The following is a 57,671-nucleotide window of genomic DNA, read 5'->3' as shown; positions in this document are numbered from 1 at the left end:
AACGGTTGCGGGCTGGTGCAGCGCAAGGACGACCATGAGGTCGTCTTCTACGAGCAGAGCGCACCGCCGCTGTTGCGCCTGCAGATCATTGCCCACGAGCTGGGCCACATCCTGTTCGACCACAAGGGGACCGTGAACCGGTCCGACTTCAAGACGGACGCTCAACTCGCCGCTGAGATCGACTGGGAGGGCACGCTCGGCATCTCGGCACGAACCTCGTACGACACGCCCGAAGAGGAGGAGGCCGAGACTCTTGGTTCCCTTCTCATCTCGCGGATGGTCAGCGAGCGCAAGACACCCTCACCCAGACCCACCGCCGCCTCCGAGCGGTGGGCCGCCATGTACACCTGAGACGAGCCACCGTGATCACCATCGTCACCTTCGGCCTGCCTGCCCTCCTCCTCGCGGCTGCGGCCTTCTGGATGCGCCCGCGCCCGGAGGACGTGCCCAGACCCTCCAACGCCGCCTCGACCGCCGTACTCCTCGTCGCCTGGGCCGTTGCGATCACCGGGTTCAACCCTGCGGTAGAACACGCCTCGGACCTCCTCACCAGGGACCTGGCCAAGCTCGTCAGCAATGTGCTGATGCTCGGCGCGAGCCTCGCCGTCGTCGGCTTCCTTTTCGCCCTCAACTACAAGCCCGGGAAGGCCCGGGCGAAGCTGCTGCCCCGCTTGTGGCTGCTCGCCCTGGCCATCGCGGTGATGAGCGTCGCGTTCTTCGCGACCCCGGCGGATCGACGCTGGAGCAGCCCCTTCACCAATGCCCACTGGGGCCAGGCACCGGCCACGCTCACCGTCTACACGATCGCCTACGTCGCCTTCATGGGCCATGCCACCTATGACGCCCTTGCCCAGACCTGGCGGCGAAGCACCGAGACGGACTGGCGCGTCCACAAGTTCGGGCTTCAGGCTGTCACCGCCGGCTGCTTCTTCGTCCTGCTCTACCTGCTCTACAAGGTCGTCAACGCAGCAGCCAGCCTCGCCCACGTCGACCTGTTCCCCGGCGGCCCGCACTGCACGTCACTAGTAACCCCCTACCGCTGCGCCTTCTCATTCACCGCCCCGCTCAGCGGCGTCCTGCTGATCACGGCCGGACTCACGGTGCCTGCGATGGCCTGGCCGCTCGTCAAGCACAGGCTCACCGCCTGGCAGCGGCAGACCGCTCAGGTCATGGCTCCCTTGTGGCAGGACATCACGGCGGTAGACCCCGACGTCGTGCTGAACACCATCCGCAGCACCGAGCCCGACCTCTTCCTCCACCGCCGCACCGTCGAGATCGCCGACGGCATCCTCACCCTGGAGAAGCACCGCTCACTCGCGGTCCAGAAGGCTGCCCGGGAGGCGGTGGCCGCCGCTGGCCTCAGCGGCGCCGAGGCGGACGCCGTGGTAGAAGCGGCGATCGTCGCGGGCGCAATCCAGGCAGCCCGCTGGGGCGCCGCCGACCAGGATGAGCCCGCGCCACTGGCCGACCGCGGATCCGTCCGCGAGGCGGACCTGGACGAGGAAGCCATCTGGCTACGGTTGGTGGCCGAGCAGTACACCGGAAGCGACATCGTCCACCGCATCGCCGCAGCACACCAGCCCCCCGCGCTGGACCCGGCATAGGAGCGAGCAGCATGGCCAGCCCCTTCTCTGACCCCGCCTTCTACCGCAACCGCTACCCCGTCTACGCCGCTCTGCGGCAGCGGTGCCCCGTCGCCCAGGTGCCCATGGGCGGCAGCTCCGGGAACGCGACCGTGGTCACTGGCTACGACCAGGCCCGAGTCGCGCTCGCCGCCTCTGAACTGTCGAAGGACACCGGCGCCTTCTTCGCCGACCGGCCCTCCGGCCGCGCGCTGCACCCGGCGCTGGCCAGCACCATGCTCAACAGCGACCCGCCCGACCACACGCGGCTGCGCCGCTTGGTCACCCGGGCCTTCACCCCAGCCCGCGTCCTGCAGCTGCGGCCGGCGGTGCGTGCCCTCGCCGAGGAGCTAGTCGGCGGCTGGTCCCCGGGCGACCGGGTGGACCTGATGGAGGGTCTGGCTGTCCCGCTGCCGGTCGCCGTGATCTGCCAGCTCCTCGGTGTCCCCGCCGCCGACCGCGACAGCGTCCGCCGCTGGTCCTCGGACCTGCTCGCCACGGGCGACCACGAGCGGATCGACGCCGCCTCCCACGCGCTCGCCGACTACATGACCAACCTCGCAGCGGCCAAGCGTAAGGAGCCCGACGAGGCCCTGCTGTCCGCTCTGGTCGCGGTCCGGGACGAGGACGGCGACCGGCTCAGCGAGCTGGAACTGGTCTCCCTCGCGGTGCTGCTCCTGGTGGCGGGGCACGAGACGACCACTGCAGCGATCGGCAACGGCGTCCTGGCCCTGCTCCAGCACCCCGATCAGCTCGCGCTGCTGCACGCCGATCCCGGCCGGATCCCCGGTGCCGTCGACGAGCTGCTGCGCTACGACGCCCCGGTTAGCATCGCGACCTGGCGGTGGGCGCCGAAGGACACCGCGATCGGCGATGCGGAGGTGCCGGCGGGCAGCCCGGTCTTTGTGAGCCCCGGCGCCGCCAACCGCGACCCGGCCCGGTTCGCCGACCCGGACCGGCTCGACCTCGGCCGGCACGACGCACGGGCGCACCTGGCCTTCGGTCACGGCATTCACCGCTGCCTCGGCGCGCCCCTTGCCCAAGCCGAGATCGAGACCGTCCTGCTCCTTCTGCTGGAGCGCTTCCCCGGCGTGCAACTGGCCGTACCTGCTGATCAGTTGCCGTGGCGGCACTCCCGGCTGGTCCGCGGGCTGGAGGCACTGCCCGTCCGGCTGTAGCCCTCGGTGGTGCTGCCCGGTTCCGCCGGGCAGCACCATCCGCTGGCGGGCCCGTCCATGTGCCACAGCGGCCACACGAGGCCGACAGCCGCCCGATCGCGGCCCCCCGGTCCACCGGGGCCACTTTGCTGGTCACAGGCTCACAGCGGGCCTCACCGCCGTGAACTCGCCATCGCCGCACGCACCTTCGCGATGCCGCGAGCGGTGACCTGGACTCCGCGATCCGCCGCGCCGTCCGCCCGACCCGCCCATCGGCAGCCCCCGCACAGCCCCGGCTCGGGCAGTGGGTCGCGGCACTGCTCGCACTCCGCCAGCCGCCGCTGTGGCGCGATGGGCCGTTCGGCGGGCTTCTTCCTCTCCAGCCGCGACCGCAGCACTGCGACCGGGGAGTGCACCACTTCGGGCAGCCCGGTCAGCAACGCCTGCCGCAGCGCGTCCTGCGAGGCCCCGCGCTCCATCCACTCCCGCACCAGCGGGGCGAGCGCCGCCGCCTCCGCCACGCCCAGCTGCAGCCTTCGCTCCGGGCGCACTGCTCTCAGCAGTGCGTTCACCGCTGCGAGCGACTCCGCGTCCAGGTCCCCCGGCTGTGCCGGAGGTGCTGCGCAGTGCGGTTTAGGGGTCTGTTCGGGAGCAGTCTCCTCCCGCCCTCCCTCGTTGTCGGCTGGGACCGTCTCGGCGAGCGGCTCCGTCTCCTCGTCGGTGGGGAGGGAGGGTACTTTGACCAGGTCCTTTGGAAGGACGCCACGGTCATCGCAGTCCGGTGCACCGGAGCCCGGCGCAGTGGCACCCGGCAGCACCCCCGTCTGCGGGCGGTCGAAGACGTGCGCCTCCGAGCGCACCCGGCCATTCGACAGGCGGACCACCACCACCCGGTAGTACCCCCACACCCGCAGCTCGTCCAGCGCCGCCGCCAGGGCCTTGCGGCCCTGCGGACTGGAGTCCGCCATCTGCCGGCACGTCTCGCGCCAGTCGTCCGGACGGGACAGGAGATCCACCAGCAACCCACGGGCGGTGTAGCTCATAGCGCGGTTCTGCGCCAGGACGTTCGGGATGATCACGAAGTTCGTCGGGTGCGGGCTGCGGTGGATACGCAGGGAGAACCTCCTCGCCGCCTCGGCCGGGCCATTCCCAGTCGAGGGACGACGGACCATAGCCAGGAAGCTGCCGCAAGTGAAGCCCACACCGAGCGACCTTGATCACATTGATCATCACGCCCGGCGGTGTGCGATCACCAGGTCGAGCGTCGCGGCGTCGGGAGCAGACCGAGGGTGACTCCGACGAAATCACCCAGCGCCGCCACAGGAACCTCGCACGCTCCGGGCGGCGTTCACGTCGTCGCGGTCCCAGCCCAGGTTCACTCCGTAGTCGTCTTCCTCGCCGTCACCTCGCCGGCGTCGGTTTGCTCCTCCTGCGCGGTGATGTCGTGGGTGCGCGTCTCGCTCTCGCGCTTGGGAACGGTCGCACGGTCAGGTTCCCACGGCGTCGGCGCGCGAGGGCCGGACCCGCAGGTGGAGCGCATGGCGGATGATGCCGGTGCTGCGGGTGACGGCCATCTCCAGCCGGGTGCGGAGGTCCGGCGGCATGGCTGAAGAGTTGAGGCCGCACTGGTCCACCATGTCCTGCAGACTGGCCAGTTCGCGGGAGGTGGCGTGGGCGGTGGCGACGGGGTGGGCAAGGATCTCGCGCGCGGCGTGCCCGTCGGCGGCCTGCACCGCCCGGTTCAGGAGCGTGCCGCTGATGCGGGGGGCGGGTCCGGAGATCTCGCCGGTCAGGTCCAACATGGCAAGCCCCAGCCGGGCGTCGAAGACCGCCAGCCCCGAGGCGGGCTCGTGGGCGTCGTAGAGGTCAGCGAGTGTGCGCCAGTCGGTGCCGCACAGGGTGGGCTTCGTCGAAGCGCTCCGACACCAGGCGCGCAGGCAGGCCGCTACCGCGTGCTCCCAGGCTTCGCGGGGCTCGGCTTCGTCGAGTGCTGCACACGCTGCGGTTGGGTCGCTGGCGGTCAGGGCGGCGATGACGGCGATCTGGCGGCCGTCCAGGAGCCGTTGGCCGATGCCGTGGTGGGCCTGCATGTGTGCCAGCGCGGCCTCCCAGCGGCCGGTGCTGGTCAGGGCGCGGGCGCCGTCGGCAAGGACCGCGGTCCACAACCAGCTGCGGACCTTGTCCTGGTCGCCGGCGTCTTCGGTGACGAGGTCGGCGGGGACAGCAGCGCCCTCGATGACGGTGGCGGTGCGGGTGGAGATGGCGTGCAGCAGGCGGGTCAGGAGGTGGTGGGCCTGGAGGCCGCGGCTGGCTCGGATGTGCAGGCGGGCGAGGTTGACCAGAGGCTCCAGCGCGCGGATCGCCTCGGCGGCCGGCAGCGGCGCGGCGGGCGGGTAGGCGGCGGCATGCTGCAGGCACCAGGTGCGGGCGGTGGTGTGGGCGCCGACGTCGGAGGCCAGGAGCGCGGCCTGGTTGCACACGGTGGCCGCCACCGCGCCGTCGGCGGTGCGGTGCGCGGTCTCCTCCAGGGCGAGCAAGGTCTCCACGCGCTGGTGTAGCGGGGTGCAGGCGGGTCGGGGCCGCGGGACAAGAGGGTAGCGGCGGGCGAGGGTCTCAGGTGGCTGCCGCATGGTGAACGCTCCCCTCGGTGGTGGGGTCCGGGCCGAGGATGGCAGCGGCGGCGGCGTGGGTCAGTGCGCTCTGGTCGGGCATGGACAGCCCGGCGCGGTTGAACGCGAACAGGATGTGGTGGGCCAGCACGGCGCGCAGCCCCCGGTGCAGTTCGCCGGTGGCGGCCAGCCGGGCGAGGTCGTTCCCGGCCAGGGTGTAGGCGCGGGCCCGGTGGGTGTGTTGGTCCAGGCGGTCTCCGGGGAGCAGGGGTTGAGCACCATCGGCGGTGAGCAGGCGGTGCATGCTCTCGCGCAGCCGTTGTGCGTGCTCGGCGTTGGGTGCGGGGCGGTGGGCGGCGACGCGGGACCACACGTCGCCCTGCTCGTACCAGTCCAGTTCGGCGCTGCGCAGCAGCAGGCTGCACAGGAGCAACGTTGTCTCGCGGCGGTGGGCGGTGCCGTGGGTAGCGGCGTCGTCGAACAGGTTGCGAGTGTCGAGGTGGAAGAGTCGGTGGGCGACGTCCATGGCTCGCGGGCCGCCGAAGGCGAAGGTCTCCGGTTCGTAGTGCACCGGGGTCCACCCGGTGAGGAGGCCGGCGGTGGTCAGGCTGTCCAAGGCGGCTTCGATGCGGGTGTGGTGGCCGGGGCCCGGCTGGTAGCGCATGCGCCAGCAGGGGTGCTTGCGCATGACGAACCAGGCGTTGATGGCGCCGTCATCCTCGGCCTGCCGCAGCAAGGGGGCGAGGATGCGCGCAGCGGTGGGCTCGGCGTCTCGCCAGGTGGGGAAGGTGATGTTGGCCTGGTGCCAGGTGGCGGGGGTCATCGGCGCTCTCCGGTTCGACTGCTAGGCCAGGGCGAGAAAGGTGTCCCAGTGGGGCGCGGGGGTGCTGTAGCCGGTGCCCAGGGTGTGCAGGGCAAGGGCCGCTCCGGCGGTTCCGTCCAGCAGTTCGGGGTTGCTGCCCGCGGGTTGCAGGGTGCGGTTCAGGCGGAGGGCGAGGACCGGCAGACGGGCGGCGATGCGGGTGTTGCCGCTGGTGGCGGCGATCCGTCCGGCGCAGTGGAGCAGACCGGCGACGCCGTGGCACAGGCCGGGCTCGGAGAGCTGGTCGAGCTGGACGGGATTGGTCAGGGCGGCGAGGACCGCGGCCTCGGCGATGCGGGCGCGTTCGGGTTCCTGTAGGGCGAGGGCGGCGAGTTGCTGGGCGCGGGCGGTGCCGGCGACGCCGTAGCACCAGGACGGCCTCGGGTTCAGGTCCGGGTGGACCGTACCCTCGTGGGCCTGCTCGGCGGTGATCTGGCCTGGCCACCACGGGACAGTGTCGGTGCCCTGGCGCCAGGCGTCCGTCCAGGCGCAGATGCGGACCAGTGCTTCGGTGTGGCCGGGAACGCGCCGGTCGGCCAGGAGGGCCTGGGCGAGCACGGCAAGGGTGGAGCTGATGCCGTGGGACATGCCGAAGTTGCCGTGTCCGTCGGGGTAGTTGGGGTGGTCGATAGCGCCGCTGGGGGCCACGTCCATCCACCAGGGCGGGAGTTCGTCGCGCTCGGCGCGGGCGACGGGCTGGGTCAGGCGGACGAGGTAGGCCAGGGTGTCGTGGGTGATGTCGTGGTCGGGGTGGCGTGCGAGGTGGTAGGCGGCCAGTCCCGTCAGTCCCTGGATGAGGTCGAATTCCTCCATCGGTGGGCGCTGTTGGCGGTCGATGCGGTGGTGGGCTGCGGCGAGACGCCGGCGGGTGACGGTGACCGTCGCCGTGTCCAGTTTCCGCAGCAGCGGTGCGTAGCGCGGTTCCGCATCGACGGCGTGGTGCAGGAGGTAGGCCAGGGTGGGGGCGCCGAAGTAGAGGTTGGCGTTGGCGGCGGCGCTGACCTGGCCGTTGACGGCGGCGCTGATCCACGTGCGGGCGGTGGCCCAGTCGCCGTGGCCGGTGCGGGCGCGTACCAGGTGCAGCAGCGCGATGCCGCTGGCTCCGCCGGCCAGGGACTGTGGCCAGGCTCGGCCGCCGGGCGGCGGCCCGTCGGGCCATACGGCCGCCGGGTCCGCGAGGGCGGCGGCGAGGCGGTCGGCCGCGTCCAGCGCGTTGTCGGCGAGGGGGGCGGTGGTGGTCATGAGGATCTCCGTGCTCGGGCGCTCCAGCTCAGTGCGGCGGCCCTGGCCAGGTGCAGGTGGATGCGTTCGGCCCCCAGGTCGGGGCCGTGGACGCGGGCGTGGTGCAGGTGCAGCAGGTCCGCCAGCGTGTCTTCGGGGCCAAGCTCCGCGCCGGTGAGCGCCTGGCGGTAGGCGGCCAGGGCTTCGGCGCGTGCGGCCCATGCCGTGAGGACGTCCATGCCGGGATCGGGGGACGGGTCACCAGCCAGTGCGAGGGCCTGTTGGTGGACGGCGCGCGGCGGGGGTGTGTCGGTGGTGCGGGTGCGGGTGGTCAGCCAGCGCAGTGCGGCGGTGCGCTCGCCGAGCAGGCCGGTGGCCAGGTTGAGCATGCTGGCCGCTGTCAGCGCCCGCGGGTCGGGGCCGCCGCGCGTGCTGGTTGCGGCGAGTTGGGCTCGCGCGGCGGCGGAGTCGGCGGCGAAGACGTGTTCGACTGCGGCCAGCGCGGCCGGGCCGCCGAACCTGCCGGTCTCGGGCTGGTGCGTGTGCACGGTGGTGTGGGTGATCAGCCCGGCCTGCTGAAGGGCGCGGGTCCACGTGCCGACGGCTGTGAACGCCGCGCCCAGGGCGCCGTCGGCGACGCATATGCGCAGGCGGAGGTGGTCTGCGGGTTCGCGGTAGCGAAGGAACCAGCAGGCGGTGGGGGCCACTGCGGCGAGCAGGGCCGGCAGGTGCCGCAGCACGATGGCGTCCTGCTCGCCCCGGTGGCCATGCAGGTGCAGGTCGAGTAGGTCGCCGCACCCGGGCAGTCGGGCCTCGCTCCGCTTGGCGACGTGGCCCGAGACCGCGACCGGGGCGTGGTCCTGGTGGGCGGCCAGAGCGATCACGGCTTCGTGGGCGCGGCCCTGGATCCACCCGAGGTCTTCGGCGTCCGGGGCGCGGTGGAGCGTGGCGGTGCCGAAGCGCAGCAGGTGGCGGCGCAGCAGCGTGCGATGGCTGGGCTGGGCCAGGTCGAGGGCCAGGGCCTGGTCGGCGTCGGCGAGGTAGACCCGGGTCGGCAGTCTCATTCGGTTGGCCCAGAAGCCCAGTTGGTGGTCCCACAGGGCCTGGTCGCCGGCGGAGGGCAGGTCGTCCGCGTCCAGGCGCCAGCGGGCCGGGGATATGACGGTGCGGCGGTAGCGCAGGGCGGGCAGGAACGGCAGGTGGGTGGCCGCCGTGCCCCACGCGAAGCCGGTGCACGGCGCTGCGAGCGCCGCTGGCGCCTCGGCGAGGAACCGGGTCAGCGGATGGCTGTGGTGGACCAGGTCCACGGCGTTGAGGAGCAGGGTGTGCACGGGGCGCTGGTGCGTGCGGGAGTACAGGTGCAGTTGCTGCGCGTCGGCCGTGACCAGCAGGTCCCCCAGCGGTAGCACCGCGGTGCCCGGGGCGGGGTGGTCGCCGACCGGGATCTGGAGGTCGGTGACCTGGGGGGCACGGGCGACGTTCTCGGCGTGCCCGGTCAGCGGGGGTGCGCTGATCTGCGCCAGCAGGGCGTCGCGGTGCACGCCCGGGAGTTTGGCGTAGGCCGCGGCTATTCGCTCGCGGTCGGCCGGGTCGAAGGTATGCAGGAAGCGTCCCACCGTGGTGCCGGCGGAGCGGGCGACGCCGACCACGTTAAGGGTGAACCGGCCTTGTTGCAGCGCCTCCGGGCTGGGGGCGTGGATGCGCACGGTCAGCTCGGTGCTCGGCTGCACCGGTTGGTCCTGGCCGGTGGTGGCCAGGGCTGCCAGGTCCGCGTCGGTGAGTTCGACCTCGTCAACACCCTGGCGCAGCGCACGCTGCGCGAGCGTGACCAGGCGGCGGTCGCGCTGCGCGAGCGGCTCGGACGCGACCTCGTCGGGCGTGCCGCGGTACCCGGCGGGATAGCCGAGCACGTCGACCGCCTCGGTGGCCGGGACCAGCGCTCCGGGGCCGTAGCGCTCCAGGAACCGGGTGTGCCACCCCGGCCAGCCCCGAAGTGCCGGCTGCGGCGCCAGGCGGGTCAGCACCGCCGCGGCGGCGGCGGCTTCTTCGGCGACCTCCGCTGGCAGGTCGACGTCCCAGTCCAGGCGCAGGCACACCGAGGCCCGTTCGGCGCCCTGGGTGAGTACCTCGTGCCCGGGGACCGGCTGCGCTGCCGGGCGCGGCACTGCGGCGAGCGGGTCGGTCGTGGCCATCGGGGCACGGGCGCTCGTCAGCAGGACACTGTGCCGAACCAGGTTGGCCAGGAGCGCCTCGACCGCCGCTGCGGGCACTTCCCGGTGGCGTTCCGTCAACTGCGCGGCGAGGTCACTCCAGCGCACGGGTGTCCGGGCGCCGGTCATGGCTTCGCGTACGGGGCCGGTGATGCGGATGCGGACCTGGTCGGGTCCGTGGCCGGGAGTGGGGCTGCGGCGGTGGTCGAGCACGGCGTGGCCGTCGCGCTCGACCACCAGGCTTGAGGTGACCAACGTCAACTGCTGCCGCGCGTCCTCGTCTGCCTCGACGGCCTCGGCCGCGGCGGCGAGGGTGGAGAAGTCCAGCACGGTGGTGGCCCGGTGTGCGGTGCCGAGGCGCAGCCCAGCGGTGGTGCGGATGCGGACGGGGGTGACGCCGGCGAACAGGCCGAAGGGGGTGGCGCGCGAGTGCGCGCGCAGCAGGTACTTGAGGGTCGCGGCGGCGGCGCGGGCGACCCGCGTCGGATCCTGCTGGCGGCCGTCGAGGATGGCGTGGACGGTGGCGCTGAGGTCCGTGCTGGCCATGGTGACGGCGGCGGCGAACGTCGGCGTCCATGCCTGCGCCAGCCAGTCGCGCAGCGCCTGCACGTCCGGGACGGGGGTGTCCACTTCGGGCCAGAGCGGGTCGCGGGCGGGGAGCAAGGCGGTGCCGCGCAGGACTGCGGCGTCGATGGGCCGGTACACGGGGGCCTCCTTCGCGGCGGAGCACCGGGGCAGGGGATGGTGCCCGGCCGTGCCCCGGGAAGGGGCGCGGCCGGGCCGTGCGGCGGTACCGGATCGGGCTACGGGCAGCTGACGCAGGCGGTGGCGCAGGTGCTGTTGCAGCCGTCGCCCGTCAGGCGGATGAGCTGGTCGGCGGCGGGGCCGCCCTCGACGATGGTGATGTCCAGGTCGAACGCGGCCAGCTCCTCCTCGCTCGTGTGCGTGGCGTCGGTCAGCAGTATCTCGGCGGACATGGGTGCCTCCTTGGGGTGTCCGGTGGTGCACGGCCCAGGTTCCGGTCGGGACCTGGGAGTCCTAGTGCCAGTGCGCGATGACCGCGCCGTCGTTGCGGCTCACCGCGTGCGGGGGCAGCGGCTCCGGCACGGCGCCCGGCAGGTACGTGAAGTGCGCCGCGCCGCGCTGGCGGTGGTTGTCCGCCCAGGTCCGCAGCGCGTCGGCGTACTGCTCGGCCAGCGTGTCGGCGTCAGGGCCATGGGCGACCACGCCGCTCTCGAACCCTCCGAGTTCGGGGTTCTCCCGGCGGGTGCGGTAGGCGATGCTGTCGGTGCTGACCAGCGCGGCGACGCCCAGGCGGGCGGAGGGCTCGACCACGCCGGCGTCGATGACGGACTGGTCGGCGTGCAGGCGGGCCACGCGCGGCAGGTTTAGCGACAGGTACAGGTCCAGCTCGTCGGGCAGGTCGTAGGCGGCCCCTGACCACAGCACCGTGCGGGGGCTGTCCAGGGCCTTGTCCAAGGCCGGGGGGTCCAGCGTGACCCTGGGGTCGTCGCTCTGCACCGCGATGCCGTCGCGGATCATCGCCTTGCGGACCTGCGCGACGCCGGCACCCTGCATGGGCACGAACACGGCCAGCGCGTAGCTGCGGCTGGTCAGTTGCTGACCGTCGCGGTCGAACGCGATCGAGCGGGTGGTGCCGCGCATCGACAGGGGGACCACAATGCGCCCGTTCGGCTTGAGCCGGTCGAACCACGCCTCGGGGATGCTCCACGCCTCGACGGTGACGATGATCCGGTCGTACAGTCCTTCGTCCGGCAGGCCGGTCTGCGCGTCGGCGACGACGGTCGTCACCGTGGTGTATCCGGCCTCGTCGAGGCAGGCGCGGGCCTGGGCGATGACGACGGGGTCGATGTCGACGGTGGTCACCTGGCCCTGCTCGCCCACCAGGTGCTGCAGGTAGGCGGCGTTCACGCCGCCGGACCCGATCTCCAACACGCTCATGCCCGGCTCGACGGCCAACTGCTCCAGCATCACGCCCTGAAGGTGCGCGGCGGACATCACGCTCAGCTCCAAGCCGTTCTCGTCGGCCGTGACCCGCACGGTGCGGTGCAGGTCGTAGACGACGGCCAGGTCGGCACCGGGAGCGAACAGGTGCCGCGGCACCGAGGTGAACGCGTCTTCCACCGCCGGGGTGGTGATGGAGTTCTGCTCACGCATCGCGCGCACCATCGTGGCGCGCAGCTCCGTGGGGTCGGCTGCGGCCGGGGTCTGGTTGGTCATCGGGCTTCCTATCTCCTACTGCGGGGTCGGTGCGGTGCCAGGCGAGTTCAAGTCCAGCACCGCGGGGGTGGCCGGGGCGTAATCAGCGGCTGCCGGGAGTGTCTCGGCGCCGTTCACCGTCTTCGTCGCGCGCCGGCCGGGGCGGCCGTCTGCATCACGGGCAGGGTGTCCCCCGCGAACGTGCCGTCCAGGTCGAGCAAGAAGGCGCGGGCACCCTGGCTCCGATCGTTCAACGGGTATCAACTCCTCATCTATGTAACGAGACCGGACTCGAAGGTGGTGGGGTCGTCCTCCGGGTGTGCCCAGGACAACCGGGCGCCGAGGCGTTCCGCCTGGTCCAGGCTCAGCTTCAGGCTGACGTGGTCGGGTTCGTGAATTCCGCAGCCTTCGTCCATGGCCATGGCCACGGGGCCGACAGCACCGGTCAGGAGCAGGCGCAGCCGCCGTGCCAGCTTGCGGCGACCACTGCGGCGGTAGAGAGGGAGGTCGTCAACGGCCTCTTGGCCGCCCAGGCACGCCGCGAGGGAGACGGCTCCAGCCGTCTTGTCCTCCCAGTCGAAGTCGTTCATGGAGAACACGACGTGCTCGGCCCCCTGCTCGCGGACCGTGACCTCGATGCCGGCGGCGGCCAAGGCAGCGCCAAGGGACTGGGCGGCCTCCCGAGCTGCGGCGTGCGTGCCGAGCAGGGCAGCGGCGAGGGCACGGACCGCCTGCGGAGTCCGCGGGGAGAGAGCTGCGGCTCCGCTTGTTCCTCGGTCCGCCTCATCGACGTTCACGTCGGCGTCCACCTGCTCGCGTGCCAGCCAGTCGGCCAGGGCCGCCGGGTCGAAAGAGACACCCTCGGGAAGGTTGTCGGCGGCGAGGAGGACCAGCTCCGGTAGCTCCCGGCCTTCCGGGAGACGACTGGACCCGCGGACTCGTGCGATCTCGGCTGCCGCCATGAGCACTGTGTTGAGTTCCTCGCGGGGCAGGGTGGGCTTCGAGTCCTCCGAGTGCATGGGGGCCTTCCTTCCGGTCGGTTGTGCTGCCCGCCGGAGACTGGCTTCGCGGGACAGGTCAGTCACGGTGACACCGAGTAGGCAGCACACCAGTTGGCTCGCGAGCGTCCAGGGCAGGCGCGGGTCTCCGAACGGAACGGGGTCTCCGCCAGGCAGAGCAAGGGGCTCGCCCTGGTGACCGTGGAGATAAACGGTGCCGAGGACGCCGTACAGCAGCGGCCGACGCACCCGCATGGCAACGGGTCGTCCATCGAGGTGAGGGCACTCAACCGCCGCCCGCAGGGCATGTGGCAGGCATAGTGGCGGCTGTGCGGTGAGCACACCTTCCGCTGTCTGCCCGGAGCCCGTCCCGTCGGGCCCATGCAGGAAGAGCCAGCCGCTCTCGTTCCGGTCAGCCGGGCCGGTGCAGACCTGGCACAGCATCCGCTCCATGCAGAGGCGTTGACGCACCGGATTGACGTCGCGCCAGCGAGGGGCGTCGCTGAGCGCCTGTTCACAGCGGCCCCAGAGTGCACCTCGGCCGTCACGGTCGGCGGGGACCTCATCGCGGTAACGGAGACCGCCGGGGCCCAAGACGATGTCGGACAGCGGACCGGCGACCTCACCGTGCCTGCTGGTGATGAAGGGGACGGTCAGTCTTGGACTCATGCGACACGGCCGGACCGGGAAGGCTCGACGCAGGTTCCGTCGGGCAGGATCTGACTGCAGTCCTCAAGCGCGATGGTGCCGTTGCACAACAACGACCAGCCTTGCTCGGGGTGGCCATAAACGATCACAGCTGCCCCTCGGTCCGGGCGCTGCGCGTCGGGGCACAACGGCTGGTGATTGCATACGCGGTTCACTCTGGACGGTCCCTTCGCAGACGGGAGCGGTAGGGCCGCTCGGATCGAACACTTGGACTCAGCCGACCCCGCTAGGGCTGGGGGAGCCCGGGACATAAGGTCGGGGTCGGCCGAGGTTCAGCTCCCCGCGGCCGGGGGCAGAGTTCACCGACCGCGGGGAAGTTCAGGCGACGAGCCATCGCCGTGCGGTGCGCTCCAACGGTGCGGGCAGTGCTCTCCGGAGCGCTCGCCCCTGACTCGTGCGAGCGAGTCGCGTGGCGGCGTCGGAGAGGCGCGACGTGGCGTGCAGCTCTACAGCGGCCCAGAGCACGCAGCCGGGACCGCGTGGCTTCGGTACCACCCCCCACCGGCAGTCGCTGCTATCAAGGGCGACCAGTGGCTCTTTGGGCAGTTCAGCCCCGGCGCGCTCCACCATCTCGACGGTGACGGTGTTGCTCTTGCTGAGGGAGATGGTGACTTCGAGGTGCACGGAGCGGGTGCACAACACGATCGCGCTGCGCATCGCAGTAGCCACCACGGCCATCTGCGTCATTTGCTGCGTGGTCAGCTCGGTTCCCCAAGCTCGCAGTTGCTGCTCCGCGACTTCGGCGATCTGATCGCCCGTGCGACTGAGCGGGAGGAACCAGGTCTTGGTCCGCATCTCCATCACCATTCCCCTTCGGCGTAGTTGGCTGCATCAGGTGCTACTGATCTCGGGCGCGCTCGCAAGGCGACCAGGAGGTCTGATCACAGCTCCCTCACCGCCCCGAGGACCCGGGCCACCATCCGCACGTCCGCGCCGTCCTTGGGGTCTTCGGCGCTCAGAGGGATGTCGGCCCAAACCGCCTTGCCGGCGCTGGGGAGCGGGAAGGCGCCCCAGTCCCTGGCCAGGCCGCTGACCACGAGCAACCCACGACTGCTTTCGGCACCAGGTTTGGGCGTTCGGCGGATCGGCATGTCCCGGCTGGTGTCGAAGACCAGGACTCGGACCGCACCAGGGAGAAGGTCGAGCACGATGTCGAACACATCGAGGTGACCCGTGGTCCTGGTGGTGTGCTGGAGGACGTTCGTCACCAGCTCCGTGGCCACCAGGCGCACGTCGGGTCGCGCGCTGCGGGGTGCTGTCCAGAGGTGGAAAGCCTGGTCAGTCAGCGCTCTTACGAGGCGGGGAGCCGTCTCGGTGACCACCAGCCGCAGGTGCTGACGGTCGAGGATGGGCAGCGCAGGCGGCTGCCTGGCCACAATAGGCATGTCCTCGACAAGTAGTGCTGTGGGAGTCCCCACTACGTCCTCCTCTCCGGGGTGGCCGATCCCGCTGCCGGTAGGACCGGCGGCTCTGTCTCATTAAGCGCCTGGCGAGTCCGAAAGTGGCGGGTGCCCAAGCGGACGGATTAGGCAGTCCGCTTCAGCGCCTCGGCGGCGCACGGTCAGGTCCACACCACCAGCGGAAACTCTCAACAGGTCGACGTTGGAAGCGGACAGGAGTCGGCGTGAAGCGGACAGCGCCCGGACCGGCCCACTGGCGCGTCACCGCTCGCCGGATGCCGCCGGGCAGCATCCGCAGCACCACTTCGGAGCCGCATGCAAATCCCATGGGTCGACTCCCTCGGGTGTGTGGGCAACGGCCTTTTAGCTGCAGCCCTGCACGTTCTGGCTTGAATCGATCACACACCGGTATCTGCCGGGGAACAATGACCTGGGGCGATCCAGGACCGATCCCATGGCTGGAGGAGGGCGCCCGTGTCTGATCAACTGCGGAACGATATGCGCGACCACCGCCGGGCCTCGGGGCTACCCTGGTCAGCCTTCACTCGCGAAGCTGGCTTCACCGAGCCGTACCTGCGCAACGTGGAGAACGGCAACAGGGCAGTCACACCCGAAGTGGCAGCCGCCTACGACCGCGTGCTCCGAACAGGCGGCACCTTCACTGCCGAGTTAGCGGCGATGCCCGCCACCGGCGCGAAGGACACGGCGTGGAACAGGGACGGAGGCATCGCCGTATTGACCGACTTGGTGAACGGGAGCACTGTGGACCGCCGGAGCTTCCTGACGTCCGGGATCGCGCTATCGGTGTCAGCGACCAACTGGTCGACGGCCCTTGCCGCAGGCAAGACGCTCCCATACCCGTCGGACGTGCCCGCGCAACTCGCGCGGATCGAGGGCCGCCTCGACGATCTCCGCCGCCTGGACGACGAACTCGGCAGCGGAGAGGTCCATCGACTCGCGCGCGGAGAGCTGCTCTACACGGTCACGCTGATCAAGACGGGCCGCTACTCCGGCACCTCCCTTGACCGGCTGTTCAGCATGGCCGCAGAGGCAGCCCGCCAGGTGGCCTGGAGCGCCTTCGACCAGGGCCGACCCGGCACAGCCCAGCGGTACTTCGACGGCTCCCTGCGCGCCTCCGCCATCGCCGGTGATCCGCTCAGCGGCGCCTACGCGCTCTCCTTCGCGGCCATCCAGTGCTACTCCACCCCGCACCAGGCACAGCGCGCCGTCTCGCTGCTGGAGACCGCCCGGGAGAAGGTCAAGCACACGGCCACCCCGAGGATGGAGGCCATGCTCGCTGCCCGCACCGCCAGGGCCCTATCGAAGGCCGGCGAGCGCAAGGAATGCGCCCGTCAACTCGCCATCGCCCGAGCAGCCCTGGACCGGGGAGTCCACGACGACGATCCGAAGACCCTGTACTGGGTCGACTACGGCGAGATCGAGATGATCGCCGGCTCCTCCGCCCTGCAGCTCGGTGACCCGGACGAGGCACTGCGCTGCTTCGAGGCAGCCATGGGCGCCGCCTACCCGGGGGACGACGAGTATCCGCGCAGCCATGCGATCTACCTGGCGCGCGCGGCCGAGGCCCACCTCGCTCGGCATGACCTGGACGCCGCCGTCGCCAGTGCCCATCACGCAGCCCGATGCCTCGGGGTCGTGGACTCCGCCCGCTCTTCCTCCGAACTTGCCGGCCTTCGCACCCTGCTCGCCGCCCACACCGGACACCGAGGAGTGCGGGAGTTCCTAGAGATCGGGTAGCCCAAGGACGGCGCGGAGCTGGGCAGCGGCGACCCGCTCGTCCAGCGCGTGCAGGGTGCTGAAGCCCAGGCGCTGCGCTGCCACGAGGTTCTCCTCGCTGTCGTCGACGAACAGACACTCCCCGGCGTCGAGACCGAGCCTGTCGAGAACCAACTGGAAGATCGCCGGATCCGGCTTGCGCACTCCGTGCTCCGTCGAAAGCACCACCGCGTCGAAGTTGGCGCTGAGGTCGAATCCCGCGTACGGGTCGTATGGCTTCCGGCCGAGGCTGTTCGACACCACGGCCGTCCTCACACCTGCGGCGCGGGCCTCCTTCACGACCTTCAGGACCAGGTGGGCGGGGAAGGCGTCGTGCAGGTACCTGGCGAGGAGGTTCTCCGAGGGCACCCCCATCAGGGCCGCGAATCCGGTATCCCAGTCCGTCTGGCTGATCTCTCCCAACTCCAGGCGACGGAAAAGCTCCTGTCCCAGCGGATCCGCCCAGGCCCGCAGGAAAGTGCCCCGTCGGATCTTCTCCCGGTCCTCGAACCCCGAGATCACCTCGACCATGTTGAACGTCAGGACCCCAAAGAAGTCGAAGACCACACCGCGGAACCTTGATGCCGTCGCCATCCTCCAAGCGTATCCAGGTGCAGCAACTGCCAACCGTAGTCGGCCCCGAAGTAGAGGCTAGGCAAACCGGCCATCCCCAGGCAGCTGACGGGGTGTAATGATTCGAGCACATCCACACCCCGAGCACGGGTGCCCGGCCGATGAGGAGGAGGGCATGCCCCAACCGAGACGCCCCCTGCAACCGATGCGATCAGCCGTGGACTGGCTCGGGGCTGAGATCCGCTACTGGCGCGAGCTGCGTGGCTGCACCCCGAGCGAACTCGGGCGGGCTGTTCAGCTCAGTCCAGACGCTATCGAGAAGATCGAGAATGGCGACCGGCTCGTTTCCGCCGAAGCGGCTGACGCCATAGATAGGTTTCTCGACACCGGCGGCGTAGTGACGCGCTTCCGGCCGTACGCGAAGGCGGAAGCGGACAGGCGGCGCGGGCAAGCGGACAACATCAGGAAGGCGAACACCCCGACGGCGGCAACCGGCATCCTGGCCACGACCCGATCGCCCAAGGAGCCGTCTGTGGAACGTCGCACGCTGCTGGCCGCCCACCCGTTAGGCATGGCCGGCGCACTGGCCTCCATCGGCCAGCAGCATGGTCTCGGGCCGCGCATCAGCCCAGCCGACGTCCACACCGTGGAGGAGACCTCCCGGCAGCTCCGGGAGTGGGGCAACCTCCACGGAAGCTCAGGCGCGATCTTCCAGACCGCGGCCCTCGGAGTGCTCCAGCAGAGCGTGGACAGAGCGGGCGACTGCCCACCACGGCTCCGCCCTCAACTGCTCGCAGCAACCGGTCGCCTGGCGCTGACCCTCGGCTCCAACAGCTTCGACCAGTTTGATCACGACGCCGCGAAGACCCTCTTCGGCGTGGCCACCACCTGTGCAGAAGAGGCAGACGATTGGGTGCTCCGGGCCAGCGTCATGAACTGGCGTGCACGCCAGGCCATCTGGCTGAACCGCCCGGACGCCGCACTGACCCTCGCGGAAGTGGGCCTGGTACGAGCTGATCGCATCCCCCTCGCGCACAGGCAGCGTTGCAGAACTGCCGAGCCCGCGCCTACGCCCTGCTCGGCCAGAAGCGATCGGCACTCGCAGCAGTCGACGCCTCTGACACGCTGTTCACCAGCCCGTGGGACGACGAAGAGCCGGCCTGGCTCGCCTACTACGACGCCGCACAACACCACGGCGACACCGGCCACGCCATGCGCGACCTCGCCATCGCCGGACTTGTCCCGCCCGACCAGGCAGCAGATCGCCTGCGCACCGCAGCGGCCGGCCACTCAGACGCCTACCGCCGCAGCCGGGCGATGTCCGTCAGCAGACTCGCTACGCTCCTGCTGGTGACCGGAGACTCGGAGGAGGCGATGATCGTGGCCCACCAGGCACTGGACGATGTTGGCCAGGTCCACAGCCGACGCGCGGCCTTCGACCTCGGGGAGTTCGCCCGCATCGCGACCCAGCGCAGAGCACCCGGCACCGCCGCCATCCGGGATCGGATCGCGGCGGCGGTCGGCCGGTGACGGCTCCGGCGGTCATGGCCGTAGAGACAAGCCGGGAGCACCTTCGAGCAGCCTGCGAAGCAGCGGGGCTGTCTGGACAGGCTGAACAGGCCGAGCTGATCCGGCTTGGCGAGAACGCTATGTGGCGCGTGCCGGACCTCGGCCTCGTTGCTCGAATCGCTCGTGATGGGCAGCACCAAGCGGCCGCCCGCGAGGTCCGCGTCGCTTCATGGTTGGCAGAGAACGGCATACCGGCAGTGCAGCCCTTCAGGGAACTGCCGCAGGCGCTCGACGTCGGCGGTCGTGCGGTCACCTGGTGGCACGACCTCGGCCCGCACCGCCCTGGGACGGTCGTGGAGCTGGCCGGCCTCCTGCGTCGCCTCCACGCCCTCCCTGTCCCGGTGGACCGGGATCTAGGCTGTGTCGATCCCTTCGCCCGCCTGGACGACCGGATCGGTCAGACCGATCTTGATCCAGAACAGCGGGCCTGGCTCCTCGGCCACCTGGCGCACCTTCGTGCTGCCTGGGCCGCCCTCCCGATGAACACCCCCGAGGTGGTCGTCCACGGGGATGCCTGGGCCGGCAACGTTGCTGTCACCCCGGACGGCACCGCCCACCTCCTGGACTTCGAACGCACCTCCGTTGGCCCCCGCGAATGGGACCTCGCCAGCACGGCAGTCGCCTGCAAGACCTCTGGCACCGTCAGCGGTGCGGACTACCGGAGCTACTGCCGCGCCTACGGTTCTGACGTCACAGACTGGCCGGGGTACTCCACTCTGCGCGGCGCCCGCGAGCTACGTCTCGCAGCCTTCGCCGCCCAAGTCGCGGTGCAGCATCCTGGTGCTCACGGTGAGGCCGTGTACCGAGTGGACTGTCTACGAGGACTTCACGGTCCGCGGCCCTGGTCCTGGAGTCCGGTGCCATAGCCCCCGAGCCGACCAATGGGCGTTGCACGAAAGCGCTACTGGTTGCGCCCGCTCCGGGCTCGGCAGCGTCACCCGCCGAACTCGGAACGGGCCGCGGGGCTACCTCACGCTGGGACAGGAAAGCCGTGTGGGAGCTGCTGAACCAGCATGTCAACACCGTCCGCACATCCATTCCTCCCGGAAGGGCATGGAACTCCTCGGGGAAGCGGTGCCCGGCAGTCGCCTCACGCAGCGGCTTCGGCAGGCAAGTCGCGTAGCTGCAGGAGCCTTTGAAGCTCGTGCTTGCGGACTCGGTACTCGGATCCAACCCGCAGCACGCTGCACGGGTACTGGCTGGCTCGGGCGAGCTTGTAGCCGGTGGTGCGGCTCAGGCTGAGCAGTTCGTTCGCGTCTGTCAGGCGGATGGCCGGCGGAAGGCTGGCCATCCGCCTCCGGAGCGACAGGTCGGGCAGCTCCAGCACCCGGAGAAGGTCAGCGGTGACGACGCGGTGCTGATCACCGACCTTGAGGACGGCACAGGGATACGTGCCCTCGTGGATCATCCGGTACCCGGTGCTGCGAGTCAGGTCCAGCAGCCTGTTGGCGTCGGCCACGAGCAGCGCGGGGGGAAGCTGTGCCAGGGCCTCGCGGGAGAAACGCCTGGCGCGTGCCCTCGCTGTCATTTCGTTCAAAGCAGCCCTCCCCCGTGCGGGATGTTCTCTGTCGGAGAAACTTCTACCACACTTGCTCGCGGAGCAGCGAAAGGCCAAGCTATGCTGCTTCCCATGACCAACAAGCCAGTGCCCACCGCACTCACACTCCGCGTGGGCGAAGCGATCCGCGAGGCCCGCACCCGCCAGGGACTGTCCGCTCCCGAAGTCGCCAGGCGCTGCGCCCACCTCGGCGTCCCGATCCCACCCACCGCTATCAACAAGATCGAGAAGGCCGGACGCGGCAGCCTGAAGGTCGAGGAGGTCCTCGCGCTCGCCGCCTCGCTGAACCTGCCTGTCGCCTCCCTCCTGGTGCCGCTCGGGACGGAGGCCAGCATCGACCTGTTGCCGAACCTGCGCCTCTCCAGCTGGGCGGCCGTTCAGCTGATCACCGGCGAGGGCGCCACGGACAACGAGCCGGAGGGCAGCCCGCGCTCCACGCTGGCGATGTTCCGGGAGCACGAGGTGGACGTGCAGACGGCGACGATCTCCACGCGCGCGGCCCGTGACTGGCGGGCGCAGGCAGGCAAGTCCTCCGTCGGCTCGGACAGATACGACCAGCTGACCCGACAGGCAGCCGAGATGGAGCGGATCGCCCGCGAGGACTGTCGACGCCTGCTGGATACCCGCCAACGAATGCGTGATCTCGGCCTGCACCCGGCACCGCTGCCGGAGCACCTCGCATTTGTCGCCCAGGAAGAGGAGGTGCCCAACTGAAGGGCTCCATAACCCGCACGTGCTACTGCCGGGACGCGAAGACCGGCGCCCTCTACACCGCCGCCAACCTCTGCCCCAAGCTCCGGGCCCCCACGCACGGCAAGTGGTCCGTGCGCCAGGAGGTCCACCCGGACGCCGATGGCAAGCGCCGACAGTTCCGCCGCACCGGCTTCGAGACGTCGAAGGAGGCGCAGAAGGAACTGGACCGCGTCCGGGCGCTCCTCGCCCTCGCGGACGAGGACGATCCCGACGCGCTTTCTCGCGTCAGCGACCTGATCATGCTGTGCCAGAAGGAGCGCTCGCCGCTCCCGACCCCGGAGGACACTGCTCGGCTGCTGCGGGCGAGGGTCAAGCTGACCAGCCGCATTACGGTCGGCGAGTGGCTGGACTTCTGGCTCAAGGGCAAGAAGAAGCTGCGCCCCACGGGGTCGACGCGCTACGACGTTGATATCCGCTGCCACCTCAAGCCGCGCATCGGCCACCAGCGGCTGGACCGGCTGACCATTGAGCACCTCGACGAGATGTTCGAGGGGATCGACGCGACCAACGCGGAGATCCTGGAGCAGAACGCTCAACGGCGGCAAGCCCTCGCGGACCTCAAGCGGATCGAGGGCCGGGCCGCGCGCCGGACCGCCCGCGAGGCCATCGCCGCGATGCCGCCCTTCCGCCGGGTCACCGGACTGTCCTCACAGCACCACATCAAGGCCACGCTGCGCGTTGCACTGAACGCCGCGATCACCCGGCAGTTGATCACCTTCAATCCGGCGCAGCACGTAGAGCTGACGACCGCGCCCAAGCCGAAGGCCCTGGTCTGGACGGCGGCCCGCATCGCCGAGTGGAAGCGGACCGGGAAGAGGCCGTCCCCGGTGATGGTCTGGACTCCGGACCAGGCCGGCGCCTTCCTCGACCACGTGGCCGACCACCGGCTCTATGCGCTGTGGCATTTGTTCTGTTTCCGGGGCCCCCGCCGAGGCGAGGGAGTGGGTGCTCGGTGGGTCGACTTCGACCGGGACAACCGCTCCCTGTCCGTGGAGACCCAGCTCGTGCAGCTGGGCTGGAGCGTCCTGGAGGGCGAGCCGAAGACCGCCAGCGGTGTTCGCATCGTCGCGTTGGACCTGGACACCACCAGCGTCCTGGTCCACCACGAGAAGCTGCAGAAGGCGGAGCGGCTCCGCTTCGGCCCCGGATGGGCCGACACGGGCCGCATGTTCGTGGAGGAGGACGGCACCTGGCTCCACCCGGGCAAGGTCAGCGACCTCTTCGGCCGCCTGGTGGAGGAGGCCGGCCTCCCGCCGGTCCGGCTGCACGACCTTCGGCACCTGGCCGCCACGCTAGCCCTGGTGGCGGGTATCGACCCGAAGGTCGTCTCGGAGATGCTCGGCCACAGCGACACGGCCATTACCCGCGACATTTACCAGACCGTCTTGGACGACATCGCGCGCGAGGCGGCCGAGGCCGTCGTGAAGCTCGTCCCCCGCCGCAAGGCGGTCTACCCTCGGCCCGGCATCGTCGTCGCCTGACCCTTGACCGACAGCGCCCGCCAGGAGATTCCTCCTGGCGGGCGCTGTCGTTTCGGGGGCTGCAACGGCTGAAAATTCACGCTCCGTCACCGAGCAGCGGGATGCGATGGATGCCGCGAAGCGCGGCGGGCCAGGCCCTGCCGGATTGGCCTCGACAGCGCTCGGAGGCTTCGGGCAAGTTTCGGGCAATTTCATGACATGTACGCGCTATGGACTAGACCACTGAATTGACAGTGGACATGAAAAGACCCAGGTCAGAGGGTATCTGACCTGGGCCTCGTTGAGCCGCCTTCGGGATTCGAACCCGAGACCTACGCATTACGAGTGCGTTGCTCTGGCCAACTGAGCTAAGGCGGCGAACGGGGATTAGTCTACACAGGTCCGGGGGGTGCTCCTGCACGGGTTTCCGTCACGACATGATCACCCCGCCGCGGACGCGGTCGCGAGCTTGGCGGCGAAGCCGATGAAGAGGGCCGCCACGCCGGTGGTCAGGCCGGCCGAGAGGCGGCGGCGGGCGCGGAAGACGGCGGCGAGGCGGTGGCCCGCCAGGATCAGCGTGGACAGGTACAGGAAGCTGAAGAGCTGGACCGTGCCGCCCAGGACCGCGAAGGACAGGCCGGGATTGCCGTAGTCGGGGTTCACGAACTGCACGAAGAAGGAGAGCAGGAAGAGGATCGCCTTCGGGTTCAGCAGGCTGATCAGCAGCGCCCGGCGGAAGGGGGAGCCGGTGGCGGCCTCGGCCTCGCTCGGGGTGGCCTCGGTCGGGGTGGCCTCGGCGGCCGGCGTGGTGTGGCGGTCGCGCCACAGGTCGCGGGCGGCCTTGAGCATGCCGTAGCCGATCACCAGCAGGTAGACCGCGCCGATCAGCTTCACCGCGTCGAAGACCACGGGCGTGGTGCGCAGCAGGGAGGCCGCACCGAGGGAGGTGAGGGTGATCAGGGTGGTGTCGCCGAGGAAGACGCCCAGCGCGGCGCGGTAGCCGGTGGCTATGCCGGCGCGCGCGGCGGTGGAGAGCACAAAGAGCGAGTTCGGCCCGGGGAGCAGGACGATCAGCAGGGCGCCGAGGGCGTACGTGGGGTAGTGGATCACGCCGAGCACGGCGCCTGCCTTTCATCGAGCCGGTCTGTGGAGGGGTGCGCGGGGCACCCGCCCGATGAAAGGATCGTGGAGGGCAGTAGCTCCTGACAACTGCCCTCCACGAACATGTCGCCCAGGTCTCAGTGGCAGACGGTGCCCTTGGTCGGCGTGGTGCCCTGCAGCAGGTACAGGTTGACCGCCTCGTCGATGCAGGCGCTCCCGCCGGGCTGGCGGTTGTAGGCGGTGTGACCGTCGCCGTCGAAGGTCAGCAGCGTGCCGGAGTCGAGCTGCGCCGCCAGGCCCTGCGCCCACGCGTACGGGGTGGCCGGGTCACGCGTGGTGCCGACGACCAGGATCGGCGGGGCGCCCTTGGCCGGGATCACGTGCGGCGCGCCGGTGGCCGCGACCGGCCAGTACGCGCAGGTCAGGCCACCCCAGGCGAGGCTCGCGCCGAACTGCGGCGAGGACTTCTCGTAGGTCGGCAACTGCTGGCGCACCTGGTCGGGGCCGGCGGCCGCGCTCGGCAGGTCCAGGCAGTTCACCGCCGCGTTCGCGTACATCAGGTTGGAGTAGTGCCCGCCCGAGTCACGCTCGTAGTACTGGTCCGAGAGGGAGAGGAGCCCCTGGCCGTTGCCGTTGTTGATCGCGTCCGCGAGCGCGAGCCGCAGGTCGGGCCACTGCGTGGAGTCGTACATGGCGGAGATCACACCCGTCATGCCGAGCGCCTCGTCGAGCTTGCGCGGATCTCCGGTCGGCAGCGGGTTGCTGTTCAGCGACTTGAAGAAGGTGTCCAGCTTCGCGTCCGCCTGCTGCACCGTGCCGGTGCCCAGCGGGCAGCTCGGCCGCTTGACGCAGTCGGCGGCGAAGGCGTCGAACGCCACCTGGAAGCCGCCCGCCTGCTGGGCGTTCAGCTGCTGCGCGTTCAGGGAGGGGTTCATCGCCCCGTCCAGCACCATCGTGCCCACCCGGGAGGGGAACAGGCCGGCGTAGGTGGCGCCGAGGAAGGTGCCGTAGGACTTGCCCAGGTAGTGCAGCTTGGCATCGCCCAGGAGCGCGCGCAGCACGTCCATGTCCCGCGCGGAGTCCACGGTGCTGACATGTGCCAGCAGCTTGCCCGAGTTCTGCTGACACCCCTTGGCGAATGCCTTGTCCGCCGCGACCAGGGCGTCCACGCCGGCCTGGTCGGTCGGGGTCGTGTCGACCTGGGTGTAGGTGTCCATCTGGGCGTCGGTCAGGCACTGCACCGGCGCGCTGCGGGCGACACCGCGCGGGTCCACACCCACGATGTCGTAGGCCGCGCGCACCACCGCTGGAAAGGCCGTCGCCGCGTACCTGGCGTAGTCCACCGCCGAACCGCCCGGGCCGCCCGGGTTGACCAGCAGCGACCCGATCCGCGGCACGCCCTGGCCCGTCGCCTGCTGGCGGAACACGGAGAGCGTCAGGTCCCCGCCCCCGGCCGCACCCGGGTGGTCGTAGTCGAGCGGCACCTTGAACGTCGAGCACTGGTCCCCGGAGTAGCAGCCCTGCCAGGACAGCTTCTGGGCGTAGTACGGCTGGAGGTCCGCCGGGATCGCGGTCGGCAGCGGCTGCAGGGTGGTCGCCGAGCCGCTGGACGCCGTGTCGGTGGACGACGGCGCGCCCGAAGCGGAGCTGCCCGAGTCTCCGCTCGACGCGGTCGGGGACGAGCCGGAGGAGCTGCAGCCGACGACGCCGACGGCCGTCAGCCCCAGGACGGCCAGCGCCGCGACGGCCTTCGAGATGCGCGTTCTCTTCATGCTCTCCCCAGGATGGGCCGTGCCTCGGTACCTCGGTGCCTCGGTGGCGCCCTTCGGCGGCACGGGTGAAGCGAGTTCCGTCGGGTTCGGCGAGGGTGGTGGTGAAGCCGGGGGTTGGTCCGGCCGTTCCGTGCTGCTTGGTGCTGGCTGGTGACGCTGGCTGGTGGCTGGTGCGGTCGGGCTCGTGGTCTGCGGTCGGGCTTCGTGGTCTGCGGGCGGGCGCGCCCGTCAGCGGCGGACGGCCGCGGCGAACTCCTCCGTCACATAGTCTGCCGCCAAACGGACCAGCCGAAAGCGTTCCCTCCCCGCCGTGAGGTCGCGTACCACCGACGAGAGGCGGACGGCCGCGTCCGGCGCGCCCTGCAGCGCGGTCCGCAGTCGGCCCGCCTCGGCCTGGCCCGTCGTGTCGCGGTGGGCCTGCGCCAACAGGAGCCGGACCCCAGGGGCCTGCCCGGACCCGCGGCTCGCCGCAGGGTGCGGCAGCGCACCGCCCAGCGCCGCGGCGCCCGCGTAGACGTCGGGGTGGTTCAGTTCCGCGGTGACGGCGCAGGCCGAGCCGGTGTCCACGCCCAACTCCGCCCAGGAGCGCGGCCGGGACGCCACCCGGAACTGCGCGGCGACGGCGTGGCGCAGGGCCGTGTCGTCGGCGGCGGCCGCACACGGGTCGTCCGGCACGACGGCGACGAACGGGTTCGCGTGTCCGGCGAGGACGGCCCCGGCCAGCCCCTCCCACACCTCAGCGAGCTCCCCTGCCGGTGCGCGTACGACGAGCGCCTGCAAGGCGATGGTGGACGCGGCGCTGTGGGCCGCGTACTGGGACGGCACCCAGACCCGCACCCGGCCCGCGACCCCCGGCACGGTGCCCTGGTAGAGCCGCCCGCCCTGGGGCTGCCCGACGAGCGTCAGCGCGGCGGGCGCGGACGGCGCGGCCTTGTGCGCGCGGTCGGAGTCGGGATGCGCGGCAACCGAGGGGGAGACCCGGCCGGCGGCGGTGACCGCCACCGCCGCCGGAGCACCGCCCCGTCCCCCGTCACCGACCGCCGCCACGACCCCGCCGACGGCCGCCCCCACCAGCGCCACCGCGGCGACCAGGGCCCGCCCCGCGACCCGCAGGTAGCGGGGCGTCAACTCGTACACCCGACCTGCCTGTTCCTCCCGCCAGGCCCCGAGCGCACTGCCGACCATCCCGACACCGACCGTCGCCCCGGCAGCGATCAGCGCTGCGCTCCACCACAAGGTCATCTTGACCGGATCCCCCACGGGGCCGAGCTTGATCGATTCCCCTGCCATTCCCACCCGAAGGAGGGAACCCGAAGCGGGGGGCGCGCGCGAGGAGCGCCCTCAACGACCCGCACGCGGGTGGACCCGGCCGCGCCGCGAGGACGGCCTCGGGATGAGGACGGCACGGGATGAGGACGGCACGATGAATGGGGACGGCACGGGACACGGGAGAGCGGGGACCCGACCGAGCGGGGTGAGCCGCAGGAGCCGGTGCCTCGCAGGTGCCCTCGCGGACGCGCTCGGGCCCCGGTCCGGAGCGTCGGTCCGGAGCGTCGGAGCACTGCCCGGAGCACTGGAGCACTGACCGCGCCCCGTACGCGGCCCGGCGGGCTGCGCGCTGGGACGACGGGCGGGATCAGCCCGCGCGGAGGTTGACCGCCATCGCCTCGACCGCGAGGAGCGGGGCGACGTTGCGGTCGATGGCGTCGCGGCAGGCCAGGACGGCCTCGAGCCGACGCAGAGTCGTCTCCTCGGAGGACTGGGACGCGACGCGCTCCACATTGGCCCGGAGGTCCTCGTTGGCGAGCTCGGCGCCCGCGCCGAACTGGATCGCGAGCACGTCCCGGTAGAAGCCCGCCAGGTCCACCAGGGCCAGGTCCAGGCTGTCGCGCTGAATGCGAGTGGCCCGTCGCTTCTGACGGTCCTCCAGATCCTTCATCGCCCCGGCCGTGCCACGCGGCATCCGGCCGCCGACGCCCGCCGCCGCGCCCAGCGCCGTACGCAGGTCCTCGGTCTCCCGCGCGTCCACCTCCTCGGCGACCTGCTTGGCCTCCGCCGCCGCCGCGTCCACCAGCGCCTGGGCGCCGGCCAGGCACTTGCCGAGGTCGCCGACCACCATGGGCAGCCGCAGCACCTCGGCCCGCCGGGACCGCGCCACCTCGTCCTGGGCGAGCCGCCGCGCCCGCTCGATGTGCCCCTGGGAGGCCCGAGCGGCGAACATCGCCAGCTCCGAATCCACACCGTCCCGGCGCACCAGCACGTCGGCGACCGCACCCACGGACGGCGTGCGCAGCACCAGCAGGCGGCAGCGCGAGCGGATCGTGGGCAGCGCGTCCTCGACGCTCGGCGCGCACAGCAGCCACACCGTCCGCGGCGCCGGCTCCTCGATCGCCTTCAGCAGGACGTTGGCCGCGCCTTCGGTCAGCCGGTCCGAGTCCTCCAGGATGATCACCTGCCAGCGCCCGCCCGCCGGAGACATCGAGGCGTTGCGGACCAGCTCGCGCGTCTCCTTCACACCGATGCTGAGCACGTCGGTGCGCACCGTCTTGACGTCCGCGTGGCTGCCGACCAGCGCCGTGTGGCAGCCCTCGCAGAAACCGCAGCCCGGCACCCCACCGAGATCCAGATCCGGCGAGGTGCACTGCAGCGCGGCGGCGAAGGCGCGGGCCGCCGCGCCCATGCCGGATCCGGGCGGGCCGGTGAACAGCCACGCGTGCGTCATCCCCGTGGCCGCCGCGGCGGGCGTCTCCCCCGCCACCACGGCACGGGCCCCCCGGGCTGCGGAGACGAGCTGCTCCATCACCTGGTCCTGCCCCACCAGGTCGTCCCACACGCTCACGTCACGCCGCCGCTCTGCCGCCACTCACCACGTCACTGCCCACTGCCACTGTTCCACTGCTTCACTGCCTCGCAGCCTAACGGCCACCACCGACAAGCGGCGGCGGACCGGCCTCAGCCGTGTCGCCCGCGATCGTCCGGCCCCTGCTCCTCGTCCGGGGTCTCGGCGTGCCAGTGCGCCCACTCCTCACGGGTGCCCAGCAGCTGGTCGGTGAGGCTCGGCAGGTCGTCCAGCGGAGTCTCCTCGGCCCAGTCGTAGCGTCCGGGCTGCGCCGGTGCCGCCTCCGCCCTCGGCTCGACGGCCGGGATCTGCGCGGTCGGCGACTCCGCGCCGGCCGGACCGGGCTCGGGACGGAACAGCCACTCGGGCACCCGGTCCTGCACGCTCTCGGCGCTGCGCGGCGCGGACTCCCGCCACGACCGCGGCAGCGGCTGCTGCGCCTGCGGGTCGACCACCGGCAGCACCGCGGTCTCCTCGACGGCGGACGACGTGCCGGCGGTGTCCCCGCCCGGCGCCTCTTCTTGCGCCGCGCCGGACTTGCGGGTGAACCTCCCGAGCCGCGACTTCTTCGGCGCCTCCTCCGTCTGCGGCGCGGGCGCGCCGACGACCGGCGGCCGCGCCGGCATCGGCGGGAGCACCATCGTCTCCTCGGCCGCGGCGGGGCTCGCGCCACCCTTGGGTGCGCGGACCTCCTGCGGCGTGCCGGTGCCGACGGCACCGTCCACAACGGGCAGCGGGGCCGTGGTCTCAACGGGGCTCTCCGCCTTGTCGCCCACCTCACCACCCAGGACGACGCGCGGCAGCACCGCGGTCTCGTCCGCGGCCGCCTTCCCGCCCGGCGCTGGCGCCTGCCCGGCACGCGCGCCACCACCCGGCGCGGTCGCCGCCGGCGACGCCTTGGGCGCGTCCGCGGCAGATCCGCCTCGCCCTGCGGTGTCATCCCGGCGCCCAGCGCCCAGCTCGTCGCCGTTTCCGGCAGCCGGACCGGCCGCGCCCGCCACCAGCCCGGCACGCGCCGCACCGGACGCCCGGCCTGCCACCTCCGACGCGTCGCGCCCAGCACCGGGCTCGTCGCCCTTCCGGGCAGCCGCCGCGCCCCCAGCGGGCTCGCGCGGGTCGGTGACGCGGGGCAGCTCAGCTGTGGCGTCGACCGCGTCCGGCGCCGGACCGGCGTCCGTCACGCGCGGAAGGACCGCCGTCTCGTCCGCCGATCCCATGCCCACGCCCACGCCGACCTGCGGCAGCTCGGCCGTGGCGGCGACGCCGTCAGTCCCGTTCGGCTCCGCCGTGACGCGCGGCAGCACGGCCGTCGCGTCGTTCGCGTTCCGGTCGGCGGCTATGTGCTCCGCCCCGCCGTCCTGGGGCTCGGCCCCGCGTGCCTTCGTTGCGGCCGCGGCCGCAACGGCGGCAGCCGTGGCCTCCGCGGCCAGGCGGGACGCCTCGGCCCGCTGCAGAGCGTCCTCCGCCCGGCGGCGCTCCTCCGCGCGCTTCTCGGCGCGCTGCCGCTCCAGCTCGGCGAGCCGGTCCGCCTCGGCGAGAGCCGCAGCGCGCGCGGCCTCCTCGGCGCGACGGCGCTCCGCCTCCTCCTCGGCCCTGCGGGCGGCCTCCGCCGCGGCCGCGGCACGCGCCGCCTCCGCCGCCTGCCGGGCGGCCTCGGCCGCCTTGCGGTCCTCCTCGGCCTGGCGGGCCTTCTCGGCCTCCTCGGCCTCCAGGCGGAGCCGCTCCAGCGTGGCCTGGCGCTCGCGCTCGGCGCGCTCCTCCTCCGCCTTGCGGCGGGCCTCCTCCTCCAGGCGGCGTGCCTCGGCCTCGCGGGCCAGCCGCTCACGCTCCGCCAGGGCCGCCTTCTCCTGCTCCGAGAGCGGCAGCTCCCGGTCGAGGCGGTGGCGGATCGCGGTGGTCACGGCGTGCGGGGGCTGTCCCGCGTCGACGATCAGGTAGCGGGCCGGGTCGGCGGCGGCCAGCGCCAGGAACGCCGAACGGACCCGCCGGTGGAAGGTCTCCGGCTCCGACTCCATCCGGTCGGGCGCGTCGGTGAACCGCTCCCGCGCCGCCGAGGGCGCGACGTCCAGCACCACCGTCAGGTCCGGGACCAGGCCGCCGGTGGCCCAGCGGTTGATCCGCGCCACGTCCGCCGCCGCCAGGTCGCGGCCCGCGCCCTGGTAGGCGATGGACGAGTCCATGTAGCGATCGGTGATGACGACCGCGCCGCACTCCAGCGCGGGCAGGATCACCGAGTCGACGTGCTCGGCCCGGTCGGCCGCGAAGATCAGCGCCTCGGCGCGGTGCGAGATGCCGGTGTTGGAAACGTCGAGGAGCATCGCGCGCAGCCGCTGGCCGATCGCGCTGCCACCGGGCTCGCGGGTCAGTACCACCTCGTGGCCCTTGCTGCGGATCCACTCCGACAGCGCCTGGGCCTGCGTGGACTTGCCGGCCCCGTCGCCGCCCTCCAGGGCGATGAAGAAGCCCGTACCGGCCCGGTAGGCGGGCCGCTCCGCACCGGCGGTGAACGCGTCCCACACGTCGCGCGGCAGCGGGGCGACCCCCTTGCGGTCGTCCCCGCGCAGCAGCACGACGACGCCCGCGACGACGAGCAGCAGCCCGGCGAGCGCCACCGCGAGGCCCGCGCCGCCGTGGTCGAAGGTCAGCGTGGTACCACCGAACTGCTCCGGCCCGAAGGCGGCGCCGATCAGCGGCGAGACGAGCAGGGCAAGGGCCACGGCCACGCGCAGCATCGCGTGCAGGTGCTCGTCGACCTTCGGCTGCCGGGCCTCCTCGGTCTCCAGCCGCAGCAGGTCCCGCGCGCCCCGGAAGGCGACGCCGCCCGCGATCCCGGCGAGCGAGAACAGGACGAGCGCCAGCACGTAGTCACGGACCAGGCCGCCGAGCACCAGGCCGAGCCCGGAGACGATCATGGCCAGCGGCAGCAGCCGACGCCGGCTCAGCGGCGGCAGCACGCTGCGGCTGACGCGCAGCCCGAGCAGCAACCCGGCGGTCAGCGCGAGCACCAGCAGCCCGAAGCCGATCTCCCCGGCGAGCAGGTCGAAGGCGTGGATGTAGGCGACGGCGACGGCCGCCGCGACCGCGGCGGCGACCGAGCAGGCCGCGAAGGAGAAGACCAGCGAGGAGCCGGTGCGCCCGCGCGCTGCCAGCCCGGGCGTGACGTCCCCCGGAGCGCGCAGGTTCGTCAGCGGCGAGCGGGGCTCGAACGGGCGCGGCCCGTCGGCCTCGGCGTCCGGCAGCTCCTGCCGGAAGTACAGCGCCCCGGCGGCGGCGAAGAGCGCGGCGGCGCCGAAGCCGGCCAGCGCGAGCGGGTGCGCGGACAGCCAGGAGACGCCCTGCCCGATGCCCTGGTTCAGCAGCATCAGCACGACGAAGCCGAGCGCGGCCAGCGGGATCGTGGCGTAGCCGGTCCACAGGTCGATGTGGCGCAGCACCGGCCGCTGGTCCACCGGCGCGTGCCCCGGCGTGGCGCTGGGCAGCAGCGCCTCGGCGAACGACTCGCGGGTGACCGTCACCACCCGCTCCAGCGCGGCCGCGACGAAGACCGTGACCAGCAGCCAGATCCACGCGTGCGTCCCGGCCCAGGTGACCCAGAACAGCGCGCACGCGAGCAGGGCGGCACGCGCCGCCTCCGCGCCGAGCAGCAGCTGCCGGCGGTCCAGACGCCGCGTCAACTGCGCGAGCGGCGCCAGCAGCACCGCGCCGAACAGCAGCGTGCCCAGCAGCCGCGCCCCGAAGGCCGCGGCGAGCGCGAGGAGCGTGGCGGAGTACCCTCCGCCGAGCGCCTGCGCGCCTATGACGGCACGGACCGTCAGCGCCAGCAGGGTCAGCAGGGCGAGGCGGTCCCCCAGCGTCCCCACCGCCTGCGCGCGCCAGGCGCGCCCGTAGGCACGTCCGCGCAGCAGCGCACGGGCACGATCCGTCGGGCTGACGCCGACGGGTGCTCCGCTGCCGCGGTCCTCTGGGTTGCTGCTCTCCGGGGCCTCGCTGGTGGGCTCCTGCGACTCGGCGCTCATACGGCCAGCCTAACCGGAGCTCCGGACACCCCGTCCCGCTGTTGGCAGACGGTTACCTTCCGGTACCGAGCCTGGTGCACTTTCGCTCGGTGCGCGACCTCAGGGGCAGGGGGAACTGCGCGGGGAACTGCACAAGGACCGCGCGAGCAACCACCGGCGTGCGGACGGCCCTGCTGGGTGAGGACCGTCCGCATCGGGTGACTTGCTCGCGCCCCGCGGCGGAGTCGCTGATGAGCAGTTCCCCGCGCCCCTGGAGGGTGCGGCTCCCTTCGGGAGGGCAAGCTAGGCGCTGGCGGTCTTCTTCGCCGCGGCCTTCTTGGCAGGAGCCTTCTTCGCCGCCGCAGCCGTCGTGGTCTTCTTCGCGGCGGCCTTCTTGGCCGGGGCCTTCTTCGCCGTCTTCTTGGCCGGCGCCTTGGCCCGCTTCTCAGCGAGCAGCTCGAAGCCGCGCTCCGGCGTGATCTCCTCCACGGAGTCGTCCCGCCGCAGCGTCGCGTTGGTCTCGCCGTCGGTGACGTACGGGCCGAAGCGCCCGTCCTTCACCACGACGGGCTTCTCGCTGACCGGGTCAACGCCGAGCTCCTTGAGCGGAGGCTTCGCCGCCGCGCGGCCGCGCGCCTTCGGCTGGGCGTAGATCGCCAGCGCCTCCTCCAGGGTGACCGTGAACATCTGCTCCTCGGCCTCCAGGGAGCGCGAGTCCGTCCCCTTCTTCAGGTACGGCCCGTAGCGGCCGTTCTGCGCGGTGATCTCGACGCCCTCGGCGTCGGCGCCGACGACGCGCGGCAGACCGAAGATCTTGAGCGCGTCCTCCAGCGTCACCTCGTCCAGGGTCATGGACTTCAGCAGCGAGCCGGTCCGCGGCTTCACCGCGTTCTTGCCGGTCTTGGGCGTGCCCTCGGGCAGGATCTCGGTGAAGTACGGGCCGTAGCGGCCGTCCTTCGCGACGATCTGGTGGCCCGTCGCCGGGTCGGTTCCGAGCATCCGCTCGCCGCTGGGCATGGCCAGCAGCTCCTCGGCCAGCTCGACGGTCAGCTCCTCGGGAGCCAGGTCGTCGGGGACGTCGTGGCGCTCCTCGCCGCGCTCGACGTACGGGCCGTAGCGGCCCACGCGCAGCGTGATCCCGGAGTCGCCCAGCGGGAACGAGCTGATCTCGCGGGCGTCGATGGCGCCGAGGTCGGTGACGAGCTCCTTCAGGCCGCCGAGGTGGTCGCCGTCGCCGTTGCCGGCGTCCGCCGCGGACGCGGCCGCGCCCTGCGCGCCGCCCTCGCCGAAGTAGAACCGGCGCAGCCACGGCACCGACTCGGCCTCGCCGCGGGCGATGGCGTCGAGGTCGTCCTCCATCTTGGCGGTGAAGTCGTAGTCCACCAGGCGGCCGAAGTGCTCCTCCAGCAGCCGGACGGCGGCCAGGGCGACGAAGGACGGGACGAGCGCCGTGCCCTTCTTGAAGACGTAGCCGCGCCGGATGATCGTGTCGATGATCGCCGCGTAGGTCGACGGGCGGCCGATCTCGCGGTCTTCCAGCTCCTTGATCAGCGAGGCCTCGGTGTAGCGGGCCGGGGGCTTGGTCGCGTGGCCGTCGGGGTTGATCTCCTCGGCGCTGACGCCGTCGCCCTCGGCCATCGGCGGCAGTCGGCGCTCGCGGTCGTCGAGCTCGGCGTCCGGGTCGTCGCGGCCCTCGACGTAGGCCTTGAGGAAGCCGTGGAAGGTGATGATCTTGCCGGAGGCGGAGAACTCGACGTCGCGGCCGTCGGCGGACAGGCCCGCGACCTTGACCGAGACGGACTGCCCGACGGCGTCCTTCATCTGGGAGGCGACGGTCCGCATCCAGATCAGCTCGTAGAGCTTGTACTCGTCGCCGGCCAGGCGGGTCTCGGCCGGGGTGCGGAAGCGGTCGCCCGAGGGGCGGATCGCCTCGTGCGCCTCCTGCGCGTTCTTGACCTTGCCCTGGTACGTCCGCGGCGCGTCCGGAAGGTACTCGCGGCCGTAGAGCTGCTCGACCTGCGCCCGGGCGGCGTTGACGGCCGTGTCCGAGAGCGTGGTCGAGTCGGTACGCATGTAGGTGATGAAGCCGTTCTCGTACAGCTTCTGCGCCACGTCCATGGTGCGCTTGGCGCCGAAGCCCAGCTTGCGGCTGGCCTCCTGCTGGAGCGTGGTGGTGCGGAACGGCGCGTACGGGGAGCGGCGGTACGGCTTGGACTCGACGCTGCGGACCCGGAAGTCGGTCGCGGCCAGCGCGGCGGCCAGGCCGCGGGCGGCCTGCTCGTCCAGGTGCAGCACCTGGCCCGAGGCGCTCTTGAGCTGCCCGAGCGAGTCGAAGTCGCGGCCGGAGGCGACGCGGCGGCCGTCCACGGCGGAGAGCCGGGCGCCGAAGGTGCCGGGCTCTCCGGCGGTCGCGGCACGACCCGCGTCCCCCGTGGCGAAGACCGCCGTCAGGTCCCAGTAGGAGGCGGAGCGGAACGCCATGCGCTCACGCTCGCGCTCGACGACGAGGCGGGTGGCGACGGACTGGACGCGGCCGGCCGAGAGCTTCGGCATGACCTTCTTCCACAGCACCGGGGAGACCTCGTAGCCGTAGAGGCGGTCGAGGATGCGGCGCGTCTCCTGGGCGTCGACCAGGCGCTTGTTCAGCTCGCGCGGGTTGCGCACGGCCTCCTGGATCGCGTCCTTGGTGATCTCGTGGAAGACCATCCGGTGCACGGGCACCTTGGGACGGAGCACTTCCTGCAGGTGCCAGGCGATGGCCTCGCCCTCGCGGTCCTCATCGGTGGCGAGGAAGAGTTCGTCGGCTTCCTTGAGAAGCGACTTGAGCTTGGAGACCTGGGCCTTCTTGTCCGGATTGACCACGTAGATCGGCTCGAAATCGTGGTCCACGTCGATGCCGAGGCGCCGGACGTCGCCGGTGTAGCCCTCGGGGACCTCGGCGGCGGTGCCCGGAAGGTCGCGGATATGCCCGACGCTGGCCTCGACCACGTATCCAGGGCCCAGGTAACCCTTGATCGTCTTCGCCTTGGCCGGCGACTCGACGATGACGAGTCGACGTCCGTCGCGTGCGGTCTCGCTGGTCGGGGACACCTTCGCTCTTCTCTCCCGGTCGATGAGGGGGTGGTCACCGCAACGCTCGCGGTGACACGGTCCTGAATGCGGAGTGTGACCGCACCCCGGTGCCCCTTGTCAAACGGACGGATCCCGACATGTCACCGGCGGGAGCCCTCCGCTGCCACTCGAACGGTAACCCGAGGGAGCGTGTTCCCGCTGTTCGGGCGGGATCGTACGGTGGGTCGTACGTGGTCACACGAATGCACGATCAGGCCTGCGAACAGGTCGGGGACACCCGGAGCGGGCACGGACCCGCCGAGCGGCCCCGCACCGGACGTCCGGATCATAGGACCGGCCGTCGGATTTCCGGCGGGGAATCCAACCCGTTCGGCGTGTCTCTGCCCATCCGGACGCACAGCCATGCACCCGTCTGATAGAACCGCCGCTCCTGAGGCTGCCCCGAGGCGCCGCCCACCCGCGGGTCAGAACGCGGTGGCGAGCAACGTCACACCGCAGGCGGCGAAGGCGAGGCCCAGCAGGAGCCAGAACAGGTCGCTGCGGCTCTGCGGCACCCCCAGCAGGGCGACTCTCGTCGGCTCCTTCGGGTCGTAGGCGATGGGGACCAGCGCGCCTTCCACGAGTACCGAGGAGCGCCGGATCGAGGTCCAGCCACGCGGCCGGGTCACGACCTCGCCGTGGCCCTCGGCCTCGAAGCTGAGCAGCGGCGCGTTGTCGGCGTGGTCGATGTCGACGCCGTAGCCCTCGTCGGAGACCGGCGCCTCGGGCCCGCCCGTGTCGGGGCCGGTCCCGTCGGGGCCGATCCCGTCGAGTCTGCCCGCGTCGGGGCCGGCCGCGTCGGGGCCGGTCCCGACGGTGCGAGCGGCCTCGTCAGCCGGGGTGCTCGCGCCGGCCACGGCCAGCGCCACCCGGGCCCGGTCCTGCCGGGCCTGCTCCAGCTCGGAGGCGGGCACCACGCGTGCCATCCCGCTGACGCCGACGCGCCGCAGGGTGCGCCGCAGGCGCACCTCCGCGGCGCACCACCAGACGACAGCGCCTCCGAACAGGGAGAACCACACCCCCGTGAACAGACTCAGTGGTGTCCCCACGTTCGCACGCCCCCGCCAAGCTCTGCCGTCTGATGGTCGATCACGTGATCGGTCGTGGCAGCAGGCTGTCAGCGTGTCGGCAACTGCGTCCCTACGGACGGGGAAAGCCAGGCAAACCCCGGATGAACGGCCGGTTCACCCGGGTGAGCGGTGGGTGCGGCCGAGTCCGACCATCAGACCGGCAGCAGGAAGCCCTGCTCCACCAGGAGCCGGATCTGCTCCGGCGCGCGGTCGCGCAGCACCACCCGGTCCTCCTCCAGCAGGCGGGCGATGGCGTCGAGGATGTCACCCGCGCGCAGCGAGCCGTCGCAGGCCCCGGCGAAACCGGCGCCCACGGTGTCGACCTTGGTCGCCCTTCGCATGCCCCGGTTCTGACGCAGGATCACGTGCTCCGGGTCCTCCTCCCCCGGAACGCCGACCTGCTCCTGGACGACCTCGTCGGCCAGCCGGTAGTGCGCGTCCAGCAGCGCCGCGTCGTCGTGGTCCCGCAGGAAGTCCTGCCGGGCGAACCACTCCTCGATCACCGGGCCGAGCGGCTGTTCGACCGGATGCGGCCACTCCTCCGCGAGCACCACCGGCGCGGCGCCCTCCGGTGCCCGCCGCAGCGTGATCCAGCCGAAGCCGACCCCGTCCACCTTGGCCGCCTCGAAGGTGTCCAGCCACTCGCCATAGCGCCGCTCGTACTCCTCGCGCGAACCGCGGTGGTCACCGCCGTCGCGCAGCCACAGCTCCGCGTAGGTGGTCGGGTCCTGCACGTCGCGCTGCACGATCCAGGCGTCGCAGCCGGTCCCGGCGACCCAGGAGGCCACCCGGTCCCGCCACTCCTCGCCGCGCACGTGCTGCCAGTTGGCGAGCAGCTGGCAGTAGCCGCCCGCCGTGAGGTGCGCTCCGGCCTGCGCGACCAGGCTGCGGCACAGGTCGTCCCCGGCCATGCCGCCGTCGCGGTAGGTGAAGCGTCCGCCGGGGGAGATCACGAACGGCGGGTTCGAGACGATCAGGTCGAACCGCGCGGCGTCGGAGGGGTCGGCGGGGCCGGCGTCAGAGCGGTCGGAGCGGTCGGAGCGGTCCACCGGCTCGAAGAGGCTTCCCTCGCGGACCTCGATCCGCTCGCCGAAGCCGGAGAGCTCCGCCGAGAGGCGGGCGAAGTGCAGCGCCCGGGGGTTCACGTCGGTGGCCACGACCTGCGCGGCGTGACGGGCGGCGTGCAGGGCCTGGATGCCGGAGCCGGTCCCCAGATCCAGTACCCGCCGGACGGCGCGGCGCACGGTGATGTTGGCGAGCGTCGTGGACGCCCCGCCCACCCCGAGCACCAGCTCGCCGCGCGGCACGCCCCGGTCCGTCGCCGCGCCGGACCCGATGCCGCCGGCTCCGCCGACCGCGCAGCCGAGGTCGGAGACGATCCAGGCGTCGGCCGCCGCCGACTCGCCCGCGATGTCGTTCGCGTAGGGCCGGATGTCGACGGTCGCCCGCACCCCGCCCTCCACCGTGCGCGTCAGCCAGCCGTCCGCCAGCGCCTCCTGCACCGGCAGCGCCAGCGCGGCCTGCGGGTACGACACCTCCCGCTGCAGCAGGAACAGCCGCACCAGCGTCGGCAGCGCTCCCTGTCCCGCCGTCGCCCGCAACGCGGGCACGCTCTCGCTCCGCGCGAGCGCGGCGTAGGCCGCGCCCCCGAGCAGTTCCAGACAGCCGTCGGCGGTGTACCCGGCCGCGACGAACGCCTCCCGCAGCCCCCCGATCCGCGCGGGGTCGACGACGGGCATCGCCGCAGCGGCGGAGGCGGGGGACGCGGCGGAGGCACGCCCGGGGCCGTTGCCGTCCGCGGCGCGAACGACGGGCGTGTCGGGGGCTTGGGGGCTCTCAGCGGAGGAACTGGTCGTCACACGCCCATTCTCCCCGACACCGGGCCCCACCCGGCCTCTCCTCCCGCCGCGCCGCCCTCCGGGATCCGACGGACGCGGCACCGGAGCCGCCCTGGGAGTACAAGGCCTGGGCGGCCTCGACGGGCCAGGAGCGCCGGTGCCGCCGGCTGCCGCCGAGCCACGCCCTCGGATCCCATGCCGAGCTCCCGGCTGCCCCCGGGGCGGCGGTGCCGGAGCGGCCTCGACGGGCCAGGAGTGCCGGTGCGGCTGCGCCTGCCGGGCCGCCTCCGGCGGCCGGGAGCACTCGTGAACCGTCCGTGTGGGGCGACGACGTCGGGGCGCGGGCAGGCGCACCGGCAGAGCTCCGCTGCCGCTGCCGCTCCCGGGACGGCTCGGGCGCGTTGCTCTCGTGTCAGTGCGTCGGCGAGCTGGACGCCTTGGCGGACGACTTGTCGCCGGGCTTGCCGCTCGCCTTGGCCGAGGCCGACGCGGAGCCGGAGGCAGTCGCGGAACCGGAGGGCGCAGCGGCGGACGTGTCCGAGGACTCGGCCGTCGGGGTGCCGCTCGGGGCCGCGCAGCCGGTCTGGCGGCCCAGGGCCGCGCCGAGGTCGCCGGACTGGAGCTTCTGCAGCGCCGTCGAGGACTGCGTCGAGAGCTGTCCTATCTGGTCGGAGACACCCCGCAGCTCGGCCGCGAAGCGGCCCTGGTCGCTGACCGGCAGGCTCTTCACCGTCTGCTGGACCTTGGTGAACCCGCCGGCTGCCTGGTTCAGCTCGCTGACGGCGTCGGCCTGCGTCTGGGCGCCGTCGGTGGTCTGCGGCGCTCCCGCCGCCTGCACCGCCTGCGCTATCTGCTGGTTCGCCGTCGCCAGCTTGCCCATGTCGTCCGCGAGACGCGTCTGCAGATCGGCCGGGCTCTCGCCCTGCACGATCCGGCCGGTGTCGGCCTTCGCGTCCGCCACGGCCTGGATGGGCGCGGCGATCCCGCCGCAGACGCTCTTGGCCCAGGCGTCCAGCTTGGCGTTGCTGTCGCTCCCGCCGCACGCGGCCGTGCCGAGGGCCACCACGGCCACCGTCGCGGCCGCCACCGCGACCCGGCCGACGGTGCGGCCGGCCGCCCGTCCGCGACGCGACGCGACAGTCACAACGGCGACCTCCGGGCCCGCCGCCGCCCCTGCTCCCGTTCCTGCCGCGGGCTTCCGCACCGACGCCACCAGCTCCGACCTGCTCACCGGGTCCCCTTCCCACGCTTCGACCCAGCTTGGGAACCTACACTGTCGCCCTTTTCGGGCGCAGGTCTCCCTCGATACCGTGCCCGAGCACACACCGCACGCGCACAGCTCCGCACGCGCACAGCTCCGAACACGCACTGCGCCTGACACGCACTGCGCCGGACACGACATCGACGACACGGAGGGCCGCATGCCTCGCGCTCAGGTCAACGGCATCGAGCTCGAATACGAGACCTTCGGCGATCCGCAGCAGCCGACCCTGCTGCTGATCATGGGGCTCGGCGCCCAACTGATCACCTGGGACGAGCGCTTCTGCCGCAACCTCGCCGCTGAGGGCTTCCACGTCGTCCGCTACGACAACCGGGACGCCGGCCTCTCCACCTTCGTCGACTCCGGGCCGCAGCCGGACCTCGGCGCGATCTTCGGCGGGGACCCCTCCAGCGCGCCCTACCTTCTCGGGGACCTCGCCGACGACGCCCTGGCCCTGCTCGGCGTCCTCGGCGTCGACCACGCCCACATCGTCGGGGCCTCCATGGGCGGCATGATCGCCCAGCAGCTGGTGATCGACCACCCCGAACGGGCGCTCAGCCTGTGCTCGATCATGTCCCGTCCGGGTGACCCGACGACGGGTCAGCCGTCCAAGGAGGCGTGGGCGGTCCTGATGCGCCCGCGCGCGACCGATCGGGGCACCGCCGTCGAGGCGAACATGCAGGCCGCCAAGGTCATCGGCTCGCCGGGCTACCCGCGCGAGGAGGCGGAGCTGCGCGCCTACGTGACCCGCGCCTACGACCGCAGCAACCGCGCGGACGGCTTCGTCCGCCAGCTGGCGGCGATCATCGCCTCGCCGGACCGGACGCCCGGGCTCTCCGGGGTCACCGTGCCGACCCTGGTCATCCACGGCGAGGCCGACGCGCTGGTCGACGTCAGCGGCGGCCGCGCGACGGCCGCCGCCGTGCCGAAGGCGGAGCTGCTCACGCTCGCTGGCATGGGACACGATCTCCCGACCGCGCTGTGGCCGCGGATCGTCCCGGCCATCGCGGCCAACGCCCGCGCCGGCGAGGCTCTGCGGGTGCGCTGAACGCCCTGGCGATCAGCGGGAACCCCCGCGCGACGGGCAGCCGGCAAGACCGGCCACCCGCCGCGCGACCCGAGGTCGGGAACCCTGCGGTTCAGCGCACGCCCGGTGCCACCCCCGCGTCCGGCTGCTGCGGCACGGCCCCGACGACCGCCGGGGCCTCCCCGCCGCTGGCGCCTGCGCTGCCGCTGTCCGGTTCGGCTCCCATCGCGATCCCCCGGCGCTTGGACAGCCACACGGCGGCGACGATCACGACCAGGCACGCCACCGCGATACCGATCCGCAGCGGCGCGTTCGCGTGCGCGCCGAAGCCCAGCTTGACGATCGCCGTGGCGATCAGCAGCGAGACCAGGTTCATCACCTTGAGCAGCGGGTTGATGGCGGGGCCCGCGGTGTCCTTGAACGGGTCGCCGACGGTGTCGCCGATGACCGTCGCCGCGTGGGCCTCGCTGCCTTTGCCGCCGTGGTGGCCGTCCTCGACCAGCTTCTTGGCGTTGTCCCAGGCACCACCCGAGTTGGCCAGGAAGACCGCCATCAGGGTGCCTGCTCCGATCGCCCCGGCGAGGTAGGAGCCGAGCGGGCCGACCCCGAGCAGGAACCCGACGGCGATCGGCGCGAGGACGGCGAGCAGGCCGGGCGTGGCGAGTTCGCGCAGCGCGTCGCGGGTGCAGATGTCCACGACCCGTCCGTAGTCGGGCTTTTCGGAGCCGTCCATGATGCCCGGCCGGGTCCGGAACTGCTCGCGGACCTCGAAGACCACCGAACCGGCGGAACGGGAGACCGCGCTGACGGCGAGTCCGGAGAAGAGGAAGACGACGGCCGCCCCGAGCAGCAGACCGACCAGGTTGTTGGGCTGGGAGATGTCCAGGCTCAGGCTCAACCCGTGTGCGGCGGAGCCGATCTGGGCCTCGGCGGTGCCGATGGCGTCGGTGAACGAGCCGAACAGCGCGGTCGCGGCGAGCACGGCCGTGGCGATGGCGATGCCCTTCGTGATCGCCTTGGTGGTGTTGCCGACGGCGTCCAGTTCCGTCAGCACCTGCGCCCCGGCGCCGGTCACCTCGCCGGACATCTCCGCGATGCCCTGGGCGTTGTCGGAGACCGGCCCGAAGGTGTCCATCGCGACGATGACGCCGACGGTGGTGAGCAGGCCGGTCCCGGCGAGGGCCACGGCGAAGAGGGAGAGAGTGAGCGAGCCGCCGCCGAGCAGGAAGACGCCGTAGACGGCGGCACCGATCAGGACCGCGGAGTAGACCGCCGACTCCAGGCCGACCGAGATGCCGGAGAGGATGACGGTGGCGGGCCCGGTCAGCGAGGTCTTGCCGATGTCGCGGACCGGGCGCCGGTTGGTCTCGGTGAAGTAGCCGGTCAGTTGCTGAATGGCGGCGGCCAGCACGATGCCGATGGCGACGGCCGCCAGCGCGAACACGCGCGGATTGCCGCTGTGCGCGGCGATGCCCGCGGAGACGCCCTTGAGTCCGGCGAAACTGCCGGGCAGGAAGGTGAAGGCGGCCACCGCGACCAGCGCGAGGGAGACCACGGCGGAGATGAAGAAGCCGCGGTTGATCGCCGTCATGCCCGACCGGTCACCGCTGCGCGGCGAGACGGCGAAGATCCCGAGCACCGCGGTGACCACGCCGATACCGGGCACCAGCAGCGGGAAGGCCAGCCCGTGGTCCCCGAACGCGCTGGCACCGAGGATCAGCGCGGCCACGAGCGTGACGGCGTAGGACTCGAACAGGTCGGCTGCCATCCCGGCGCAGTCGCCGACGTTGTCACCGACGTTGTCGGCGATGGTGGCGGCGTTGCGCGGGTCGTCCTCGGGGATGCCCTGCTCGACCTTGCCGACCAGGTCGGCGCCGACGTCGGCGGCCTTGGTGAAGATGCCGCCGCCGACACGCATGAACATCGCCAGCAGCGCCGCGCCGAAGCCGAAGCCCTCCAGCACCTTGGGCGCGTTCTCGCGGTAGATCAGCACCACGACGGAGGCGCCGAGCAGGCCGAGGCCGACGGTGAACATGCCGACGACCCCGCCGGTGCGGAACGCGATCCGCATCGCGCGGTGCGACACCTCCCGTACGTCGGGCGCCGGTGTCTCCTCCTGGCTCTCCCCCTCGGGGGGTGTGGCGGCCCGTGCGGCCGCGGCGACGCGGACGTTGCTGCGTACGGCGAGCTGCATGCCGACGTATCCGGTCACCGCGGAGAAGGCGGCGCCGACGACGAAGAAGAGGGAGCGCCCGATCCGCTGCGACCAGTCGTCGGCCGGCAGCACCAGCAGCAGGAACGGCACGAGGACGGCGAAGGCGGCGAGCGTGCGGAACTGCCGCGCAAGGTAGGCGTTGGCGCCCTCCTGCACGGCGGCGGCGATCTGCTTCATGGTGTCGGTGCCCTGATCCGCTGCCAGTACCTGACGGACCAGCAGCCACGCGACACCCAGCGCGGCTGCGGCGACGACGGCGACAATGACGACCACGACCCGGTCCGACCCGGTGAGCACGGCCGTCACCCCTGATGGAGCGCCGGAGAGATAGAGCCCGGCCATTCGTCCTCCCATGACGTCTGGCTCGTGCGCCAAGCGGGATCCCGGGGCCATGGGGCCGGGGGAAGGCGCGGACCGCTTGGAGCGCGGGCAAGTGGCAGGCCGCGATTGTAGGGATCAGAAACATGATCAAAACAGGGTACGAGCGGCAATTGGTACACCCTGGAAAGGATGTGACGGATGGTGCGAAGCCGGGCCGGGACACACGCCCACCGAACACGCCGAGGGCGGCCCGGGAACTCTCCCGGGCCGCCCTCGGTCCTCTTGCCTCGTTCTGTGCTTCGACCTCTGTCGGCTCGACCCTGTGCCTCGGCGTGCGCCCTCGCGCGACCGCCTCAGCGCCTACAGCTCGTCGTCGGCCGGATCGGCGATCGGCCAGCTCATCCGAATGACGCCGCCGTCCTCGTCGTGGCCGATGACAAGGTCGTCGACCAGACCGCTGATGACGGCGAGACCCATGGTGTCGTCGGCCTGCTCACCGCCGCCGTTCCCGCCGGCGCCCGCCGCGAGGCTGAGGGCCTCGGCGGCGCTGCTGTCGGCGTGGGAGGTGGTCGGGGTCGGGACGCCGTCGCCGACCTCGATCAGGAAGCGCTTCTCCTGCTGGGTCAGCTTGACCCGAACAGGATGTGAGACTCCGTTACGCACGTGCAGGCCCACCGCACGCGAGCATGCCTCGCCCACGGCGAGGCGGACCTCGTCGAGGACCGAATCGTCGACCCCGGCCTGACGCGCGACAGCGGCAGCGACCAGGCGCGCCGTCCGTACGTGCGCCGGGAGCGCGCTGAAGCGCAGTTCGACGGTGGCCATCCAATGTCCCCCTCGAAAGGTTCTGGTTCCGGTCCGGCCCCGGGAGCCGGGACGCGCGAAACCCGCGCGCCCGTGCCGCTCCCGGGTGCACCGCCGCTCAGTCCGGGCCCGAACGCGGGCCCGGTCGCTGAACGAGCTCAGTCGTTGGCGGCGACGGCCTCGTCCACGGAACCGTGGATGGGGAACACCTTCGTGAGTCCGGTGATCCGGAAAATCTTGAGGATGCGCTCCTGGTTGCAGACCAGGCGGAGCGAACCCTCGTGGGCCCGCACCCGCTTGAGCCCGCCGACGAGCACGCCCAACCCGGTCGAGTCCAGGAAGTCCACGCCTTCCATGTCCACAATCAGGTGGTAGTGACCCTCATTGACGAGCTCGACGAGCTGCTCGCGCAGCTTCGGGGCGGTATACACATCGATCTCGCCCCCCACCTCGACGACCGTGCGGTCGCCGACGGAACGGGTCGACAGGGACAGGTCCACGGAACCTCCAGCACCTTGCCTTGCTTCCATGCCGATGGCGGGGCCCAGGCCCCGTTGCACGGCCGCGTAGGCATTCAACCACTTATCGCCAGGCCAGGACGACGCCTTGGAGCGAATCTCCATCGCCGTGATGACAGACTGGGGCCCGATGAAGCCGCGTCCTGACCCGCCCACAGCCGCTCTCGACCGCCTGACGGGCATCTCAGGGCGGCAAGATCGGCTCACTCATACGGAGCACATCCCCTCCCGGCCCGCCCGGTATGCGGACTGGCCCGCGGGGCTGCGCCCGGAGGTGCTGGCGGCGATCGCGGCGAGCGGCATCGAGCAGCCGTGGACACACCAAGCCGAGGCCGCAAAACTGGCTATAAGCGGACGAAATGTGGTGATCGCCACAGGGACCGCCTCGGGCAAGTCGCTGGCCTACCTCGCCCCCGTGCTGAGCGCCCTGCTGGAGGGCACCGAGGCCAAGAACGGCCGCGGCGCGACCGGCCTCTACCTCGCCCCCACCAAGGCGCTCGCCGCCGACCAACTGCGCCGGCTGGGCGAGCTGCGCACCGTGGCCGAGCAGGCCGGGCCGGAGGCGTCCCGGCTGACGCGCGTCCGGGCCGCCGTCTACGACGGCGACACTCCCTTCGAAGAACGCGAGTGGGTCCGCCAGTACGCCGCGTACGTGCTCACCAACCCCGACATGCTGCACCGGGCGATCCTGCCCGGCCACGCGCGCTGGGCCACCTTCCTGCGGTCGCTGCGCTACGTCGTGATCGACGAGTGCCACACCTACCGCGGCGTCTTCGGCTCCCACGTCGCCCAGGTGCTGCGCCGGCTGCGGCGGCTGTGCGCCCGCTACGGGGCCGATCCCGTCTTCCTGCTCGCCTCGGCGACCGTGGCCGATCCGGGGCACAGTGCCGAGCGGCTCACCGGGCTGCCCGTCGCCGAGGTGACCGACGACGGGTCCCCGCGCGGCGAGACCGTCTTCGCCCTCTGGGAGCCGCCGCTGACCGAGCTGGCGGGCGAGCACGGCGCGCCCGTGCGCCGCTCGGCCACCGCCGAGGCGGCCGACCTGCTCACCGACCTGGTCCTCGACGACACCCGCACCGTCGTCTTCGTCCGCTCACGCCGCGGCGCCGAGCTGATCTCGGTCATCGCCCAGGAGCGGCTCGCCGAGGCCGCCGGGCACGCCATGGCCCGCCGGGTCGCCGCCTACCGCGGCGGCTACCTCCCCGAGGAGCGGCGGGCGCTGGAACGCGCCCTGCACTCCGGCAGGCTGCTGGGCCTCGCCTCGACCAGCGCGCTGGAGCTGGGCGTGGACGTGGCGGGACTCGACGCCGTGCTGCTGGCCGGCTACCCCGGCACCCGCGCGTCGCTGTGGCAGCAGGCAGGGCGGGCCGGACGTGAGGGCACCGGCGCCCTCGCCGTCCTGATCGCCCGCGACGACCCACTGGACACCTACCTGGTCCACCACCCCGAGTCGCTGTTCCGGCAGCCCGTCGAGTCGACGGTGCTGGACCCGGACAACCCGCACGTCCTCGCGCCCCACCTGTGCGCGGCCGCCGCCGAACTGCCGCTGACGGCCCCCGGGGACCTGGAACTCTTCGGTCCCTCGGCGCCGATACTCCTGCCGCAGCTGGAGCGACGCGGGATGCTGCGGCGGCGCGGCGGGACCACCTGGTTCTGGACCAGGCGCGAGCGCGCCGCCGACCTGGTCGACATCCGCGGCGAGGGCGGCACCCCCGTCCGCGTCGTCGAAGCGGACACCGGGCGGCTGCTCGGCACCGTCGACGCCGGATCCGCGCACACCACCGTGCACACCGGCGCCGTGCACCTGCACCAGGGCCGCACCTACCTGGTCCGGGAGCTGGACCTGGAGGACTCGGTGGCCCTTGTCGCGGAGGCCGACCCGCCCTACAGCACCGTCGCCCGCGACACCACGCACATCGCCGTGCTCGGCACCGACCGGCAGGTCGCCTGGGGCGAGGCCGGCCTGCACTACGGTTCGGTCGAGGTGACCAACCAGGTGGTCTCCTTCCTGAAGCGCCGCCTGCTCACCGGCGAGATCCTCGGCGAGACCAAGCTCGACCTGCCCCCACGTACGCTGCGCACCCGAGCGGTGTGGTGGACCGTGACCGAGGAGCAGCTGGAGGACGCCGGGTTCCTGCCGGAGGAGCTCCCCGGTGCCGCCCACGCCGCCGAGCACGCCTCGATCGGCCTGCTCCCGCTCTTCGCCACCTGCGACCGCTGGGACATCGGCGGGGTCTCGGTGCCACTGCACCCGGACACCGGCCTGCCGACCGTCTTTGTCTACGACGGCCACCCGGGCGGCGCCGGTTTCGCCGAGCGGGCCTTCGAGCGGGCCCAGGAGTGGCTCTCGGCGACCCTCCAGGCCATCGCGGCCTGCGAGTGCGAGCGCGGGTGCCCCTCCTGCATCCAGAGCCCCAAGTGCGGCAACGGCAACGACCCCCTGGACAAGCAGGGCGCGATCCGCCTCCTTTCCCTGTTGCTCGCCGGAGCGCGGTAGCGGCGCGCGTGACCGAGCGCCGCTACCGCGAGCCTGAGCCTGATCACCGGGTGGAGGGCCGTTCGCATCGGGTGCTCCCTCCACGGCGCGGCTCGCCGTCCTTCCGGTCTGGGGCGGGCGCGGCGCAGTCCGCCGCGCCCCTCGGAGGTGCAGCGCCCGGCCCCGTCAGAACGGGGCCGTCACCGGGCCCGCCCGGGCGCGCCCCCGGGCCGGAGGCAGGCCGGGGACCAGGCCGCCCGGGGAGGGGACGGAGACGTCGACCTCGACGCTGTCCTCCAGGGCGTCGGCGCGGATCACGCAGGCTTGCAGCGTGGCCCCCTGGGCCGAGGCGATGGAGGCCGCCTCGGCACAGGCCTGGCCCGGATCCAGGAGCAGACGGCCCGCGGCGGCGAGCGCCGCCAGATCCGCGGCGGACTCCGCCCGGTGTCGGGCGGCGATCGCGCCCGCCACCGCCAGTGCGGCCGTGGCCGCGAAGGCGACCAGGCCGAGCAGCGCCAGCAACCAGATCGTGGCACTCCCCGCGTCGCTGTTCCGGTGGCGACGCCCCCGCAACCGCCTCACCGCCCGGCCCCCGGTTCACCGGGCTCACGTTCCGCCACGGCCGTGGCCGACACGCGGAAGCTGAGCAGTCCGCCCGGACCGCCGCTCAGGGCCGAGACCTCGGCCCTGACCCGGTCCCCCGAGGTGCTGACCGAGACCGATGCCCCGGGCGGGGCCGCCGCCTGCCCCAGGGCGGCGGCGGCCGGATCACCCCTCGCCGCCGCGCGGGCGGCCTCCCGGGCCGCATCCACGCACCTGACCTGCGCCGAGCCGACCAGCACCGCCCACAGCAGCATCGCGCTGACCAGGACCAGCGCGGGCAGGGCCACGGCCGCCTCCGCCGTGGTGTAGCCCGCGTCACCGATCTCCCCGGCGGCCCCTCGAGGGCGCCCGGCCCGGGGCACCCAGCGGCCCTCAGACGGCACCGAGAGCTCGCCGGATGAGCCCCTGCACCGCCGACGAGACAGCGCCGCTGGTGACGACCTTGTAAAGGAGGGCCGCGAACCCGCAGGCCGCGACGGTGCCCACGGCGTACTCGGCCGTGGTCATCCCGTCGTCCCCGGCCAGGCGCCCGAAGCGGGCGCGCACTCGACAGCGCACCACGTGCGCGCCGTGCAGGAACCACACCTGCGCCAGGCAGGCCAGCAGCCCGAGCGTGGCCCTGGGGCGGCGCAGGCACATCCGGAGGAAGGGAACCGAGGCGCCGTCTCCGGCCGGCGCGGTCGGAGCACGCCCCGCGCCGTCGGGCGAGGGCTGAGCAGGCGGCCGGGCCGGTGGCTGGGCAGCCGAAGGAGCAGCCGCAGGAGCAGTCGGCGGGGCGGGGCGCCGGAACGGCGTGACATCGTCCGACGCGACGTCAGCGGAAGGCGCTGCGGCGGGTGAAGTGTGCGGGGACCTGGGCATGGTGACTCCTCGGAGACAGGCGGACACGACGGATCGGACGGACGAGGTGGAACGGGCGGACGGCCCTGGGGGCCGCCCGGTCGCCACGGCGACGAGGGCGGGCCATGGCGACGAGAGCGGGCCGCGGGGCGAGGGCGGGCCGCGGGGCGACGGACCCGGGGGCGAGGCCGGACGCCGCGGGTCAGAGCCGGCCGAGGAAGATCCCGGCGAGGCCGGTGACCACCGGAACGACACCGACGAGGACGAAGGCCGGCAGGAAGCAGAGCCCGAGCGGGGCGGTGGCGATGACCCCGGCACGGCGAACCCTGGCCTGGGCCTCCCGGGCTGCCGAGGCCCGTTCCGCGTCGGCGAGTCGGGCCAGACCGGCGGCCGGGGGCGCCCCGCTCGAGGCTGCCCGCGCCAGGCAACGGCCCAGCGGAGCGAGCACCGGGTCGGTGACCGCCAGCCGCTCCCAGCAGGACTCCGGGTCGGCTCCCATGGACAGCTGGACCGCCGCCGCCACCAGGCGTCCGGCCATCGGCTCCGGCATGGCCTCGGCCACGGAGATCAGGGCCGCGTCCGGCGGGCACCACGAGGCCATGCATCCGGCCAGCAGCTCGGCGGTCAGTGGGAGTTGGGCACGCAGCAGGACGGTCTCCCGCCGCCTGGCCCGCATGGCCGGCCCTGGCGGGGAGGGCAGGTAGCGGAACCCGAGCGCCCCCAGTGCCACGCCCAGCACCCAACCGGTGGGGCCGCCGACCAGGGCGACGACGCCCGCCCCGAGTACGGCGGAGGCCAGGCGCGGCACCCGGCGCTCTCCGCCCGGGAGGCCACGGCGGGCCTTCCGGGAACGGGCGGGATCGACGCCCACCCGCATGGCCCGGCGCAGAAACCGCCGTCGGCGTGTCCGCACGACCAGGCCCGTCACCACCGCGGTCAGCCCACTGAGCAGCGCCGCCACGGTGATCAGAGCCGCGTTCACGCCCCCGCCTCCGTCCTCGCCGACCTGGTGCGTGCTGGGCACCCGCTGCACACCCGGCGCCCCGACCGAGCCGAGGGGACGGCCCTGGCCGAGGAGGTGGTCCGCGCCGGGGAAGCGGTCCGCGCCGGGGAAGCCGGTCGCGGCCGCGTGCGAGCGAGCCGCATTGGCCGCATTGGCCGTGGAGGCCGTTTCGGCCGTGCGTGGCGGTCGGCCCGTGTCGGCCGCGCAAGCCGGCCGGGTGGCGGTCGGCGGGCGAGCGACACCCGCGGCGGCGCGCCCTGGCGCCTCATGCGGGGCCCTCGGCCGCGTGGGCGATGCGCGCCGTCCAGGCCAGCCCCGCGTACTCGAGCACCGCGCCCACCAGCAGGCAGACCAGGCCCGATGTGGTGTGGAGCAGCACCTGCAGCGGATCGGCTCCCAGGGCCGCGCCCAGAGCGAGCCCGAACACCGGCAGGAGAGCCAGGAGCACCGCCGTGGAACGGGGGCCGGCCAGCTCGGCTCGGACGCAGTCCCGCAGAGCCCGCTCGGCACGCAGGCCCTCGGCGACCCGGTCCAGCCCCTCGGCCAGACCCGCTCCGCTGGCGGAGGTGACCCGCCAGCAGGCGGCGGCGCCCCTGGCGCCTTCGGCTCCTGGCGATTCCGCCAGGAGAGTGAGTGCCCCGTCCACCGAGCCGCCGAGTCTGACGGCGGCCAGCAGGGCGGTCGGGTCGAGGGCGTCTCCGTGCGGGAGCCCCTCAACGGCCATCTCGACCGCCTGGTGCGGGGTGGCCCCGGTGCGCAGCTCCCCGGCCAGCGCCGCGCAGAGCTCGACCACCGCGGCCTGCCGGTCCTCCCGCTCCCTGACCGCCCGTCTGCGGCGCCGCAGACGGATCACGGGCCAGACAGCCGCTGCCCCAGCCAGTGCGGGTACCGGGGAAGCGGCCAGCCAGGCAGCGGTCCCGCCGAGCGGCAGGAGCAGCAGCTCCACCGGGAGGAGCGCCCGGACCCGCCGGGCGCGCAGCCGCCAGGGGCCAGAGCGGCGCTCGCGGATGCCGGGGTAGAGGCGGCCGACGCGGCCGACCGTCCGGTCACGCCTCGTCAACCACCAGGCGCCGAGACCGAGGAGGGCCATCACGGCCGCCGCCGTCAGCGCGTGGGCGGAGGGCCAGGTGACGCCGAGCCCGGCCACTCCAGGGCCACCGGCACGGCCGCTCCCGCCGACCTCAGCGCGGACGACCCCAGCGCCGCGGGCCCCACCAGCCCCGCTGACCCCACCGACGGCCTGGGCAGCCCGGGCACCGGCCACCTGCAGGATCCGGCCGGCTGTCCCGAGACGAGGCGATCCCGGCACCGGCCATGTCGGCACGGGCCAGAGGTCGGCGACCCCGTCGTGGTTGGGCGCACCGCGCATGGGCACCCGAGCGGCCGGGAGTGACGGCCCGAGCCGCGTGCCGGATCCGGTCAGGCGGACCGGCGTCCACCCGAGCCCCCTCACTTGGGCCGGGCCCACGGTGCCCGGAGCCCGCCGCAGCGCTCGGCGAGCCAGGGCCATCCCGGGCCCGGTTCCTGGCCGCCCGCGGCCGGGAACCGGACTGCGGGAAGGGCCGTCACCAGACCGTCCACGCCGCGCTCCAGGACGCAGACCTCGGCGACCCGGCGTTGTCCTCCCGGGGCCCGGACCAGGTGCACCACCGCGTCCAGCGCGGCGCCCAGCTGGCTGTGCAGGGCGGCCCGGCCGAGGCCCGCCGTCGCCGCCAGCGCCTCCAGCCGGGCGGGGACGTCCAGGGCCGCATTGGCATGGACCGTCCCGCAGCCGCCCTCGTGGCCGGTGTTGAGGGCGGCGAGCAGGTCCAGGACCTCACCGCCCCGGACCTCGCCGACCACCAGGCGGTCCGGGCGCATCCGCAGCGCCTGCCGGACCAGGTCGCGCAGGTCGATCCCGCCGACCCCCTCCTGGTTGGGCGGACGCCCCTCCAGCCGGACCAGATGGGGGTGGTCGGGCTGGAGCTCCGCCGAGTCCTCGACGACGACCAGACGTTCACTCGTCGGAACCAGGCCGAGCAGCGCGGCGAGGAGGGTGGTCTTGCCCGTGCCCGTCCCGCCGGAGACCAGATAGGCCACCCGGGTGCGGACCAGGGCCTGCAGCAAACCCGCGCCCCAGTTGGTCAGCGAGCCCGCCGCCACCAGCTCCTCGAGGGTGAACGGGCGGGGACGGCTGACGCGCAGTGAGATGAGGGTGCCGCCGACGGCGACCGGCGGGAGCACCGCGTGCAGCCGGACCCCCTGAGGCAGCCTGGCGTCCGTCCAGGGCCTGGCGTCGTCGAGGCGCCGGCCCGCGGTGTGGGCGAGCCGCTGCGCCAGGCGGCGCACCGAGGGCTCGTCGGGGAACTTGACGTCCCTGGCCCGCTGCAGGCCGTGCCCGCGATCGACCCACACCTCACGTGGGCCGTTGACCAGGACGTCGGTGACCTCGGGATCGCTGAGCAGCCGGTCCAGCGGACCGGCACCGACCATTTCGGCGCGCAGCTCCCGGACGATCTCCAGCACCTCGGTGTCCCCGTAGGGGCGGCCCTGGGCGCGCAGGGCCGCTGCGACGCCGGTGATGGTGGGCTCTGCCCCGGACTCGGCCAGCCGCAGCCGGACCGCGTCCAGCAGGGCCGCCGACACGGCCGCCGACGCGCCCGCTCCGGACGCCGCTCGGCCACCCGCGCCCGTGTGGGCGCGATGCGTGCTCGCACTCCTGGTCATGCCGCCACTCCCCCACCGTCCGTGAGGCCGGCCCCGGCCAGAGCCTCGGTCAGAAACGCGGTACAGAAACGGCCCAGTGGGCCCTTGGCGCGGGTGCCGGGGGGACGCCCGCACTCCAGGTCGGCGGCGAGGCCCGGCTCGGGGGCCAACTCGCCGGCCAGGGGCAGCCGCAGACCATGGGCCACCTCGGCGCTGGTCATCCCGCTCGGGGCGGGGCCGCGGACGACCGCCCGCAGATCCGAGAGCCGCATCGAGACCCCCGCGGCGACACGGCTCGACGCCGCCATGGCCCGCAACTCCGCGGGGACCACCAGCAGGCCCAGGTCGGCCTGTTCGAGGGCCTCCGCCGCGGCGTCGTCGATCCGGCGCGGCAGGTCGAGCACCACCACGCCGCCGCGCCGTCTGGCGGCGCCGAGGACCGTGCGCACGGCCTCGACCGGGATGCTCAGCGTGTCCCCGCGGTCCCAGCTGAGCGCCGCGAGGCGGTGCAGCCTGGGCAGCGAATGCTCCAGCTCGACGGCGTTGACCCGCCCGCGCGACGAGGCCAGGTCGGGCCAGCGCAGCCCCACCGCCTCCTCGCCGCCGAGGAGTACGTCGAGCCCCCCGCCCAGCGGGTCGACGTCGACGAGCACCGTCCGGTGCCCCTGCCTGGCCGCGGTGACGGCCAGCGCGCAGGCCAGCGTCGAGGCGCCCGCACCGCCGCGGCCTCCCACGACCGCGACGCTGAGGGCCGGCGCACCCACGCCCTCGGCGGCGTCGGCGACCCGGTCGAGCAGCCAGGGCTCGCTGTCGGGGAGGAACACGACGTGTTCGGCCCCGAGGACGACGGCCTGTTGCCAGACGGCGGCGTCGTCGAGGTCCGCACCCACCAGCAGCACCCCCGGACGCCGCGCCAGAGCGGCCATCCGGTCGGCCACATCGGCTCCGACGAGGACGAGCGTCGCGGCCTCCCAGGTCTGACGCGGCGGCGGGGCTCCGCACACGACGTGCGGCGTGGCTCCGGCGGCGGCGCACAGCTTGAGCAGGGCGTCGATCAACTCGTCGTTCTCGGTGACGATCAGTGGCCCGGTCCGTGGCTCCCTGCCGCCCGGCGAGGGGGCGGACGGGCCGGTGGGCGGAACCGGGGGCGGCCCTGCGGGTGGGTCGGTGGGCGGGCGTGCGGCCATGACGGCTCCCTCACGGAGTGCTGGACGCGCCCCTTTCGGCGCGTGCACCACACTGCGTCGAATTCGCAAGTGACGGGTGCACCGAGGCCGAATCTGTGGATAAACCGGGGGGTGTGGAAAACGACGCCACGCGTGAGAGTGGATAAACGAACAGGAGGTTGACACATCCCCTGAGTTCGTCGGTAAATCGCACCGCAGCATCTGGCCGCCGACGTGCGACGACCCCCGCCGGGGGGGAGAGCGGGGGTCGTCCTCCACAGCCCGACTCGGGGGGGGAGGAGTCGAGCTGGGTTAGCACGGTCGCGAACGATCCGTGACTTCCATGGTGTACCCGAAGCCCTTCTCAAGCAAACCCACGCGCCGGGCCTTGAGCCGAATGGTTGGCACTTATCCTCGACCTCGTGGAAAACCACTCGCAGCACCGCCCAGCCCGCCAGGCCGCCTTCTTCGACCTGGACAAGACCGTGATCGCGAAGTCCAGTGCGCTGGCCTTCAGCCGCCCGCTCTACCGGGGCGGCCTGATCAATCGCCGCGCGGTTCTGAAGAGCGCGTACGCACAGTTCGTCTTCCTGGCCGGCGGTGCCGACCACGACCAGATGGAGAAGATGCGCCAGTACCTCTCCTCGCTGGCACGTGGCTGGAACGTGGCCCAGGTCCGGGAGATCGTCGCCGAGACGCTGCACGACCTGATCGACCCACTGATCTACGACGAGGCCGCCTCGCTCATCGAGGAGCATCACGCCGCCGGCCGGGACGTGGTCATCGTCAGCAGCTCCGGCTCCGAGCTCGTCGAACCGATCGGCGAGATGCTCGGCGCCGACCACGTCATCGCCACCCGGATGGCGGAGCGGGACGGCTGCTACACCGGCGAGATCGACTTCTACGCCTACGCGGAGAACAAGGCCGTCGCCATCCGCGAGTTGGCTGAGATCGAGGGCTACGACCTCGCACGCAGCTACGCCTACAGCGACTCGTCCACGGATCTGCCGCTGCTGGAGGCCGTCGGCCACCCGCACGCGGTCAACCCCGACCGGGCGCTGCGCCGCGAGGCACAGGCTCGCTCCTGGCCCGTCCTGGTCTTCACCCGGCCGGTCCAGCTGAAGGAGCGCAGCGCCTCGCTGGCGGTGACCAGCCGCCCGATGCTCGCCGCGGCAGCCCTTGGCGCCGCGGTGACGGCGGCCGGCCTGGTCTGGTACGCGGCGCGACGGTCCCGCCCGGGCGGGACCGTCGTATAGGGCCGATCCGGGCGCGCCGCGGCACAAAGAAACGAGTGCCGAAACGATTGCCTGGGTTCCGCTTCCGCGCGTTCCGCGCTACAAAGGAGGTACGGCCCGCGAGACCAGATGGCACACCTCAGACGGCGACGTTGAAAGGACCCATCGAAGCGTCAGGCCACACGGACCGCGCACAGCCTCCGGGCACCCACGTGCAGCCGACCCACGATCTGGGCCGCCACACCCGGCGAACGGGCAGAGAACCCCGCCGGATGGGCAAAGAACAGGCGCACGCATGGTCACTCGGCCCCTGTGCCAGCGGCGGCATCCGCCCGGATGCCGCCGCAACCCTTGCTCCGGCGTGAACCGCCAGGTCAGGCCATGCCGCGCTGCATCGCCTCGCACACCGCGGTGCTCTCACGGACGCCGAGGCGCAGCGCCTGGGCGCAGTGCGAGATCCACGCGGCCATGCCGGCCGATGTCCCCGAGGCGTAACCGGCCAGGGCGGCGACATAAGCCTCGGTGCCGAGCTCGGCGAGGCCCACCTCCATCGGGCAGATGGCCTTCGGATCCAAGCCCTCGGCGATCAGCACGATGCGCGTCGCAGCACGGGCCACCAGGCCGTTCGCGCTGGTGAAGGGCCGCAGCGCGAGCAACTCGCCGTGCACGACGGCGGCCACGACCAGAGCCGGAGCCGTTCGCTCGTTCGGGTGCTTCGTACCGCCGCGGCTGGCCAGGAGTTGTGCGAGGGTGTCCAATCGTGCCGAGACCTCGGCAGCCGACGGCGCCGGGGGCAGGGAGAGGTCCAGGGTCCGCTCCAGCGCGGCGAACTCCGTCTCGACCTTCTCCGTCGCGGCCACGGGGTGCCGGAAGAGCACCTCGGCGGGTTCGTCGGCCCGCCGCGGCCGTCCCACAGCGGGCGCACCGGCACGATCGCCGGTCATCACGATTCCCGGGTTCCCGTCCACGCCCGCGGCACTCACGTCGCCACCCTCACCGCCCTCACCGCCCTCACCGACAGCCAGCAGGTGCAGACGGGCGAGCACCTGGAGCGGCGAGTGGCGCCAGGTGCCGAGCAACTGGCCGGCCTCGGCGTTCAGACGCAGGGCACCACCGACGGTGCGGGCCTCGGCGTCGCGGCCGAAGTCGGTCCGGCGGCGCACCTCCTCCAGCGGCCAGTTCGCACCGTCCAGCGCGGCGGAGGCGCGGGCGCCCCGCAGGGCGGACTCGGAGGTGACCTCGCCTGCGCGGCGGCGCATCACCCGGTGGCCGTAGAGGCGGTCCACCGCCTTGCGGGTCTCGGCAACGGCCTCGGCGACACCGGGGAGGTCCCCCAGGGGCGCCAGCGGGTCCGCGGCTCCGGGAGCGGCGGACGAGGAAGGGGTGCTCGTGCTCACCGCACCGACATTACGGAACTCGTGGACGGCTGGGGTGCGCAGGGGACGTGGGGTGCGTCACCCGAAAGTGTCAAGGATCGGTGAAAGCGGATCTCGTAACTCCCGTGCGTCGCTACGATGGCCGGAAATCGGTGACGATAACGGTTGCCAATAAGCCGGAAGTCCCATCAGGCCGGACGCCGCCGCATCGCACCTTCTCCCCTCGCAAGGCACCTCCCCAGGTCCCGTCCGGAGCTCCCATGAAGATCGCCTTTGTCGGCAAGGGCGGCAGTGGCAAGACCACGCTGTCCTCCCTGTTCGTCCGCCATCTCGCCATCGCCGGGAGCCCGGTGGTCGCCGTGGACGCCGACGTCAACCAGCACCTGGGGGCCGCCCTGGGGCTCAGCGACGAGGAATGCGCGGCACTGCCCTCGCTCGGCGCCGAGATGCCGGCCATCAAGGAGTACCTGCGCGGGGAGAACCCCCGCATCACCGACGCGGCATCAATGATCAAGACCACGCCGCCCGGTCGGGGCTCCCGGCTGCTGCGCATCGTGGAGGACAACCCGTTGTACCGGCTCTGCGCCCGGCCGGTCACGGTGGACGGGGCGTCGCTGCGGCTGATGGCGACGGGCGCGTTCGACGAGGAGGATCTCGGCGTCTCCTGCTACCACTCCAAGGTGGGCGCCGTGGAGCTCTGCCTCAACCACCTGGTGGACGGACCGGGCGAGTACTGGGTGACGGACATGACGGCCGGCGCCGACTCCTTCGCCTCCGGTCTGTTCACCCGTTTCGACCAGACCTTCCTGGTCTGCGAGCCGACCCGTAAGGGCGTGGCGGTCTACCGGCAGTACCGCGACTACGCCAGGGACTTCGGCGTCCGGCTGCACGTGATCGGCAACAAGGTCGAGAGCGAGGACGATCTCGCCTTCCTGCGGGACGAGTTGGGCGACGCCCTGCTCGCGGGGTTCGGGCGGTCCACCTGGGTACGCCGGACGGAGCAAGGCCGCACGCCGGCGTTCGCCGAACTCGAGCCGGCCAACGCCGCCGTCCTGCGGCTCATGCAGGAGACCGTCGACGCCTCCTACGCCGAGCGCGACTGGGACCGGTACACCCGGCAGCTCGTCGCCTTCCACGTTCGCAACGCGGAGAGTTGGGGCAACGCCAAGACGGGCGCCGACCTCGCCGCACAGGTAGACCCGGGCTTCGTCCTCGGCGAGCACCTGGCGGGCCTGCCGGAGCCGCTGGGGGTCTGAGCCGGCCTCTCCCCACCCCCGCAGTCCGCTCTCCCGGGTGAACTTGGACCGCCCGGAGCGCCAAGAAGGTAAAGGGTTCATTACTCTTTATTTACCGATTCTTGGCACTTCCGTGGCACACCCCGCCGCGCCGTCCTACCCCACAGGAGACGCGACCCATGCAGAGCCCGCCGAGTACCCGAAACCGCCCGCTGTCCCCGCCGTCCGCACTGTCCCCCCAGCCGGCGGCGCTGCCCGCTCCCCCGGCCACGCCCGCGCCGGACGCCCTGACCGGCGTCCGGGACTTCCAGCGGCACACCGCGCCCCTGCTCCGTCCCGAGCTGGCGCGGCTGGCCCGGGAGGGGCAGTCCCCCTCCCAGCTTTTCATCACCTGCGCCGACTCGCGGATGGTCCCTAATGTGATCACCAACAGCGGGCCGGGAGAGCTCTTCACCGTCCGCAACATCGGCAACCTCGTCCCACC

General features: G+C 72.6%; 46 protein-coding genes, 1 tRNA gene and 1 pseudogene (2 of these 48 cut by a window edge). 14 read left to right on the top strand and 34 right to left on the bottom strand.

The features are described 5' to 3' along the window. The 3 genes in view from ABH931_RS26070 to ABH931_RS26060 are tightly spaced (at most 11 nt apart) and all read left to right on the top strand, a layout consistent with a single transcriptional unit that may run on beyond the window. Nucleotides 1-351, top strand: the 3' portion of a protein-coding gene (locus ABH931_RS26070; protein WP_370117875.1) for an ImmA/IrrE family metallo-endopeptidase. Its footprint begins 150 nt before the window's first position; the window shows 351 of its 501 coding nt (coding positions 151-501); its start codon lies beyond the left edge, outside the window; it ends in the stop codon at nt 349-351. 11 nt (nt 352-362) lie between these two features. Continuing rightward, nucleotides 363-1,604 (top strand): MAB_1171c family putative transporter, encoded by a 1,242-nt coding sequence (locus ABH931_RS26065; RefSeq protein WP_370117872.1) that lies wholly within the window; start codon nt 363-365, stop codon nt 1,602-1,604. A gap of 11 nt (nt 1,605-1,615) precedes the next feature. Further along, a complete protein-coding gene (locus tag ABH931_RS26060; RefSeq protein WP_370117869.1) occupies nt 1,616-2,800 on the top strand; it encodes a cytochrome P450 in 1,185 nt (394 codons plus the stop codon). Nucleotides 2,801-2,952: 152 nt separating this feature from the next. On the opposite strand, the gene ABH931_RS26055 is transcribed toward ABH931_RS26060, so the two are convergent. The 11 genes from ABH931_RS26055 to ABH931_RS26005 form a co-directional block, all read right to left on the bottom strand. After that, the gene (locus ABH931_RS26055) at nt 2,953-3,822 is read right to left on the bottom strand and encodes a hypothetical protein (protein WP_370117866.1); all 870 of its coding nucleotides are present in this window, start codon (nt 3,820-3,822) and stop codon (nt 2,953-2,955) included. Between the two features lie 444 nt (nt 3,823-4,266). Further along, nucleotides 4,267-5,325 carry a hypothetical protein gene (locus tag ABH931_RS26050; protein ID WP_370117864.1) on the bottom strand — a complete coding sequence of 353 codons (1,059 nt, stop codon included), beginning with the start codon at nt 5,323-5,325 and terminating at the stop codon, nt 4,267-4,269. A 67-nt stretch (nt 5,326-5,392) separates the two neighbouring features. Then, a complete protein-coding gene (locus ABH931_RS26045; protein ID WP_370117861.1) occupies nt 5,393-6,211 on the bottom strand; it encodes a thiopeptide-type bacteriocin biosynthesis protein in 819 nt (272 codons plus the stop codon). A gap of 21 nt (nt 6,212-6,232) precedes the next feature. Then, nucleotides 6,233-7,492, bottom strand: a complete 1,260-nt coding sequence (locus ABH931_RS26040; RefSeq protein WP_370117858.1) for a lanthionine synthetase C family protein — start codon at nt 7,490-7,492, stop codon at nt 6,233-6,235. Next, complete coding sequence (locus tag ABH931_RS26035; protein ID WP_370117855.1) at nt 7,489-10,386, bottom strand: lantibiotic dehydratase; 2,898 nt, start codon at nt 10,384-10,386, stop codon at nt 7,489-7,491. Before ABH931_RS26035 ends, ABH931_RS26040 begins: the two co-directional genes overlap by 4 nt. Before the next feature lie 98 nt (nt 10,387-10,484). Continuing rightward, complete coding sequence (locus ABH931_RS26030; protein ID WP_370117853.1) at nt 10,485-10,658, bottom strand: FxLD family lanthipeptide; 174 nt, start codon at nt 10,656-10,658, stop codon at nt 10,485-10,487. A gap of 61 nt (nt 10,659-10,719) precedes the next feature. Then, nucleotides 10,720-11,922, bottom strand: coding sequence for a methyltransferase, FxLD system (gene fxlM, locus ABH931_RS26025; RefSeq protein ID WP_370117851.1), 1,203 nt, complete (start codon nt 11,920-11,922; stop codon nt 10,720-10,722). Nucleotides 11,923-12,173: 251 nt separating this feature from the next. After that, complete coding sequence (locus ABH931_RS26020) at nt 12,174-13,568, bottom strand: hypothetical protein (protein WP_370117848.1); 1,395 nt, start codon at nt 13,566-13,568, stop codon at nt 12,174-12,176. After that, on the bottom strand, nt 13,565-13,858 hold the full coding sequence (locus tag ABH931_RS26015) for a DUF5999 family protein (RefSeq protein WP_370117845.1): 294 nt from the start codon (nt 13,856-13,858) through the stop codon (nt 13,565-13,567). Before ABH931_RS26015 ends, ABH931_RS26020 begins: the two co-directional genes overlap by 4 nt. A gap of 67 nt (nt 13,859-13,925) precedes the next feature. Beyond that, a complete protein-coding gene (locus tag ABH931_RS26010; RefSeq protein WP_370117842.1) occupies nt 13,926-14,402 on the bottom strand; it encodes a hypothetical protein in 477 nt (158 codons plus the stop codon). An 86-nt stretch (nt 14,403-14,488) separates the two neighbouring features. Beyond that, nucleotides 14,489-14,983: an ATP-binding protein gene (locus ABH931_RS26005; protein WP_370117839.1), complete on the bottom strand. Its 495-nt coding sequence runs from the start codon at nt 14,981-14,983 to the stop codon at nt 14,489-14,491. Nucleotides 14,984-15,481: 498 nt separating this feature from the next. Here ABH931_RS26005 and ABH931_RS26000 point away from each other — a divergent pair, with 498 nt between their 5' ends. After that, entirely contained in the window at nt 15,482-16,765 is a 1,284-nt protein-coding gene (locus ABH931_RS26000; protein WP_370117836.1) for a helix-turn-helix domain-containing protein, read from the top strand. Here ABH931_RS26000 and ABH931_RS25995 read toward each other — a convergent pair. Beyond that, nucleotides 16,751-17,350: an HAD family hydrolase gene (locus ABH931_RS25995; protein ID WP_370117833.1), complete on the bottom strand. Its 600-nt coding sequence runs from the start codon at nt 17,348-17,350 to the stop codon at nt 16,751-16,753. The genes ABH931_RS26000 and ABH931_RS25995 overlap by 15 nt on opposite strands. A gap of 124 nt (nt 17,351-17,474) precedes the next feature. Between ABH931_RS25995 and ABH931_RS25990 the strand changes: the two are divergent. The 3 genes and pseudogenes from ABH931_RS25990 to ABH931_RS25980 form a co-directional block, all read left to right on the top strand. Continuing rightward, a pseudogene (locus tag ABH931_RS25990) lies at nt 17,475-17,744 on the top strand (helix-turn-helix domain-containing protein); the annotation flags it as partial. A gap of 656 nt (nt 17,745-18,400) precedes the next feature. After that, nucleotides 18,401-18,886, top strand: a complete 486-nt coding sequence (locus ABH931_RS25985; RefSeq protein WP_370117930.1) for a hypothetical protein — start codon at nt 18,401-18,403, stop codon at nt 18,884-18,886. Between the two features lie 14 nt (nt 18,887-18,900). Beyond that, nucleotides 18,901-19,791 carry a phosphotransferase enzyme family protein gene (locus ABH931_RS25980; protein ID WP_370117831.1) on the top strand — a complete coding sequence of 297 codons (891 nt, stop codon included), beginning with the start codon at nt 18,901-18,903 and terminating at the stop codon, nt 19,789-19,791. Between the two features lie 224 nt (nt 19,792-20,015). Here ABH931_RS25980 and ABH931_RS25975 read toward each other — a convergent pair whose 3' ends face one another. Further along, nucleotides 20,016-20,462, bottom strand: a complete 447-nt coding sequence (locus ABH931_RS25975) for a hypothetical protein (protein ID WP_370117828.1) — start codon at nt 20,460-20,462, stop codon at nt 20,016-20,018. Between the two features lie 93 nt (nt 20,463-20,555). Here ABH931_RS25975 and ABH931_RS25970 point away from each other — a divergent pair, with 93 nt between their 5' ends. Further along, entirely contained in the window at nt 20,556-21,197 is a 642-nt protein-coding gene (locus ABH931_RS25970) for a helix-turn-helix domain-containing protein (RefSeq protein WP_370117825.1), read from the top strand. 110 nt (nt 21,198-21,307) lie between these two features. Next, nucleotides 21,308-22,717 carry a tyrosine-type recombinase/integrase gene (locus ABH931_RS25965; protein WP_370117822.1) on the top strand — a complete coding sequence of 470 codons (1,410 nt, stop codon included), beginning with the start codon at nt 21,308-21,310 and terminating at the stop codon, nt 22,715-22,717. Nucleotides 22,718-23,000: 283 nt separating this feature from the next. Here ABH931_RS25965 and ABH931_RS25960 read toward each other — a convergent pair. The 10 genes from ABH931_RS25960 to ABH931_RS25915 all read right to left on the bottom strand — a co-directional run bounded on the left by ABH931_RS25960 (nt 23,001) and on the right by ABH931_RS25915 (nt 39,566). Next, nucleotides 23,001-23,074: transfer RNA gene (locus ABH931_RS25960), tRNA-Thr, on the bottom strand. Nucleotides 23,075-23,137: 63 nt separating this feature from the next. Further along, a complete protein-coding gene (leuE, locus tag ABH931_RS25955) occupies nt 23,138-23,815 on the bottom strand; it encodes a leucine efflux protein LeuE (protein WP_370117819.1) in 678 nt (225 codons plus the stop codon). Nucleotides 23,816-23,934: 119 nt separating this feature from the next. Next, nucleotides 23,935-25,569: an alpha/beta hydrolase gene (locus ABH931_RS25950; RefSeq protein ID WP_370117816.1), complete on the bottom strand. Its 1,635-nt coding sequence runs from the start codon at nt 25,567-25,569 to the stop codon at nt 23,935-23,937. 228 nt (nt 25,570-25,797) lie between these two features. Beyond that, complete coding sequence (locus ABH931_RS25945; protein ID WP_370117813.1) at nt 25,798-26,859, bottom strand: hypothetical protein; 1,062 nt, start codon at nt 26,857-26,859, stop codon at nt 25,798-25,800. Between the two features lie 346 nt (nt 26,860-27,205). Next, complete coding sequence (locus ABH931_RS25940) at nt 27,206-28,408, bottom strand: DNA polymerase III subunit delta' (protein WP_370117810.1); 1,203 nt, start codon at nt 28,406-28,408, stop codon at nt 27,206-27,208. A gap of 113 nt (nt 28,409-28,521) precedes the next feature. Beyond that, nucleotides 28,522-32,424 carry a dTMP kinase gene (gene tmk / locus ABH931_RS25935; protein WP_370117807.1) on the bottom strand — a complete coding sequence of 1,301 codons (3,903 nt, stop codon included), beginning with the start codon at nt 32,422-32,424 and terminating at the stop codon, nt 28,522-28,524. A 282-nt stretch (nt 32,425-32,706) separates the two neighbouring features. Next, on the bottom strand, nt 32,707-35,493 hold the full coding sequence (topA, locus tag ABH931_RS25930) for a type I DNA topoisomerase (protein WP_370117803.1): 2,787 nt from the start codon (nt 35,491-35,493) through the stop codon (nt 32,707-32,709). Between the two features lie 446 nt (nt 35,494-35,939). Beyond that, nucleotides 35,940-36,533, bottom strand: coding sequence for a DUF3592 domain-containing protein (locus ABH931_RS25925; RefSeq protein ID WP_370117800.1), 594 nt, complete (start codon nt 36,531-36,533; stop codon nt 35,940-35,942). 203 nt (nt 36,534-36,736) lie between these two features. Continuing rightward, nucleotides 36,737-38,323 carry a methyltransferase gene (locus tag ABH931_RS25920; RefSeq protein WP_370117928.1) on the bottom strand — a complete coding sequence of 529 codons (1,587 nt, stop codon included), beginning with the start codon at nt 38,321-38,323 and terminating at the stop codon, nt 36,737-36,739. 511 nt (nt 38,324-38,834) lie between these two features. Beyond that, nucleotides 38,835-39,566, bottom strand: coding sequence for a hypothetical protein (locus tag ABH931_RS25915; protein WP_370117797.1), 732 nt, complete (start codon nt 39,564-39,566; stop codon nt 38,835-38,837). A gap of 277 nt (nt 39,567-39,843) precedes the next feature. On the opposite strand from ABH931_RS25915, the gene ABH931_RS25910 reads away from it, so the two are divergent. Next, nucleotides 39,844-40,731, top strand: coding sequence for an alpha/beta fold hydrolase (locus ABH931_RS25910; RefSeq protein ID WP_370117794.1), 888 nt, complete (start codon nt 39,844-39,846; stop codon nt 40,729-40,731). 91 nt (nt 40,732-40,822) lie between these two features. Here ABH931_RS25910 and ABH931_RS25905 read toward each other — a convergent pair whose 3' ends face one another. From ABH931_RS25905 to ABH931_RS25895, 3 genes are all read right to left on the bottom strand, one after another. Then, nucleotides 40,823-43,279: a sodium-translocating pyrophosphatase gene (locus ABH931_RS25905; RefSeq protein WP_370117792.1), complete on the bottom strand. Its 2,457-nt coding sequence runs from the start codon at nt 43,277-43,279 to the stop codon at nt 40,823-40,825. Between the two features lie 327 nt (nt 43,280-43,606). After that, complete coding sequence (locus tag ABH931_RS25900; RefSeq protein WP_370117789.1) at nt 43,607-44,071, bottom strand: ATP-binding protein; 465 nt, start codon at nt 44,069-44,071, stop codon at nt 43,607-43,609. 137 nt (nt 44,072-44,208) lie between these two features. Continuing rightward, on the bottom strand, nt 44,209-44,550 hold the full coding sequence (locus ABH931_RS25895; RefSeq protein WP_042373473.1) for an STAS domain-containing protein: 342 nt from the start codon (nt 44,548-44,550) through the stop codon (nt 44,209-44,211). A 130-nt stretch (nt 44,551-44,680) separates the two neighbouring features. Here ABH931_RS25895 and ABH931_RS25890 point away from each other — a divergent pair, with 130 nt between their 5' ends. Then, on the top strand, nt 44,681-47,065 hold the full coding sequence (locus ABH931_RS25890; RefSeq protein ID WP_370117786.1) for a DEAD/DEAH box helicase: 2,385 nt from the start codon (nt 44,681-44,683) through the stop codon (nt 47,063-47,065). 165 nt (nt 47,066-47,230) lie between these two features. On the opposite strand, the gene ABH931_RS25885 is transcribed toward ABH931_RS25890, so the two are convergent. From ABH931_RS25885 to ssd, 7 genes are all read right to left on the bottom strand, one after another. After that, the gene (locus ABH931_RS25885) at nt 47,231-47,617 is read right to left on the bottom strand and encodes an Rv3654c family TadE-like protein (protein WP_370117783.1); all 387 of its coding nucleotides are present in this window, start codon (nt 47,615-47,617) and stop codon (nt 47,231-47,233) included. 5 nt (nt 47,618-47,622) lie between these two features. Continuing rightward, nucleotides 47,623-48,009, bottom strand: a complete 387-nt coding sequence (locus ABH931_RS25880; RefSeq protein WP_370117780.1) for a TadE family type IV pilus minor pilin — start codon at nt 48,007-48,009, stop codon at nt 47,623-47,625. Between the two features lie 10 nt (nt 48,010-48,019). Next, nucleotides 48,020-48,154, bottom strand: coding sequence for a DUF4244 domain-containing protein (locus ABH931_RS25875; protein WP_370117925.1), 135 nt, complete (start codon nt 48,152-48,154; stop codon nt 48,020-48,022). Nucleotides 48,155-48,689: 535 nt separating this feature from the next. Further along, complete coding sequence (locus ABH931_RS25870) at nt 48,690-49,469, bottom strand: type II secretion system F family protein (protein WP_370117777.1); 780 nt, start codon at nt 49,467-49,469, stop codon at nt 48,690-48,692. Between the two features lie 286 nt (nt 49,470-49,755). Then, complete coding sequence (locus ABH931_RS25865) at nt 49,756-50,637, bottom strand: type II secretion system F family protein (RefSeq protein WP_370117774.1); 882 nt, start codon at nt 50,635-50,637, stop codon at nt 49,756-49,758. Between the two features lie 302 nt (nt 50,638-50,939). Beyond that, nucleotides 50,940-52,115, bottom strand: coding sequence for a TadA family conjugal transfer-associated ATPase (locus ABH931_RS25860; RefSeq protein WP_370117923.1), 1,176 nt, complete (start codon nt 52,113-52,115; stop codon nt 50,940-50,942). Nucleotides 52,116-52,192: 77 nt separating this feature from the next. Next, complete coding sequence (ssd, locus tag ABH931_RS25855) at nt 52,193-53,362, bottom strand: septum site-determining protein Ssd (protein WP_370117771.1); 1,170 nt, start codon at nt 53,360-53,362, stop codon at nt 52,193-52,195. A 389-nt stretch (nt 53,363-53,751) separates the two neighbouring features. Here ssd and ABH931_RS25850 point away from each other — a divergent pair, with 389 nt between their 5' ends. Next, on the top strand, nt 53,752-54,597 hold the full coding sequence (locus tag ABH931_RS25850) for an HAD family hydrolase (protein ID WP_370117920.1): 846 nt from the start codon (nt 53,752-53,754) through the stop codon (nt 54,595-54,597). A gap of 353 nt (nt 54,598-54,950) precedes the next feature. Here ABH931_RS25850 and ABH931_RS25845 read toward each other — a convergent pair whose 3' ends face one another. Continuing rightward, nucleotides 54,951-55,973: an oxidoreductase gene (locus tag ABH931_RS25845; protein ID WP_370117768.1), complete on the bottom strand. Its 1,023-nt coding sequence runs from the start codon at nt 55,971-55,973 to the stop codon at nt 54,951-54,953. Between the two features lie 239 nt (nt 55,974-56,212). On the opposite strand from ABH931_RS25845, the gene ABH931_RS25840 reads away from it, so the two are divergent. Beyond that, complete coding sequence (locus tag ABH931_RS25840; RefSeq protein WP_370117765.1) at nt 56,213-57,208, top strand: ATP-binding protein; 996 nt, start codon at nt 56,213-56,215, stop codon at nt 57,206-57,208. Between the two features lie 158 nt (nt 57,209-57,366). Next, on the top strand, nt 57,367-57,671 hold the 5' end (the start) of the coding sequence (locus ABH931_RS25835) for a carbonic anhydrase (protein WP_370117762.1). It continues 445 nt past the right edge of the window; only the first 305 of its 750 coding nucleotides appear in the window; its start codon is at nt 57,367-57,369; its stop codon lies beyond the right edge, outside the window.

The sequence above is a fragment of the Streptacidiphilus sp. MAP12-33 genome, assembly GCF_041261265.1.
Lineage (GTDB): Bacteria > Actinomycetota > Actinomycetes > Streptomycetales > Streptomycetaceae > Streptacidiphilus.
This window is presented reverse-complemented; position numbering and strand designations above follow the sequence as displayed.

What these genes read in the sequence shown, in the direction of transcription:
- ABH931_RS25950 (WP_370117816.1), bottom strand. Translation starts at nt 25,569, where the DNA reads ATGAAGAGAACGCGCATCTCGAAGGCCGTCGCGGCGCTGGCCGTCCTG.
- ABH931_RS26010 (WP_370117842.1), bottom strand. Translation starts at nt 14,402, where the DNA reads ATGCGGACCAAGACCTGGTTCCTCCCGCTCAGTCGCACGGGCGATCAG.
- tmk (WP_370117807.1), bottom strand. Translation starts at nt 32,424, where the DNA reads ATGAGCGCCGAGTCGCAGGAGCCCACCAGCGAGGCCCCGGAGAGCAGC.
- ABH931_RS26060 (WP_370117869.1), top strand. Translation starts at nt 1,616, where the DNA reads ATGGCCAGCCCCTTCTCTGACCCCGCCTTCTACCGCAACCGCTACCCC.
- ABH931_RS26055 (WP_370117866.1), bottom strand. Translation starts at nt 3,822, where the DNA reads ATGAGCTACACCGCCCGTGGGTTGCTGGTGGATCTCCTGTCCCGTCCG.
- ABH931_RS25840 (WP_370117765.1), top strand. Translation starts at nt 56,213, where the DNA reads ATGAAGATCGCCTTTGTCGGCAAGGGCGGCAGTGGCAAGACCACGCTG.
- ABH931_RS25875 (WP_370117925.1), bottom strand. Translation starts at nt 48,154, where the DNA reads ATGACCACGGCCGAGTACGCCGTGGGCACCGTCGCGGCCTGCGGGTTC.
- ABH931_RS26030 (WP_370117853.1), bottom strand. Translation starts at nt 10,658, where the DNA reads ATGTCCGCCGAGATACTGCTGACCGACGCCACGCACACGAGCGAGGAG.
- ABH931_RS26040 (WP_370117858.1), bottom strand. Translation starts at nt 7,492, where the DNA reads ATGACCACCACCGCCCCCCTCGCCGACAACGCGCTGGACGCGGCCGAC.
- ABH931_RS25900 (WP_370117789.1), bottom strand. Translation starts at nt 44,071, where the DNA reads ATGGCCACCGTCGAACTGCGCTTCAGCGCGCTCCCGGCGCACGTACGG.
- ABH931_RS25920 (WP_370117928.1), bottom strand. Translation starts at nt 38,323, where the DNA reads ATGCCCGTCGTCGACCCCGCGCGGATCGGGGGGCTGCGGGAGGCGTTC.
- ABH931_RS26015 (WP_370117845.1), bottom strand. Translation starts at nt 13,858, where the DNA reads ATGTCCCGGGCTCCCCCAGCCCTAGCGGGGTCGGCTGAGTCCAAGTGT.
- ABH931_RS25970 (WP_370117825.1), top strand. Translation starts at nt 20,556, where the DNA reads ATGACCAACAAGCCAGTGCCCACCGCACTCACACTCCGCGTGGGCGAA.
- ssd (WP_370117771.1), bottom strand. Translation starts at nt 53,362, where the DNA reads ATGGCCGCACGCCCGCCCACCGACCCACCCGCAGGGCCGCCCCCGGTT.
- ABH931_RS25945 (WP_370117813.1), bottom strand. Translation starts at nt 26,859, where the DNA reads ATGGCAGGGGAATCGATCAAGCTCGGCCCCGTGGGGGATCCGGTCAAG.
- ABH931_RS25910 (WP_370117794.1), top strand. Translation starts at nt 39,844, where the DNA reads ATGCCTCGCGCTCAGGTCAACGGCATCGAGCTCGAATACGAGACCTTC.
- ABH931_RS25905 (WP_370117792.1), bottom strand. Translation starts at nt 43,279, where the DNA reads ATGGGAGGACGAATGGCCGGGCTCTATCTCTCCGGCGCTCCATCAGGG.
- fxlM (WP_370117851.1), bottom strand. Translation starts at nt 11,922, where the DNA reads ATGACCAACCAGACCCCGGCCGCAGCCGACCCCACGGAGCTGCGCGCC.
- ABH931_RS25890 (WP_370117786.1), top strand. Translation starts at nt 44,681, where the DNA reads ATGACAGACTGGGGCCCGATGAAGCCGCGTCCTGACCCGCCCACAGCC.
- ABH931_RS26020 (WP_370117848.1), bottom strand. Translation starts at nt 13,568, where the DNA reads ATGAGTCCAAGACTGACCGTCCCCTTCATCACCAGCAGGCACGGTGAG.
- ABH931_RS26045 (WP_370117861.1), bottom strand. Translation starts at nt 6,211, where the DNA reads ATGACCCCCGCCACCTGGCACCAGGCCAACATCACCTTCCCCACCTGG.
- ABH931_RS25980 (WP_370117831.1), top strand. Translation starts at nt 18,901, where the DNA reads ATGGCCGTAGAGACAAGCCGGGAGCACCTTCGAGCAGCCTGCGAAGCA.